Genomic DNA, 57,545 nt, shown 5'->3' on the forward strand with positions numbered 1-57,545 from the left:
ACACCCGCCATGCTGGATGTGGACGACCCCAGTGGTCTGGAGTCCTTCTGGAAATGGAATTTCACACTTGTCTCGGTGTGGCAATCCCATTTGGATCCCGATGATGACGTGATGTGGGATGTCTCACCGGCCAGCATCGGCAACCTGCCGGGCTACCCCGATGTGCATGACTACGATGCCTATCGCGACTTCTATGACTACTTCGGCGGTGGCGTGCCCAGCCCCGGCCACGCTTTGAATCCGGCCACGGGCCTTCCCTATGAGCCACAGATCGTGAAGCGCGGCGACTACGCCAGGATCCTGGCCGAGTACTGGGCGGACGGACCGGCTTCCGTGACCCCGCCCGGGCACTGGTTCAAGATCATGCATGACGCCATGGACCACCCCATGTTCGAGCGCCGCTGGATGGGGCAGGGTGAGATCCTCAACGACCTCGAATACGACGTGAAGGCCCACTTCGTGATGGGTGGATCCCAACATGACGCGGCCACCGCGGCCTGGAGCATCAAAGGCTGGTACGATTACGTTCGCCCCGTCTCCGCCATCCGTTACATGGCCGAGCGCGGCCAATGCAGCGATCCCGATGGTCCCAACTTCCATCCCGCCGGTCTTCCACTCATTCCCGGGCACATGGAACTGGTGGAAGCCGGCGATCCGCTCGCCGGTGAGAACGATGAGCATGTGGGCAAAGTGAAACTGCACACCTGGATGGGCCCACCCTACATCGAGGACGCGGAAGAGGATTACGCCGGGGTTGGATGGATCCTGGCCGAGAACTGGTGGCCCTACCAGCGTCCCTGGTTCGTGACCCCGCCATTCGCCGGTTACATCAGCGGCCACTCCACCTACTCGAGCACCGCCGCGCAGGTGATGGAAATGATCACAGGCGACCTCTTCTTCCCCGGTGGCATGCGTGTGGTGCAATGCCAGCAGAACAACTTCCTGGAATTCGAGATCGGCCCCAGTGAGGATGTCTACCTGCAGTGGGCCACCTACCGTGATGCCTCCGACCAGTGCAGCCTCTCGCGCATCTGGGGCGGCATACACCCGCCCATGGACGACATCGCCGGCCGCCACATCGGCAAGATCGTCGGCGCGGACGCTGTGGAGCTTGGAAACAGCCTGTTCAACTCACAACGCCCCTTGGTGGTGGATGTAAGCTCCTCGGACGAAGTGGTCAACATCGCTGACATCGGCAGCACTTTCGCGGTGACCATCACCTACGACCGGCCCATGGACCAGACCGTGGCCCCCGAGGTGGATTTCCTGGTGGAGGACCCCTTGCTCGAAGCCGCTTCGGTGGTGACCGAGGCCTGGACGGATGAATACAACTATGTGATGGTGCTCCAGGTGCTTCCATCCGAACTGCGCCTGCCCAACATCTACATGCGGGTGGACCAGGCCCGTGGCACCAACGGCATGGACCAGGACGTGTTCCTGGTGGCCCAACCCTTCGTGATCGACACCGACCGGCCCAATGTCACACTCGTGGCCAGCCCTGTGGGTCTGATGAACGATGCCGTGGCCAATGGTGGACAACTGGAAGTGCTGATCTCCTTCAATGAACCCTGCGACACCAATACGCCACCTACCATCACGTTGGGCGGCTCCGGCGACCCATCCTCGTCCATGGCGTTGAACGCCGCTGGCAGCCAGTGGCTGAGCGCCCAACAGTATCGTGCGCGTTTCGACCTGAGCGACGCCGGTGTGGAGATCGAAGTGGTGGAGTTGGAGGTGTCCGATGTGCTTGACGAGGCGGGCAATGACCAGAGCGTGCATGATGCGGTGTTCATCCTGGCCATCGACACGCGCAACCCGGTGTTGAGCAGCGCCACGGTCAACAACGCCACACTGGCGCTGGCCCATGTGGGCAATGCGGCCCTGCAGCTCACCGTGGAGTTCGATGAAGCGATGGATACCGGCCTATCGCCGGACTTCAGCTTCCCCGGCGAGAACCCCTTGGGCACCTCTCTGGTGGCGGAGCCACTCAACAGCATGTGGCTGAGCGCCACCAGCTACCGCAAGTCCTACACGCTGCTCAACGGCAACGAGGAGTTCTTCAACATCACGCCGCAGCTCCTCAACTTCACGGATGCCGCTGGCAATGCGCCGACCGCCAACCTGCTGGGCTCCTTGTTCACCATCGACACCAAACGGCCGGAGGTCCAGACCACCATGCCCGCTGTGCCCGTGGTGGCCGATGCGCAAGTGGGCACCGGTGGTTTCCACGTGGACATCACCTTCCCGGAAGCCATGAACACCGCCCAACCCGCATTGATACAGCTCAATGGTACCGGCATGGGGTCCACCTTCACCAACAATCTGGCACAGAGCACCTGGCAGAATGCTACCACCTTCCGTGCGGTCTTCAACGTGACCGACCAGAATGTGGAGGTGGCAAGCATCGGGTTGACGGTGAACTTCGCCCAGGACCTCTCGGGCAACAACCAGGTGGCCTACACGGGCACGAACGTGTTCAGTCTGGATACGCGCAATCCACAGCTGGTCATGCTCACCGCCAACACCTATACGGTGGACAACGCGAACACTGGCCCGGCTGGATTCATGGTGCTCTCCATGTTCGATGAGGTCATGGAAGCGGGCAGCGCGCCCACCTTGACCTTCTCGGAAACGTTGGATGGCATCCTCACCCCCAACGCCGGTGCATCGGCCTGGATCAATGCCTTCACCTACCGGAGCGCTTATGACGTGGCCGCCATGGAGGCCAACATCGGCCCCATCGATGTGACGGTTTCCCTGGCACGCGACCTGGCGCTGAACCCCATGCAGCAGCTGGTGAACATCGGCTTCTTCACCATCGACCTGCAATTGGTGGGCATGGATGAAGTGGCCGGCGACGCTGGTTTCGTCCTGTTCCCCAACCCCATCCTGGCCGGGGAGCCCCTGCGGATCATGGCACGATCGGATATGCCTGACGTGGCCATGGACATCCTGGACATGCACGGTGCATTGGTGCACCGCAGCTACCCCGGCATGCTGGCCAAGGGCATCAATACGCTCGACCTGCCGGCCATGGCGAGCGGCATGTACCAGGTGCGCCTGGACCAAGGCGGTCGAATGCACAGCATGAAACTCGCCATCCAAGGCCACTGAGTCCTTGACCCGATGACCATGGGAGCGCGGCGCATCCCTGTGCCGCGCTCCCCTCATCGACACCCGTTGCCCCATGCTCACAGGTCCAACGGTCGCGACGATCAGCGTGACGACCATGCTTTTGGCGATCCTTGCCTTTGGTGGATCGCAGGCGCAGACCTACATCAACATCGCGCCGCAGGAAGGCATCGACATCCTGGTGAACAGCGACGACTTCGGGAACGGCGTTTCGTTCTACGATTTCGATGAGGATGGCTGGGACGATCTCACCTTCGCGGTGAGCGGGGACAGCATCGCCTTTTACAGGAACCTCGGCGGCACCTTCCAGCGCCTGCCATCGTTCATCCCCGGTCCTGGAGAGACCAAACATGTGCTGTGGGTGGACTATGATGAGGACGATGACCTTGACCTCTTCATCACCACCTACAATGGTACCTACAGGCTCTACCGTAATGTGGGTGACTTCAACTTCATCGACGTCTCCGCCACTTCAGGTATCTTCCAGTACGTCTCCACCACCTACGGCGCTTCCTGGGGGGATTACGACCGGGATGGCGACCTGGACCTCTATGTGTGCAAGTACCAGTTGTCCGGTGACCCGGGCACCTACTCCTTCCTGAACAAACTCTATCGCAACAACGGCAATGGCACCTTCACCGATGTGACGGTGCAGGCGGGTGTTGGGGATGGGGTGCGCCTTTCCTTCCAATCCGTTTGGATGGACTACGACCAGGACGGCTGGCCCGACCTGTTCATCATCAACGACCGGCTCTACGCCAACAGTCTTTACCGCAACAATGGCGACGGCACCTTCACCGATGTCTCCGTCCAGGCCGGCATCGGCTTCGCCTTCCAGGACCCGATGACCGCCACGGTGGGCGACTTCGACAACGACGGCGACCTGGACATCTTCTTCTCCAACACGGGCATCGCGGACAAACCTTCCCGGCTGTTGGTGAACAACGGTGACGGCACCTTCACGGAATCCACCGAGCAGTATGGCACCGACATCTACGACTGGGGCTGGGGAGGCCTGTGGGTGGATCACGACAACAACGGTTGGCAGGACCTCTACATGGCGACCGGCAGGCCCATGGGCCCGGTGACCGCGAACCAATTCAAGCGCAACCTGGGTGGCACGCACTTCGAGGACGCCGGGGATATCTTCCTGAGCGACCATGTGGCCCAGAGCTTCGGTGTGGCCCGCGGCGATGTGGACAACGACGGCTCCTACGACATCGCCGTGCAGGGGCAGAACCCCTACCCGCCTTTCGTGTGGAAGAACTCGGGTGGATCCAACAACCATATCAAGCTCACCCTGCGCGGCACCATTTCCAACCGCATGGCCATCAGCAGTTGGATCAGGGTATTCGCCAATGGCATGTGCCAGACCGAATACACCTTCTGCGGCCAGAACTTCGTGGGGCAGAATTCCCAGCATCACATCTTCGGGCTGGGCCAGGCCCTGGGGATCGATTCCGTTGAAGTGGAGTACCTCAGCGGCCATGTGGACACGTACTACGACCTGCCGATCAACGCGCACCATCATCTCACCGAGGGTGAGACGTACACCGCCACGATCGCCCCGTCAGGGCCTCTCGCCTTCTGTCAGGGCGGGTCGGTGACCTTGGACGCCGGCGACCACCACAGCTATCTCTGGAGCAACGGCCATACGGAACGCTACCTCACCGTTTCCGCGAGCGGCATCTTCAGTGTCACCGTGCAGAACCCGTTCGGCATCTCGGCACAAAGTGCGCAGGTGACCGTGGTGGTGCATCCCTTGCCTGTTCCGGCACCCGATGTGACGATGCCTTCCTGCACAGGTTCGTCGGATGGCGTCATCGAGGTGGTGAATCTGGTGGGGATCCCCGCCTTGGAAGTGGTCTGGGGCCATGGCGCACAAGGGGCCTTGCTCACCGATCTGCCAGCGGGCAACTACACCTTCATCTTCACCGACACCAACGGCTGCTCGGCAAATGGACAGGCCATCCTGGAAGACCCCGCGCCCCTGTTCGTGCAATGGTCCGCCACCCCGGAAATGGCAGGCCAGGACGGTACCCTGCAAGTGGTGGTCTTCGGCGGCACCACGCCCTACACGATAACGCTGAATGGATCGCCCATCGGCTTGTTCACCGATGGGTTGACCAGCGGCACCTATGAACTGGTGGTGACCGACGCCAATGGCTGCATGGAAGTGTTCGAGGTCGTCATAGACGATCTTACCGGGATCCTCTCGCAGGCGTTCGCAAGGCTTCGCGTTTTCCCCAACCCCTCGGCCGGGGTGGTCTTCATTGAAGGTCTGCCCGAAGGTGCGATGCTTTCCATCCTGGATGCGAATGGCCGGGTGATCCGTGATGCCGGGATCGTGGGCGAGGGCAGGCTCGATGTCTCGGGCCTGGCCATGGGGCGATACGTCATGCGATTCCAGAACGGACGTGGTGGCACATACGAGCACACCCTGGTGGTCCAGCGCTGAGGGCGCGGATCACGAATCGCCTTTCTCGGTCAGCCCGTATTTGCGGTAGAGGCGCGCCTTGCGCTTCTCCAGACGTGCCTGGGCCCTGTCGGTGCGGGCCGCACGCATGGCCACGGGCAGCTCACCCGCTTCGATCCGCCTGACGATCACTTCGACCATCTTGTCCTCACCATGGGCATCGTAGGTGCTCTTGAGGTCGTGGCCGAACAGGCGTGCCATGCCCTGCCAGACGAAGGCCTGGAATCCACCACGCAACTCCTTTACCAGCGTGTAGGAAGTGCGCCCGGTCTCGCGGTCGATCAGCTTCACCAGCACGCGGCCCTGGCTCATGGTCAGGTCCTTCACCTCGGCTTCGAACTCGGCACGCAGCTCGGCTTCCGCCAGCTTCACGTACAGTTCCTGATCGCCTTCACGCTCGATCCGTGCGAGATCGTGCTCATATTCCTGCAGCAATTCACGCGTGATCCGTGCATAAGGATAGACCTTGATCACATTGCGGGTGAGCTTGTCGTAGCGCGCCGCCTCCCGTTGATCGCGCGGCCGCCAACGCCCATGCACCACGGTCTCCGGGAGGTGGATGATGGGCACCGTGTCTCCGTCCACCACCTGGGCGAAGACCAGATAGCCCTGGCCGGCCTGCTGACCCATGGCTGCGCCCATCGCCAACATGGCGGCCAAGGCGAGGAGGGAACGCTGGGAAGAAGACATCAGAGCGTGGCCGGGTGTGAAGTTACCACCACCACCGGCGTGCCACGGATCCGTTCTACGCTTCAACGTCGCTTCAGTTTCCAGGCGGAAGACGACCTGCCCGCAGCCTCGGCGGGGGCCATGCTCCGGGTATCCTCCCCGCGAATGGCCGCCACCAGGGCCGCCGCCCGCATCCCGGCCGGGTCCGAGCCAAGCAGCCGCTCCGGGGTGAAGTGGTCGCGCACGAAATGGGTGTCGTACTTCCCACTACGGAAGGCCTCATGGCCCATCACGTAGCGGCAGAAGCCCAGTGTGGTCTCGATGCCACTGATCACATAGTCGTCGATGGCCCGCTCCATGCGGGCGATGGCCTCCTGGCGCGTGGCGCCGTGGGTGATGAGCTTGGCGATCATGGGGTCGTAGTGGATGGGTACGTCCATGCCCTCCTCGAAACCGTCGTCCACGCGCACCCCCAGCCCTTGTGGTGGCCGGTAGGCATGAAGCCGGCCGATGTCCGGCAGGAAATTGTTCGCGGGGTCCTCGGCGTAGACGCGCACCTCGATGGCATGTCCCTGGATCTCCAGGTCCTCCTGCTTGAAGGGCAGCTTCTCCCCTTCCGCCACACGGATCTGCAGCTTCACCAGGTCGAGTCCGGTGATCATCTCGGTCACGGGGTGTTCCACCTGCAGGCGGGTATTCATCTCCATGAAATAGAAATCGCTGTTCTCGTCGAGGAGGAACTCCACGGTTCCCGCGCCCACGTAATCCACACTGCGGGCCACGGCCACCGCCGCCTCGCCCATGCGCTTGCGCAACGCCGTGGTGAGCACCGCACTGGGCGCCTCCTCCACCACTTTCTGGTGGCGGCGTTGGATGCTGCATTCGCGCTCGAAGAGGTAACAGATGTTGCCGTGCTTGTCGGCCATGATCTGCACTTCGATGTGACGTGGACCGGCGACGTACTTCTCGATGAACACGCTGCCGTCGCCAAAGGCGTTGGTGGCCTCGCTGATGGCGCGTTCCAGACCTTCCTGCAGGCCGGCCTCCTCCTCCACGATGCGCATGCCCTTGCCACCGCCACCCGCCGCGGCCTTGATCAGGATGGGGAACTTGATGGTCTTGGCCACGGCGATCGCTTCCTTCAGCCCACTGACTGCGCCTTCCGTTCCAGGCACCAGCGGAACATCGAAAGCCTTCACCGCCTCCTTGGCGGCGAGCTTGTCGCCCATCACCTTCATCGCCTTGGGTGAGGGTCCCACGAAGACCACGCCCGCTTTTTCCAACGCCATGGCGAACTCACCGTTCTCACTCAGGAAACCGTAACCGGGGTGTACGGCATCCACCTTCAGGTCCTTGCAGACCTGGATGAGCTTGTCGATCACCAGGTAGCTCTCCTTGCTGGGTGGCGGACCTATGCACACGGCCTCGTCGGCGAAGCGCACGAAAGGGGCATTGCGGTCGGCCTCGGAATACACGGCCACGGTATGGATGCCCATCTCGCGGGCGGAACGCATCACACGCAGGGCGATCTCGCCGCGATTGGCGATGAGGAGCTTCTCGATCTTCTTCTTGGCCATGGGATCACCCCGCGCAATGGTCCGGGGATCGCGAAGATGCGAAGGGCTGGCCTGATCTTTGGCCTTGGCAGGCCATGCGCCTGTCTTTCATCCTGATCCTCGCCCTGGTCGTGGGTCGATCCTGGGCCCAGATCGGCCGCAAGGAGATGAGGACCGACAGCGGCACAGTGGTCCTGCATCACTTCAAGACCGGTGGCATCAGCACCTGCGAGTGGACCGACCAGGACGGTCGCTGGGGCCGCAGTTGGGCCTACAAGCGCAATGGGGAGGTGATCTTCGACGGCCACACCCGCCGCTTCGCCGGTCATTCCTCGGTGCGCTTCAATTACCACCCGAACGGCGCCGTAAGCCGTGTGGAGACCAGCGATGCGCCTGACGGTGGCATCCAATGGTACAAGAGCACCACCACCTTCGATGCGGAGGGGAACAAGACCGGTTTCAACGAGCAAGGTCACGACAACTACGGGCCGATACCGCGGATGGACTGGCCAATGGAGCGTCTCAGGCCTCCAGCTGACGTACCTCTTCCCAAGGAGCAGCCCAGGCAGGAAGTGATCACCTGCCAGCGCATGTTCCAAACGGAACTCTTCGTGGTGAACCCCACCAACGCCGCTGTGCGTGTGGTGGCCACGCCCAAGGCCCCCTCGCCAGCCATGCCAGGTGGCACCTGGACCATGGCGCCTGGCGATACCATCCGGATCGGCGCCATCAGCATGGGGGAGACCTGGCCCGATTGGAAGACCATGGTGGACCTGAGCATTGTGCAGGTGGTGCTGGGCGACCGCAACAAGGCCGTGGCGCGCATCCGTAACGACGAGAAGATTCTGGGTGAGGAACACCGGCAGGTGCACGTGGTCATCGAGGGCTGGACCACCCTGAGGCCCAACGAAGGGCCCGATGTACACCATGCGCCGCCCCCCATGCGAAAGCTCGATGAGGAATCACTGAAGAAAGAACCGGCGGTGAAGGAGGTAAAGCGGCGGTGGTGGCGGTTCTGGCGATCAGGCCGGAAGTGAGCCCCAGAAGGCCTGCAGGTGCGGCAGCAATACTTTGCGATCCACCGCCTCGAAGGAATGCGGCGTGTTGGGCAGCACGAGTGTGCCTGCCTTGGGCATCAGACGCGCGGCCTGCAGGGTGTGCTCGGGCACGGCGGTCTGGTCGCGGTCGCCCACGCACAGCAGCACCGGGCAGGTGATGGTGGCGAACACCACCGGTGTCAGCAACGGCTTCTCGTGCAGCCCGGTGATGAGGCAGGCCGTCTCCTTCACCAGATCTACCCAGCGGTCCGCGCCGTGTTGTTCGGCCAGCATCTCGGCGAAGCGCGGCACCTTCGCATGGATCTTCTCCGGGTCCAACAGGCGCCGTTCGCGTTCCAAGCCCTCGCGGTCCCAGTTGAGCTTGGTGCCCAGTGTCACCACCGAGCGCACACGCTCCGGGTACCGGCTCGCGAAAAGCAGCGCCGCATAGCCGCCCATGCTGAAGCCGAGGAGGTCGGCCTGCTGCCAGCCGGCTTCGTCCAATGCGATGGAGATGTCCTCCACGAAATGTTCGAAGGTGAGACCACCAGGCGGGATGGACCGCTGGCCGTGGCCGCGCAGATCGATGGCGCGTGATGCGAGGCCGGGCAGGTCGGCGGAAAGTGGCGCGAGCTGATCACGGGTACCGAGTGCGCCGTGTAGAAGAAGGAGATCCATATGCACATGCTGCGAAGGCTCTCGCACCACCCTATGCCAGCACCTCCTTCACCCGGTCCGCCGCTTCCTGCAGGGCCACGGCGCTCAGCACCTTCAGCCCGCTGTTGTCGATGAGTTCCTTGGCCTCGATGGCGTTGGTGCCTTGCAGGCGCACGATGATGGGCACCGGAATGTCTCCGATGTTCTTGTAGGCGTCCACGATGCCTTGCGCCACGCGGTCGCAGCGCACGATGCCACCGAAGATGTTCACCAGGATCGCCTTCACGCGCTCGTCTTTCAGGATGATGCGGAAGGCCTTCTCCACGCGCTGGGCATCGGCCGTACCGCCCACATCCAGGAAGTTGGCTGGCTCGCCACCGCTGAGCTTGATGATGTCCATGGTGGCCATGGCCAGGCCGGCACCATTGACCATGCAGCCCACGTTGCCATCCAACCGCACGTAGTTGAGGCCCGCTTCACCAGCCTCCACCTCGATGGGGTCCTCCTCGGTCTTGTCGCGCATCTCCTTGTAGTCGGGATGGCGGAAGAGGCCGTTGCCGTCCAGGCGCACCTTGGCGTCAACCGCGGCGATCTTGTCGTCGCTGGTCTTCAGCACGGGGTTGATCTCGAACATGGCGGCATCGCAGCCCTCGTACGCGGCATAGAGCGCGGCCACGAACTTCACCATCTCCTTCTTCGCGGTGCCGGTGAGGCCCAGGTTCACCGCGATCTTGTTGCACTGGAAGGGACGCAGGCCCACGCGCGGGTCCACCGTCTCCTTGAAGATCTTCTCCGGCGTGTGCTCGGCCACCTCCTCGATGTCCATGCCGCCCTCAGTGCTGTACATGATGATGTTGCGGCCCGAGGCGCGGTCCAGCAGCACGCTCATGTAGAACTCCTTCGGCTCGCTGGGGCCCGGGCCGTACATGTCCTCGGCGATGAGCACCTTGTGCACCTTCTTCCCGGAAGGCGGGGTCTGCGGCGTGATGAGTTGCATGCCGATGATGGCCCCGGCCTTCTCGCGCACCTCGTCGATGCTCTTGGCCAGCTTCACACCACCACCCTTGCCGCGGCCGCCCGCGTGGATCTGGGCTTTCACCACCCAGAACTTGGTGCCGGTCTCCTGGCCAAGCCGCTTGGCTTGTTCAACGGCCTCGTCGGCGTTGTACGCCACGTAGCCACGTTGGATGCGGACGCCATATTGGGCGAGGATGCTTTTGCCTTGGTATTCGTGGAGATTCATGCTGAGAGAGTGGGGAGTGAAGAGTGAAGAGTGAAGAGTGAAGAGTGAAGAGTGAAGAGTGAAGAGTGGGGAGTGGGGAGTGTGGTGAGTCGAGAGGGTAGCGTCGGGAGTGTGGTGTATGGGGGGCCGAACAGGGTCCTTAGCGGAGGAATTGCAAAGTCGTGAACGAGAGCCACATGAACAGCACCGTTCGTCCGCCGGGGAGCTTGCCCCAACGTGGCGTCTTGCGATCGATGTAGGTGCGCAACAATCGGCCGATCTCGTCCGCCAAAGAAAGCATGTGTACGGTCTGGTCCGGTGGGAAGTAGCCCCGGCGTTCTGTGAGGATCAACATGGAGATCACCTCATTGCAGGAACCCTTCGCGATCCAGAGGTACCTCAATTGATGGCGGTCGGAAGGCATCTCGAAGCCCTCTGCCAGGTTGTTGCAGATCGAGAGCGAGGCCCGGAAAAGCTGGTCCCGAAAGCCCCAATTGCGGTTCCCCTCCAGAGCGACATCGACAGCCTCACAGAGTTCCATGGCCTTCTGCCAGGCGAGCGAATCACGGAAACTCTGCATGCCCATGCGAACGGTGATCGGACCACAAGTGTAAGCTGAAAGAAAAGCCCGGGCACTTCTCGCACTCGTCACTCCGCACTCTCCACTCACTACTTCCTCGGACGGTAATGCGAAGCTGACCAGTGAGTCCTTTCTTTGCCTTCCATGATCGAAGCCCTCGGCATCCACAAGCGTTTCGGAGACCTCTCCGTGCTGAAGGGCGTGGACCTGACCGTGGCCCGGGGCGAAGTGGTAAGCATCGTGGGTGCGAGCGGCGCTGGCAAGACCACCCTGCTGCAGATCATCGGCACCCTGGAACGCGCTGACGCGGGCAGCCTGCACATCGCCGGTGAAGAGGTGCATCGGTTGGGCACCAACGCGCTCGCCGCCTTCCGCAACAGGCACATCGGCTTCGTGTTCCAGTTCCACCACTTGCTGCCGGAGTTCACCGCACTGGAGAACGTGATGATGCCCGGGCTCATCGCCGGCAAGGCCATGGCCGATTGCGCCCCACGCGCCGCGGAACTGCTGGACCGGCTGAACGTGCTCCCGCGCAAGGACCACAAGCCCGGCCAGCTCAGTGGTGGCGAACAGCAACGCGTGGCCGTGGCCCGGGCGCTGTTCAATGGACCTGGCGTGGTGCTGGCCGATGAACCGAGCGGCAACCTCGATTCGGCGCATGCCCGCGAATTGCACGAACTCTTCTTCGAACTGCGCCGCGAGATGGGCCAGACCTTCGTGATCGTGACGCACAATGAAGAACTCGCCGGCATGGCGGATCGCAGATTGGTGATGCGCGATGGCGTGATCGTCACTTGATAACTTGCGGTACCAAAGCCACTACCCCATGTCCTCCTTGCGCCTCTCCGCCTTCGCCCTCCTCCTCTCGCCTTTGCTGTTGTCAGCCCAGAAACCCGGCACCATGCCCGCCATGCCACCGGGCGCCATGGGCGGGGTGAACATGGTGGAAGACAAGGACCCTTACGAGCCGAACAGGTTCATCGGCAGCTTCCGCATGGTGATGCACAGCCTGAAGGACGGCAAGGAGGAAAAGGGCAGCCCCTATACCATGGAACTGCACAGCAAGGCCGACATGGTGCTGATGAAGCCCGAGGTGAAGGAAAAAGGCATGCGCGAAATGGGCATCCTCACCGACCTGAAGGGCAAGTGGCAGTACACCATGATGACCGACGACAAGGGCAAGCGCACCGCGATGAAGATGCGCAAGATGAAACTCACGATGCCCGACGATGCCGAAAGCCAGGAGGATGGCAAAGCCCCCAAGGTGGAACGCACCAACGAGACGCGTACCATCGAAGGACACAACTGCCGCAAGTATGTGGTGACCAGCGAGGACGGCCGTTGGGTCGGCTGGGTGGCCGAAGCTCTGGAGGCGCCCTTCATGGACATGATGCGCTCCTTCGGCGGTGGCGGCCTGCCGCAGGCCCGCTCGGCACCCGGCGGGGTGAATGGTTTCGCCATGGAAAGCGAATTCACCAGCGCCGATGGACGTGAGACGATGCGCATCCTCACCCGCGACCTCGTCGTGGGCAAGGTGGACGACAAGGTCTTCAGCCTCCAGGGCTACGACGTGATGGAGATGCCGGTGTTCAACTTCGGCGGGCGGTAGACGCCCTCAACGCGCTACCTGGAAGCGGCGCCAGTCCACCTCACCCGCGCGTTCCAAGCGCAGCAGCCAGGTCCCAGCGGGCAATGCGCCCACCGGTATCGGCGTGCGATCCCCCACCAGCACCGCTGGCAGGCCTACAAGACGGCCCATCACATCGTGGATGGAGGCGCGATAGCCCATGGTCGCATCCGCCGAAACGAACAGCATGTCGTTCGCGGGCGAAGGCCACAGTTCGATCCCGGGTTCCGCTACCGCTTCCACAGCCGTGGGAACCACACCAAGACAGCAGTTGCCGCCCTGCGACAGGGTGATCATCCCTTCCCAACATGCGTACTGGGTGAAGTGCGAACGCAGCGAACCGCCGCTGAGCGCGACGAAATGGTCCACCACCTGGTCCGGTGTGTTGCAGCCGCCCTGGTCGCTGCCGGTATCGCAGCTGTAGCAGCAGATCATGGCGCCATAGCCATAAGGGTTGTAGAGTCCCGCCGGTGGAGCGAAAAAGAACTCCACCTGCGCGTTGGGCGCCCCCAGCACCGTGTTCCCGATCGGCAGGCCCAGGTCGCAATGGTCGTTGTTGGCGTTGAAACCGCTGAAGTACACGTGCGTCACGTTGCCCGCATAGGGGCCGGACACATCCACCACGGCATACTCGTAGCTGAGCAGGCCGATGCGCAGGTCGGGAATATCGAGGTCCACATGGATGGTCACGCGGCCGCCATCGTAATTGGAAAAAACGACCAGGTTGCCCGAGGGGTCACAGATGAGACCCTGACCTGGCAGGACGAAGGGCAGCAGCAGCGTGGCGGCGGTGATGGATCGCATGGTGGTGCGTTGTTCCACACAAGGTAAACTGTCCCGGTCATCCGGACGACCTTTGGAACAGACATGAAGGACCGGCGGTTCACGAAGGAGATCCTGGAGGAGGCCTATGAACGCTTCGCCCGGCCGGCGTTCGTGGCGGACGATCCCATCCAGGTGCCGCGCGCGTTCAACCAGCGTGGGGACGCGGAGACCATCGGCTTCCTCACGGCCACCATCGCCTGGGGCCAGCGCAAGACCATCATCGCCAATGCGCAACGTCTGTCGCGCATGATGGATGAAGCCCCGCACGACTTTGTGATGCACGCCACGCCCACCGAGCTGCGCACGCTGGAGCGCTTCACCCACCGCACCTTCCAGCCGGTGGACCTGCGCCATTTCATCCGCGCGCTACGGCATCTGTACCAGCACCATGGCGGGCTGGAGGGCGCTTTCTTGCTGGATGGCCAGGTGGGCGAAATGGCCGCCGCGATCGCCCGCTTCAAGGCACGCTTCTTCGCGATCCAACACCAGCCGCGCACACGCAAGCACGTGGCCGATCCCGCCAAAGGCAGCAACGCCAAGCGCATCAACATGTTCCTGCGCTGGATGGTGCGCCCCGCCGACCGCGGCGTGGACCTGGGCCTGTGGAAGCGCATCGCACCCGCCGACCTGATGATGCCCCTGGATGTGCACACCGGTCGCATGGGCCGCGCACTGGGGCTGCTCACCCGAAAACAGGACGACTGGAAGGCCGTGGAGGAACTCACCGCCGCGCTGCGCGAATTCGATGCGCTGGACCCCGTGAAGTATGATATCGCGCTGTTCGGGTTGGGTGTGGAGGGGAAGGAAACCCGATCTTCTTGACCTGAGCACATATGCTTGAAAAAGACCGCGACCCGCCGTAAGGCGGGCCGCGGTGTTGGCCTGTTAGCCCAGTTCTCACAACGGAATGATCCTTATTGTGAAAGACTTCAGGTCGCCACGAATGTAAGCGCAGAAAGCTATTTTCAAGCCCGCCCGCATAGACAAATCAACTGTGAGAGGTCGGACTCACCCATCAATCATACCAATATGGACAAGCAAGAGAAGATCATTGGACTGGATATCGGAAGCAACAGCGTAGGCTGGGCTGTGGTGACCATGCGGGGCAATGACCTCGTGGAACTCCATGGCATGGGGTCACGGATCATCCCCAGCAACGACGACACCAAGAACTTCGAGCAAGGCAAGGCGCAAACACGCAATGCCGACCGCAGGCGCTACCGCAGCATGCGACGCAACAACCACCGGTACAAGCTGAGGCGAGCCAACTTGGTGAAGGTGCTGAAGCTCATCGGTGCTTGGCCGGAGAAGCTCGGTGAACCCTTGACCAAGGATTCGCCCATGCTCACGGCGCTGGAGTTGTACGGTCTCCGTGCGCAAGCGGTGAAAGATGCTATCGGGCTGCCTGAACTCGGCCGTGTTCTCTACCACATGAATCAGCGACGCGGTTACAAGGATATCGGCGACCTGATGGACGAGCTTCAGGGCAAGGAGAAGGATGCCGAGGAGAAGGACAGCAACACGAACATCGAGGTGAAGCAAGTCACTATCGCCTCGTGTGAAGTGGAAGATGCCAAGGGCAAGAAGGAGATCCTGCGCATCCGGCTCGCGGATGGAACGGAGGGCACCACCATGCAGTCCAGCTTCAAAGAGATCGTTGGGCAGGAACTGTACATCCAGATCAAGACCAAGCGAACGGGCAAAGGCGACACCATCACCTTCTCCCGCGTGAGCGTGAGTGATTGGCTGAAGAACAAGGACGCCCTGGACGAGAAGCTGGCGGAGAGCGGCAAGCACCCCGGACAATACTTCTATCAGGAATTGCTCGACAACCCGGGCCAACCTCCGCGCTTCCGTGAGCGTGTGGTGCTGCGCGAACGCTACAAGGATGAGTTCGATGCCATTTGGGCCAGGCAAGCCAAGGAACACGCCGTGCTTCGGTATCCTGCCGTGCGCGAAACGGTCCTGGCGGCGCTCATCCCGAACAACCACGGGCTACGGCAGCAATGGGCCGACAAGGACCTGGGCACCATCGTGCGCGACTACGTCATCTACTACCAGCGCCCGCTGAAGTCGCAGGCAAAGAGCAAAGGCCAATGCCGCTTCGAGCGCAAACCTGTTGCGGCGGTGAGCTCTCCGGGCTACCAGCTCTTCCGCATCTGGCAGCAAGTGAACAACATCGTGCTGCGCGACAAGTACATGCGTGAACGGCCGCTCACTAGCGACGAGCGCCTGGCCGTGGTGTGCCTTACGCTGGAGCAGGAAAAGGTGAGCGAAGCGGGTATCCTCAAAGCCATCAAAGTCAAGAAGAGCGAGTGGGAGACCAGTTTGCGTGCTGACCTTCCCGGCCATGTCACCCTCACCAAGCTCCGTAAGATCCTTGGTGAACATGCCTGCTGGCCACAGATCGAAGCCGAGGCACAGCAACTCAGCGGCATGGAGGGCACCCTGCTCTTCAAACTCTGGCATGCGCTGTACGCCGAGCCCAAACAAGAGCACCGGAAGACAACCGTGCGGAAACTGCTCGTGCTGACCGATGAACAAGCTGATGCACTTTCCAAGGTCCGCTTCGAGCGCAAGCACGGCGCGGTCTCGGCGCGGGCTGCGGCACGCATCACCCAGCTCATGGCATGCGGTGCGGCTTGGAGCCATGAGCAATGGCCACCGAGCTTGCAGCGCAGCGTGCAGCGCGTGATCGACAACCGGGGCGACGACAGTATGAAGGAGGAGATGCGCCGCGCTGTTGCGCACCTCACTTCCATCGAGCAATTCACCGGCCTGCAATACTGGGTGGCGGCCACCTTGGCCTACGGCGACCACCGCGCCATCTCAGGCAAACCCATCGAGAGGCCCGAGTGGATCAAGAGCATGCCCCGCGGATTCCTGCGCAACCCCACCGTGGAGCAAGTGGTGAATGAGGCGCTCATGGTGGTGCGCGACATCTGGAAGGAATACGGCAAGCCCGACAGCTTCCGGGTGGAGCTTGCGCGCTCACTGCGGCAGAGCATCGATGAACGCCAACGTACCGACAAGCGCAATCGTGACCGCGAACGCGACCGCAAGAAGGTGGTGGACCGCCTCATGAAGGAGCACAACAAAGCGCGGCCCACAGGAAAGGACATCGAGCGCTTCGAACTCTGGGAACAGCAGAAACACCAGTGCGTCTACAGCGGCCGCACCATCGAGGCCAGCCAGCTTTTCAGCCGCGAGGCCGATGTGGACCACATCATCCCGCGCAGCCTTTTCTACGACGATAGCCTGCAGAACAAGGTGCTCTGCCTGCGCACCGAGAACGCCGGCGATGGAGCGAAGAACAATCAGCTCGCCGCCCCCTACATGAAAGGCAAGGGCGGTTCGGCCTATGAGGATTATGTGAAACGCATGAACGACTGGAACCTCCCTTTAGGGAAGCGGAAGTTCCTGCTGGCCGAAGAAGTGCCGGACAGTTTCATCAACCGGCAGATGAACGAGACCCGCTACATCGGCACCGAGCTGCGCAAGCTCCTGGAGCGCATAGCGCCGGTGAACACCACCGTGGGCCAGGTGACCGATGCCCTCAAGAACGAATGGGGCCTCACCACCGTGTACAAGGAAGTGCTGCTGCCTCGCTTCCGCAGGCTCGAAGGCATCGTGAAGCGCGACCTGATCCAGGAGATCCACCGCACCAATGGCGCGAAGCACGTGGACTACAAGATCGAGGGCTACGACAAGCGCATCGACCACCGGCACCACGCGCTGGACGCCCTGGTGGTGGCGCTCACCCGACAGAAGTACATCCAGAAGATCGCGCAGTTGAAGCAGCGAGGCGAAGCCCTCACCCAAGAAGAAGCCGCTGGTAAGCTCACCTGGTGGCCCCTGCCCCACCGCGATCTGCGGACCATCGTCAAGCAGCAGTTGGAGCGCACCATCCCCAGCATCAAGAACCGTCAACGCCTGCTCACCAAAGCCAGCAATCGAACCGCTTACTACGACGCGGCCAATGGCAGGGTGATGGCCGGTAAGGACGGGCGCCCCCAGAAGATGAATGAGGGCCAACGCCTGCTCGCCGTTCGAGGCAAGCTGCATGAAGAGCAGCCCATGGGCGAGGTGCGCAGGCAGGAGCGCATGCCCATCGAGAAAGTGATGAAGCGCTTGGTGGAGATCAGCGGGAAGGAAGGTCCCCTCCATGAATTGCGCCCCATCGCCAAAGAAGACCCCGCTTACCGGAATCGTTTCCTTTCACATGAGCGCGAACGTGCCTGGCTGGAAGAGCGCCTGGCCAAGTTCAACGGCGATACCAAGGCGGCGCTGAAAGACTGGAAGAAAGCACCACCGATGAACGGCAAGGCCGAGCCGGTGATGGCGCTCACCGTACTCGTGCCGTACTACGTGAGTACGCAACCCGTCGGTGGCCTTTCACCCAAGATGATGACCAAGGTGCTGGATACGCGCTTCGGCCGTGAGTTGGAGGACCATGTGAAGGCCTTTGATAACGACTATGAGAAGGCACTGACGGACGACGGGCTGAATGCGCTGAACGACGGCCGAAACGTGCCAGTGAGGAGGATCCGTATCAAGAAGCACGATACCCCCATCTGGGATACTGACGGGCACCGCAACATGCTGCGGCCCGATTCGCCGAATGAACGCATGCACATCAAGATGGGCGACAATTACGCCCTTGCGGTGCATGTACACGAGGAGAACGGCGAGCGCTCGTTCGAGATCATCTCCTTCTACGATGCCGTACAGCGGCAAAGGCAAGGCATGGAACTGGTTGATACAAAGCCGGGCCACCGCACCTTCCTACTGCGGAAGAAGGACCCGGTGTATGTGCCAAGGCCGGGAGAGCAGATCAGGGATATTCCCTGGGATGACCAGCAAGCGATTTGGGACAGGCTGTACATCACTATCCAGTTTTCCGGCAATCGCCACTACTTCAACCAATGTTCGTTGAGTTCGATTGCTCCTGGTTTCGAATCCGTCGAGCTTGGCTCGCAGAATTCAACGGAGTTCGTTGATCGCGACGAACCACGAACGAAAATTTCACCTGTTGCGATTCCTATCCGTGTCGATCGACTAGGCAGGGTAAGTCCCCTTTGGCCATGATCAAGCGCACCATCCACATCGGCTCGCCCTGCACGCTACGCAGGCGCGAGCAGCAATTGGTGGTGCAATACCCCAAGGAATTGGGCATGGCCGATAAGACCGTGCCCATTGAAGACCTGGGTGTGGTGATCCTGGACCACGAGCGCGTGGTGGTGACCCAGATGCTGCTGGCCGCGCTGCTGGCCAACAACGTGGCCGTGATCACCTGCAACGAGCAGCACATGCCCACGGGCATGCTCCTGAACCTCGATGGCCACACCACGCAGACGGAGATCTTCCGCGCGCAGCTGGAGGCCAGCGAACCCCTGCGCAAGAACCTGTGGATGCAATGCGTGCAGGCCAAGCTCCGCAACCAAGGCGCCGTGCTCGACCGCATCGGCATCGGCGGCGATGCGCTGCGCGAATTCGCCCGCAACGTGCGCAGCGGCGATCCCGACAATTTGGAGGCGCGCGGAGCGGCGGTCTATTGGAAGAGCGTGTTCCCCGCCGCCATGAACTTCGTGCGGCACCGCCATGGCGAGCCGCCCAACAACCTGCTCAACTACGGCTACGCCATCCTGCGCGCCGTGGTGGCCCGTAGCCTGGTGGGCAGCGGACTCTTGCCCACCTATGGCATCCACCACCGCAGCAAGTACAACGCCTATTGCCTGGCCGACGACATCATGGAGCCTTACCGCCCCTGGGTGGATGAGGCCGTGCTGGAACTGCTGGTGAAGGAGCGCATCGACCCCAAGGAGGTGACCACTGAGATCAAGGGCCACTTGCTGAAACTGCCCACCAAGGATGTGCTCCTCGACGGCCAGCGCAGCCCGCTGCTGGTGGCCGTGCAGCGCACCACGGCTGCTTTGGCACGGTGCTTCCAAGAGGGGGAACGCAAAGGGCTTTGGCCCGAATTCACCTGAACGCGCCCCATGGGCCGCCTCGATGAGTACCGCATCATGTGGGTCTTCGTCTTCTTCGACCTGCCCACCGAGAGCCGCCAGAACCGGCGCGATCATGCACGCTTCCGAAAGAACTTGAAAGAAGATGGCTTCACCATGATGCAGTACAGCATCTACACCCGGCACTGCAACAGCAGCGAGAACGCGGAGGTCCACATGAAGCGCGTAAAACGCCTGTTGCCGCCCGAGGGCGAGGTGATCGTGTTCACCCTCACCGACAAGCAGTTCGGCATGATGGAGTTCTTCAGGGGCCAGAAACCCAGTGAACGGCCGGATACCCCACAGCAACTCGAGCTCTTCTGAACGAAAAGGCCCGTCACCTTTCGGCAACGGGCCTTTCGCGCTGTGTTTTTCGAATCGTCCGCTTGCGCCTTACCACCTCAGCCTCAGCTTGTTCTTGACACCTGTGATGTCACAGCTCGTCAAAGATCTTGACCTGAAAGCCTTTCACAACGCTGAACATGGGCGGCAGCGGCGGGTACTGGATGTCACAGCTCGTCAAAGATCTTGACCTGAAAGCCTTTCACAACGGCATCGACCACCGTGAAGGTGGCCATGGTGATGTCACAGCTCGTCAAAGATCTTGACCTGAAAGCCTTTCACAACGGGTGGCACCGGTGGCGACCTGGCCACCCTGATGTCACAGCTCGTCAAAGATCTTGACCTGAAAGCCTTTCACAACAGTGGGCGCATTGGGGTCCACCCAGCACGGGATGTCACAGCTCGTCAAAGATCTTGACCTGAAAGCCTTTCACAACCTGCGGCAACGGTTCGCCGTTGGTGGCATCGATGTCACAGCTCGTCAAAGATCTTGACCTGAAAGCCTTTCACAACGCCGGGCTGCAATGCGGTGAAGACGGCTGTGATGTCACAGCTCGTCAAAGATCTTGACCTGAAAGCCTTTCACAACCAAGGCGCTGGCCATGGAGAAGTAGGTGGTGATGTCACAGCTCGTCAAAGATCTTGACCTGAAAGCCTTTCACAACACGGACCTGAACTACTCGAATGTGGTGACCGATGTCACAGCTCGTCAAAGATCTTGACCTGAAAGCCTTTCACAACGTGGCTGTTGCTGCTGGTGTCATTGGCCTTGATGTCACAGCTCGTCAAAGATCTTGACCTGAAAGCCTTTCACAACATACGAAAGGCATGTTTCAGGTGCTCTTCGATGTCACAGCTCGTCAAAGATCTTGACCTGAAAGCCTTTCACAACCGGGCGGCTGGACGGCCATACGCCAAGGCTGATGTCACAGCTCGTCAAAGATCTTGACCTGAAAGCCTTTCACAACAATGCCATGATCACCGCCGTAGCGATCGGAGATGTCACAGCTCGTCAAAGATCTTGACCTGAAAGCCTTTCACAACGGAGGCGAGCGTTGTGAAATTCGCCCCAAGGATGTCACAGCTCGTCAAAGATCTTGACCTGAAAGCCTTTCACAACCGCCACGCTGAAGGCTTGGCAGGGAGTTCGATGTCACAGCTCGTCAAAGATCTTGACCTGAAAGCCTTTCACAACCACATGCCCCACCTCTTTGCATTCGCTCGCGATGTCACAGCTCGTCAAAGATCTTGACCTGAAAGCCTTTCACAACGGGCCAAGACCACGCATATGTCCAGTTCCAGATGTCACAGCTCGTCAAAGATCTTGACCTGAAAGCCTTTCACAACGGCCATGCAGAGCCACGGCCACAACCTGCGATGTCACAGCTCGTCAAAGATCTTGACCTGAAAGCCTTTCACAACATAAAATAGGCATGTGTCTCTGAAAATAGAGATGTCACAGCTCGTCAAAGATCTTGACCTGAAAGCCTTTCACAACGACTCGGGCGAGCTGGTGATCCGCAACGGAGATGTCACAGCTCGTCAAAGATCTTGACCTGAAAGCCTTTCACAACGGGAAGCACGGTGCTCGCCTTCCCTGCGTGATGTCACAGCTCGTCAAAGATCTTGACCTGAAAGCCTTTCACAACTGGCGATCAGCGTGGCGGGCGCGCGGCGTGGATGTCACAGCTCGTCAAAGATCTTGACCTGAAAGCCTTTCACAACCTCTTCCTCTGTCTTGGTGCGGTCCCTGACGATGTCACAGCTCGTCAAAGATCTTGACCTGAAAGCCTTTCACAACCGAAGGCGTCCGTGGGATGTGTCACCACGTGATGTCACAGCTCGTCAAAGATCTTGACCTGAAAGTTGGCTTGCCCGCCAAAGTACCCTTTCGCCTTCCCGGAACTGCCGCCCGCGGGTACTTTGGCGGGCAAGCCAGCCTCCGGCGGTGGGCCATAAGGTGTGTGCCACCGCGCTGCGCGCGGATCGTTACAGGGCTCCGATCTCGGCGATCGCCACCAGGATGTCGTCAGACCAGTACTTGGTGCTTCGATCCGTCATAGATCAGCTCCTTGGTGCGTTCCACCTCGGCGCGCAGGTAGGGATTGCGCAGGGAACTCTCGGTCAGAAGGTCCACCGGGCGCTGGAACAGGTCCTCCAAGCCGTTCCAGATGTTGATGAGCATGCGGCCTGCCTCCTCATCGGGCGCATCCACCTCCACCAGCACGTCCACATCGCTTTCCGGGCCGAAGGGTCCGCGCACGCTGCTGCCGAAGGCATAGAGGCGGCTTACCTGGTTGGCGGCCAACAAGGCGCCTAAGGCGGCACGGTCGCGGGCAACAAGGTCCTTGAGCATGATCCAAACTTACGGTGAAGGTCAGACGGCGGCATGTAGCCCAATAGTTGACTACACCGCAAGAACAGCACCGCGCTTCGCGCGGATAGGCACCGGTCTCCGCGCCGCGTCATGTAGTTTCGCACCCGATGTCCTTTCTGCACCCGGCCTTCCTGTGGGCGCTCGCTGCCCTGGCCATCCCGGTGCTCATCCACCTTTTCCAGCTTCGTCGCTTCAAGCGGATCGACTTCACGCACACGCGCTTCCTGGCCGAGGTGACGAAGCAGACCCGCGCGCGCCGCAAGGTGCAGCACTGGCTCACCCTGTTGGCCCGCATGCTGGCGCTGGCCTTCCTGGTGTTCGCTTTCGCACAGCCCTACATCCCCGGCGAGGACAGCAGCGCCACGGCGGGCGATCGCGCCATCTCGCTTTACATCGACGACAGCTGGAGCATGGACGGCCAGAACGCGCAGGGCCGCCTGCTGGACCAGGCCCGCCGTGGGGCGCAGGAGGCCATCATGGCACATGCCGCCACCGATCGCTTCCAGGTGATCACCGGCCGCTTCGAGGGCCGCGAGCAGATGCTGCTGGGACTGGACGATGCCATGGAGGCGGCTTCCCGCGTGGATGTGGGGCCTTTCGCGCGGCCCCTCTCCCAGGTGATGACCAGGCAGCGTGAAGCGCTGGCCACCAGCGAGGCCGAGACGCGACGCGCCTTCCTCTTCACCGATCTGCAGCGCGGCATCACCGACGTGGAGCACTGGACCGACGACCCGGCCATCCCCACGGTGATCGTGCCCCTGCCACCCACCCGGCCGGACAACCTCAGCATCGACTCGGTGTGGTTCGAGACCCCCGTACGCCGCGCCTGGCAAGGCGAGGCCTTGCGTGTCCGCATTCGCAACCACGGCGCGCAGGACCTGGTGAACGTGCCCCTGCGCCTGTCGCTGGCCGGGCAACAGCGCGCCATCGCCACCTTCAGCGTGGAAGCTTCGGCCACCGTGGATACCGTGCTGCGCTTTTCGGGCGACGGCCCGGGCCTGGTGCACGGCGAAGTGTCCATCAGCGACCAGCCCGTGACCTTCGACGACCGCATGCACATCAGCTACCGGGTGACGGACCGCCTGCGCGTGGCCGTGGTGAGCGGTGGCGATCAGGCGGGCGATCGCGCACTGGCGGCGGTCTTCGAAGGCGACAGCACGCATGTGTTCACCACCGTGGCGCACCGCATGGTGGACCTCGCCGCCTTGCAGAACCAGGACCTGGTGGTGCTGCAGGCCGTGCCGGATGTGCCCGGCGGTCTCCTCGAAGCGCTCGCCGCCTTCGTGGAGCAAGGGGGCAGCCTGGCGGTGTTCCCGCCGTCGCAAGGCGATCCCGCCGGCCATGCGGGGCTCTTCGGCCGCTTCGGTGCGGCACCGCCCACCAGGCTCGATACCGGCACCGTTCGCGTGGACCGGATCGACCTGGAGCAGCCCTTCTACCGCGATGTGTTCCAGACCATGCCCCGCAACGTGGATCTGCCCGTGGCCCGCGAACGATGGTCGTTGACACCCAAGCCGGGCAGCGACATCCTGTTGCGCGCGCAGGATGGCCGGCCCTACCTGTCGCGCACCCCGATAGGCTTGGGAGCGGTCTACCTCAGTGCCGTGCCGCTCGCCGAACGCGCGGGCAATCTGGTGCGCCATGCCCTCTTCGCCACCTCGCTGCTGCGCATGGCCGAACTGGCCAGACCCATGGGCGCCCTGTACCACAGCATAGGTGAGGAGGTACTGGTCCCTATGGAAGGCCTGGACCTGCCCGGCGAACGGCCGCCCACGGTGTCCGGTCCCGAGGGCACGGCCTTCACCCCTGAAGTGCGCCGCACGCCCGGCGGCACCGCGCTGGCCTTCCATGACCAGGACATGCGGCCGGGGCCTTACACGGTCATGGACGGTGGGGACACGCTCGCCGTCTTCGCGCTGAACCTCTCGCGCCGAGAAAGCGACCTGGCCACGCTGGATCCCGCCGACCTGCGCGCCCTGCTTACCGAAAAGGGACTGACCACCTTCAGTGTGCTGGAGACCGGCACGGGCGATCTTTCGCTACGTTTGACCGAACTCGGCCAGGCACCGAAACTGTGGAAGTGGTGCATCCTGCTCGCCCTGTTGTTCCTGGCCGCTGAAGTCTTCCTCTTGCGCGCATCGCGATGAACGACCTGATCATCCGACAAGCCCGGGTGGTGGATCCCGGAGGACCGCATCATGATGCGGAGACCGATATTCTGGTGAAGGACGGCCGCGTGGCGCGCATCGGGAACCGGATCCCGGCGGGTGATGCGCAGGAGGTGAAACAGCCGGGCCTGCATGTGAGTCCCGGCTGGGTGGACCTGCGTGCCCATTTCCGCGACCCCGGTGAGGAGTGGAAGCAAGGTGTGGCCAATGGCCTGGACGCCGCCGCCGCCGGTGGCTTCACCGCCGTGGCCGTGCTGCCCAGCACCGAGCCCCCCACGGATGGACGATCGGGTATCGAGTATCTGCTGCGCAAGGGCCAGGGCCATGCGGTACGCCTGCTCCCCATCGGCGCCATCACCAAGGGCCTGAAGGGCAAGGAACTCGCGGAACTGCACGATCAGCGTACCGCAGGCGCCGTAGCCTTCAGCGACGACCAGTACCCGCTGCGCAACAGCCGCCTGATGCTGCTGGCCCTGCAGTACGCCAACGGGCTGCCCGGCCAGACTGGACCGGTGATGGTCTATCCCAGCGATGCGGACCTGTGCGCGCGTGGCCAGATGCACGAAGGCCACATGAACGCCCGCCTGGGGCTGCGCGGCCTGCCGGCCATGGCGGAAGCCATCCAACTGGCGCGCGACCTGGCCCTGCTGGAATACGCCGGTGGCCACCTGCACGCCGCCACCATCTCCACCGCCGAGGCCGTGGAACTGGTGCGGCAGGCGAAGGCGCGCAAGCTGCGGGTCACCGCCAGCGTGGCCGCCTACAATCTGCTGCTGGACGACGGCTGCCTGCGCGGCTTCGAGTCATGCTACAAGGTGATGCCACCACTGCGCGACGCACACCACATCGAGGCGCTGCGCGAAGGTGTGAAGGACGGCACCATCGACGCCATCGTGAGCGACCACCGCCCGGAGGACCGCGAGCACAAGGTGGTGGAGTTCGGCCAGGCGGCCTTCGGCATCATCGGGCTGGACAGCTGCTTCGCCGTGGCGAACTCCGCGCTCAAAGGCCGCATGTCGTTGCGCCGCTTGATCGAGCGCTTCACACACGGGCCACGCGCCGTGCTGGGCCTGCCCCGCGTGCATGTGGAGGAAGGCGCATCGGAGCTGACACTCTTCGATCCCGAGGTCGCCCACGTGCTGCACGAGGAGGACCTCACCAGCCGCTCGCACAACACGCCCTTCATCGGGCAACCTTTCACCGGCCGCCCCGTGGGCATCGTGTCCGGTGGCCAGGTGGTGCTTCGGCAGGCCGCCACCGCGGCCACGCGTTGATCCGGCTCAGCGTTTCGCGCTCTCTTCCGCCGCCCGCTCGGCCTCCTTGGCCTTGAAGCGTTCGATCAGCTCGGCGTCCGTGTAGTCGAGGTTCTCCAGCATCACGCGCGCATCGGCCGCGAAGGCATGGTCGGGAAAGAGGTTGATCACCTCCTCGTAGGCGCGTTTGGCCTCGCCCTTCTGTCCCAGGTCGCTGTCGATGGTGAAGGCCTTCATGTAATACACGTCGGGCAGCCGCTCCCAGTAGGAGTAGTCCTGGATGATGCGGTCGTACAGCACGATGCTCTGGTTGGCGTCATACAGCACTTTGGCCACGCTGGCGGCACGGAAGAGGTATTCGGGCGCCATGCTGTCGGTGGGGAAGGCGGCCACATAGGCCTTGTACACATCGAACAGGCCCTGAGCGCCACGCTGGTCGAAATTCATCTTGGTGAACAACGAATCCTCCATGCCGGCGATGCGTTCGCGCATCACATCGGCCTTCGCGTCGCCGCCCTTCTCCTTGGTGCCGCAACCGGCGATGAGGAGCAGAGCGAACGGGAGGGATGTGTACCAGTGCTTCATGGTCATGGTCATTTGGTCATGGGGAAACGCATGCGGTAGCGCGCGTCGGTCCTGCCCATGGAGATGTCGCGCAATTTCCCTTGCAGCAACCGGCGGCGCAGGGGATTCAAATGATCGGTGAAGAGGATGCCCTCCACGTGGTCGTATTCATGCTGGATCACCCGCGCGGCGAAGCCTTCGAAGGTCTCCTGGTGTTCCTTGAACCGCTCGTCCTGGTAGCGCAGCACGATGCGCGGCTGGCGCTTCACCTCCTCGCGGATGTTGGGGATGCTGAGGCAGCCCTCCTCGAAAGGCCACTCCTCCCCTTCCTCCTCCAGGATCTCCGGGTTGATGAACACGCGCTTGAAATCCTTCAAGGTCGGATCGTCCGCGGGTTCGCCGTCCTCACCGGCCTCCGCGAAAGGCGAAGCGTCCACGATGAACAACCGGATGCTCTGGCCCACCTGCGGTGCGGCGAGGCCCACACCACTGGCGGCGTACATCGTCTCGAACATGTCGGCGATCAATTGCTCCAGGCCTGGATGGCCGGGCTCTATCGCTTTCGCGCGGCGCTTCAGCACAGGATCGCCGTAGGCTCTGATGGGGAGGATCATCGCGGTGGGGCGCAAAAGTAGCCGTCCGACAGGCTTCCCGCCGGGCCGCTCCGATGAACGGTCACCGCCCCTGCCGCTCCAACCAGCTTTGGAGCAGAATGGTGGCGCTGATGCGGTCCACGGTGCCTTTGTCGCGGCGGGCCATGCGGCCGATGCCACTGGCCAGCATCACCTCCTTGGCCATGCTGCTGGTGAAGCGCTCATCCACGGTCTCCACCCAGTGTTCCGGAAAGGCCTTCCGCAGACGCCCAAGGAAGCTGTGCACATGCGGCGTGGCGTCCGTGGGTTTGCCGTCCAGCCCCATGGGCAGGCCCACCACGAAGCCATCCACGGCTTCCTTCTCCAAGTATCGCTTCAGGTGGTCGATCACCTCAGCGGTGGGCACGGTATCCAATGCCGTGGCGATGATCCGCAGGGGATCGGTCACCGCAAGGCCGGTACGCTTGAGGCCGTGGTCGATGGCGATGACGCGGGGCATGGGCGCGAAGGTCGGCAAGGGCACCCATCTTTGCCCCATGCATGAACTGATCGAGAAAGCCTGGAACGACCGTTCGATGTTGCGCGATGAGGAGGTGGTGCTCGCCATCGAGGGCGTGATCGAAAAGCTGGACCGTGGGGAATTGCGTGTGGCGGAGCCCGAGGGTGACACGTGGCGCGTGAACGAATGGGTGAAGAAGGCCGTGCTGATGTACTTCCCCATCAAGGGCATGAAGACGATGGAGGCCGGTCCGCTGGAGTTCCACGACAAGATACCCCTGAAGCACCGCTACGCCGAACTGGGGGTGCGCGTGGTGCCGCATGCGATCGCCCGCCATGGCAGCTACCTGGCGCCGGGTGTGATCCTCATGCCCAGCTACGTGAACATCGGCGCTTACGTGGACAGCGGCACCATGGTGGACACCTGGGCCACGGTGGGCAGCTGCGCACAGATCGGCAAGGACGTGCACCTGAGCGGGGGTGTGGGCATCGGCGGTGTGCTGGAGCCCGTGCAGGCCGCACCGGTGATCATCGAGGATGGCTGCTTCATCGGCTCGCGGGCCATTGTGGTGGAAGGCGTGCATGTAGGCCGGGAGGCGGTGCTCGGCGCCAACGTGGTGCTCACCGCCAGCACCCGCATCATCGATGTGACCGGGGCGGAACCCCGTGAGATGAAGCGCTATGTGCCACCGCGATCGGTGGTGATCCCGGGTACGCTTCCGAAGCGATTCCCCGCCGGCGAATACGGCGTGCCCTGTGCGTTGATCATCGGCCAGCGCAAGGAGAGCACGGACAAGAAGACCAGCTTGAACGAGGCCCTGCGCGAGCACCATGTGGCGGTGTGACCCGGACCGGGCAACGAAGGTCCACGGCGAAGCGTCTACCGGGCGTCCTACCTTGACCCTATCGCCCATGATGCGTTCCCTACCCCTGGCACTCGCCCTGGCGATGGCCACACCCTCCTCCGCCTTCGAGATCGTGGTGAACATCCAACACGCTGTTTGTGGCAACACCACAGGCAGCATGTGGGCCTACGCCGTGGGGGGCGCCATACCGTACACCTACCTGTGGAGCAACGGCTCCTCGAGCTCCACCCAATCGAACGTCCCACCCGGCGTGTACACGCTCACCGTGACGGATGCCCTGGGCACGCAAGCGTCCGTGGAAGTGGAACTGGTGCAGACCGATGCGCTGTTTCCGCCCTTCGCGCCACCGCAGGCCTGGTCCTGTGATGCGGATTGCAACGCGGGCTTCTACTACTACATCCCGCTCCCTGGCAATGGATTCCCATACACGGTAGTGTTCGACCCACCGGGTCCCACGGGCGGCGCCAGCCCCAACGGACTGTACTTCAACGGCCTCTGCCCCGGTGAAACCTACATGGTGACAGTCAGCAACGCCAGCGGATGCACGGGTGTGGTGGGGCCGATCGAAGTACTCGGCGAGATGGCGCCCGAACTGCTTGCTTCCGAAGTCACCGGAAGCTGCCCAGGGGGCGCCACGGGATCGATGACCCTCACCTTCGACCAGGCCGATTCCATCTATGTGTATGGACCGAACGGATCTGTGTGGGCGCCCAGTGTGAACCCCTTTTCCCTTGGCAATCTTTCGCCAGGAGCGTACACCATCGATGTATTCGCCTCTCCAAGCGTGAACAACCCGCCGGGAAGTGCGAGCACCAGCTGCCATAGTGTGTTCCAGGTCACCATACCGGTGAGCAACGACCCCTGCGGCAGCATCAGTGGCACGCTGTACGCCGACCTGGACACGGATTGCGATCAGGGCGGCGCCGATCCCGGCATGCCATGGCGCGTGCTTACCATACAGCCAGGCGATCACCATGTGCTGAGCAACGGCAGCGGTGCATTCTACACGGAACTTTTCTATGGCGACTACGCGCTGAACACCACCCAGGCCGGCTACGCGCTGGTATGCCCTGGTCTGCCGGCCCCCTTCACGCTCGATGCCGGTTCACCCGCGGCCACGGTCGACATCGCCCAGGAGCCCCTCTTCGGGCCGGATGCCCGCGCCTTCCTGGCCATGGGCATCCACCGGCCGGGCTTTGAAGTGGACTACCACGTGAGCGCGACAAATGAAGGTCCCTTCAACTTCCCAGGCGCATCGCTCGACCTCTTCTTCGATCCCCTGCTTTCGATCGTGGACAACGGCGGTGGGTCGCTAGTGGGGGCAGGGCAGCTGCGGTGGGTATTGGGCGATCTGGCGCCATACAGTAGTGCCTCGTTCACCGTCACCCTTGCCGTACCGCCCAATGCCGCGCTCATCGGCACACAAGTGACCGGTACCGCCACATTGGACCTGGCGGCGCCTGACAGCGACCCGGACAACGACAGCTACACGGTCACCGCCACCATCATCGGCGCATACGACCCCAACGACAAGCTCGTGCAGACCAGTTCGGCACTGAGCCCCCTGCAGTACTTCCTGGACCAGGACCTTTGGGTGGACTACACCATCCGCTTCCAGAACACGGGCACCGCGGAGGCGATACACGTTTACCTGCTGGACACCATCGCGCCGGAGTTCGACCTCACCTCGTTGCAGATCCTCGGAACCTCGCATGCGTTCACGGCCTCGCTGCATCCCGGGCGCGTGCTGCGCTTCGACTTTCCGGACATCATGCTGCCCGACAGCACCAGCGACTTCGCCGGCAGCCAGGGCTTCGCCAGCTTCCGCCTGCGACCTGTGGGTGGCCTGCCACTGGGCACGATCCTCTCCAACGCCGCGGACATCTACTTCGACTTCAACGAACCCATCCGCACCAACGACGCCGACCTGGTGATCGACATCTCCACCGGCGTCGCGGAGCGGACCACCGCTTTCATCCAAGTCCATCCCAACCCCACCGATGACCTGCTACAACTGCTGGTGCCCGATGGCCACTGGACTATCGAAGTGCTCGGCGTGGATGGCCGTCTGGCCCGCAGGGTCCGCATGAGTGGCGATCGCATGGCGCTGGATGTATCCGGATTGTCGCCCGGCACCTATCTGCTGCGGTTGACCGAAGCGAAGGGAACAGGCGTGGTGGGACGCTTCGTGAAGCGGTAGACCAGCCACGTCCGTCATCGGCCACCGGGCTAACTTGGCCCGGCCCAGCAGCCGATGCCCAAGCAGTTCCTCGTCATCCAGACCGCCTTCCTTGGCGATGCCGTTTTGGTGACGGCCCTGCTGGAGAAGCTGCACGCCCGGTACCCTGATGCGATGATCGACCTGGTGGTACGCAAGGGGAACGAGGGGCTCTTCGGAGCGAGGGGTGCGAAGGAAGACCAAAGCGGCACGGAAGCACGGAGGGCACATGGGCCTGCCAATGCCGTGGCCCACACCCACCCCTTCCTGCGGCATCTGTTCGTGTGGGACAAGCGCCAGGGAAAGACCCGCGCGTTGTTCCGGCTGATCGGCGAATTGCGGAAGACCGAATACGACCACATCATCAACGCCCAGCGCTTCCTCAGCACCGGGCTGATGACGATGCTGGCGCGCGGCAAGGAGAAGGTCGGCTACGACAAGAACCCGCTGAGCTTTCTGTTCACGCGGAAGGTGCCGCATGTGATCGGCGACCCCTCGGCCGCGCTCGGGGTGGCGCCGCACGAGGTGGACCGCCTCAACGCCTTGATCGAACACCTCACGGATGCCTCACGTCCCCTGCCCCGCCTGTACCCCGGCGAGCAGGCCCGCACGGAGTTCCAGGCGCACATGGGCACATGGGCACATGGGCACATGGCGCTCGGTCACGTATGCATCGCTCCCGCCTCCGTCTGGTACACCAAGCAATGGCCCGAGCACAAGTGGGTGGAGCTGATCAAGGCCCTGCCTGCGGACCAGCAGGTGGTGTTGATCGGTGCGCCGGGTGATGTTCCGTTGTGCGAACGGATCGCGATAGCCGCTGGTCGCGGCCAGACCCTCGCCGGCAAGCTCTCGTTGCTGGCCACCGCCGCCTTGATGGAGCGCGCCACCATGAACTACGTGAACGACAGCGCACCGCTGCATATCGCCAGCGCGATGGACGCCCCGGTAACGGCCGTTTTCTGCAGCACCGTGCCCGCCTTCGGTTTCGGTCCGCTGAGGGAGAACGGCCGCGTGGTGGAAACGGCGGAGAAGCTGGACTGCAGGCCTTGCGGGCTGCATGGGTACAAGGCCTGTCCGAAGGGTCATTTCAAGTGTGCGGAGGAGATCCTGGTCGCCACGGTCGCTTCCTGACCAGCGGCCTACTTTTGCCGCCCTTCACCGATGAGCCGCACATCGGCATATACCGTCGATCCCGCCCGCCTCGAAGGTGTGGTGCAGGAACCGCTCTTCGTGGCAGTGGCGGAGGAGGCCAAAGCGCGCGGCATACCGGCCTTCGCCATCGGCGGGCATGTACGCGATCTGCTGATCGGCCGGGAGAGCAAGGACATCGACTTCGTGGTGGAGGGTGATGGCATCGCCTTCGCACAGGCTGTGGCGGAACGCTTGCAAGCGGGCCATGTGCACGTGTTCAAGAACTTCGGCACGGCCATGTTCCTCTGGAACGATGAACAGGTGGAGTTCGTCGGCGCCCGGAAGGAGAGCTACAGCCGCAACAGCCGCAAGCCGGAGGTGGAACCCGGCACCATCCGGGACGACCAGGAACGGCGGGACTTCACCATCAACGCGCTGGCCATCTCGCTCAACGAAGGCAGCTTGGGCGCACTGGTGGACCCCTTCGGCGGCATCCTCGACCTGGACCGTGGCCTGATCCGCACCCCGCTTGATCCGGACATCACCTTCAGCGACGATCCCCTGCGCATGCTGCGCGCCGTGCGCTTTGCCACACAGCTGGGCTTCGTGATCGATCCGCCCACCTTCGAGGCCATCCAGCGCAACGCCAAACGCCTGGAGATCATCAGCGCCGAGCGCATCCACACCGAACTCAACAAGATCATCGCCACGGCCAAGCCAAGCATCGGCTTCAACCTGCTGTTGCAAAGCGGGCTGCTCTCCGAGTTCTTCCCCGAATTCCTGGAGCTGAAGGGCGCCGAGGAGAAGTACGGCATCGGCCACAAGGACAACTTCCACCACACGCTGCAGGTGCTGGACAACGTCTGTGAGAAGAGCGACGACCTTTGGCTGCGCTGGGGCGCCATCCTGCACGATATCGCCAAGCCCGCCACGAAGCGCTTCATGCCCGGCCAGGGCTGGACCTTCCACGGCCACGAGGACAAGGGAGCACGCATGGTGCCGAAGATCTTCCGCCGGCTGAAACTGCCGCTGGACGACAAGATGAAGTTCGTGCAAAAGCTGGTGGCACTGCACCTGCGTCCCATCTCACTCACCAAGGAAGAAGTGACGGACAGTGCGGTGCGCAGACTCCTCTTCGACGCGGGCGACGACATCGACGCGTTGATGATCCTGTGCCGTGCGGACATCACCAGCAAGAACGAGAAGAAGAAGGAGCGCTACCTGCGCAACTACGACCTGTTGATGGACAAACTGGCCGAAGTGGAGGCGAAGGACCACGTGCGCAATTTCCAGCCCCCCATCACCGGCGAGGACATCATGGCCGTCTTCAACATCCCGCCCTGCAAGGCCATCGGCGACATCAAATCGGTGATCAAGGAGGCGATCCTGGACGGGGTGATACCCAATGACCGCGCCGCGGCCTGGCCCATGATGATCGCGGAGGGGCGGAAACTGGGGTTGGAGCCCGTGGCAGGCATGGAGGATCCGATCACGTGACGATCACTCGACCACCAATCGGCCACGGCCGATCGCACCTGTGGAAGATGTCAAACTCCACATGTAGATGCCAACAGCAAGGTCTCCACGAGGGATCGGGTGGACCGTACCGGTCACTGGTTCATCGCGCGCCAGGCACCCATCGGCCCTGATCAATCTGAATCTCGTGCCCGGTAGCGCCGGAAGATCAAGTACCAGTTCCCCGCCCGCAACGAATGGCACCGGCCGCACCATGGCTCCTCCGGCAGGCAACGACACATCGGATACGGACACGGGCATCACATTGATGAAGTACAATGGGGATGCGGTCGCTGTGCAACCGTAGCTGTCAGTACCGGTCAATGAATAGGCCGTGTACTCCGTCGGGAAAGCCCATGCCGTGAGCGAAGTGCTATCACTGAGGCTTTCGTTCGGGTGCCACACATAGGTAAAGGGCTCGTAGTCACCGGATACGTTGGAACCGAAAAAGAACTGGAAACTGTCACCGGCCAAAATGGTGGCGGAAATGTATCCGAGGTGGGTTCCCAGGTTCGCCATACGCACGAAGACCGAGTCCTGGCATTGAGCGCCGAGCGCATCCGTCACCGTCAGTTTGTAGTAGATCTCATCGAACGGATCCACCAACGTGGGGTTGGAAAGCGTGGTGTCATTCAAGAAGTCCGAGGCCGTGAAGTAATAGGTGTTGCTTCCCACGGTGTAAGAATGTTCGGCGCTCCATGCATAGCTATATGGGGGCGTTCCACCTGTGGCCGCTGGAATTCCCCCAAGCACTATCTGCGGGGTGTACATCCAGTTGTTGCATACGATCGTGTCCTGCCCAGCATGTGCGGCGCATTGTGCCATTGTCGCGAACGGCAAGGCCATGAACAGGGCGATCCAAAATGCGCGTATCATCGAGCTTTCACACCAAGGTAGACAACCTTGCCGTCCACCACGCCGCTTTGGGTCATCCAAGTACCATTGCCGCGTGGACAACATGGGACCATGCCTTGGGATGGACATGATCCCTAGGCTGTGCCTCGTACTTTCGCGCCACCCAACACGGACTCTCGTCCCTCCGGGTTCAAACACTATGCGCATCTACCGCTTCCGCGTCCTGATCGACCACGAGAGCGAGGCTTTCCGCGACATCGAGATCCGCTCGGACCAGACCTTCCTGGAATTGCATCAGGCCATCAAGGACGCCTTCGCCTTCCTGGGCCAGGAGATGGCCTGCTTCTACGTGAGCGACGAGGAGTGGAACAAGGGCGCGGAGATCCCCTTGGCGGACATGGGCTTCGCCGAGGAGGGCACCATACCGCCGCTGATGGCCGACACGCTGATCAGCGACCACATCCGCGGCACCGATCAGCGCTTCATCTACGCGTACGACTTCCTGCACATGTGGATGTTCATGGTGGAACTCATCGCCGCCACGGACCCCCTGCCCGGCGTGGCATACCCGCGTGTGGTGATGAGCATGGGCAACGCGCCCGATGAGCACAGCAAGGAGATGGACCTCGCGGATGGCATCCTGGAGGAGGAAGACCCTTACGCCACCGGCCCGGAGGAATATGGCTCCGACGATGACGAGGACGACCTGTTCGGCGATGGTGAGGATGACGAGTTCGGCGGGCACGGCAACATCGATGATCTGGGGGAGGAATACAGGTAGTTCAAGGTTGTAGTTCGTGGGCTGCAGGTTGATGGTTGGCTTGACCATGGAGGCGATCGGCTGATGGAACCCACCCTCATCGTCATCAGCGGACCCACGGCAACGGGAAAGACCGCGGCGGCCGTGGCGTTGGCGAAGCACCTCGGCACCGAAGTGATCGGCGCGGATTCCAGGCAGTTCTACCACGCCATGCGCATCGGCACGGCGCGGCCCTCCGCTGAAGATCAGGGCGGCATCGCCCACCATTTCATCGGTCACCTGGACCTCGAGACCACCTGGAGCGCGGGCACCTTCGCACGCCAGGCCGAACCCGTGTTGCAGAACATCCTCGCCACGAACGGTAGCGCCGTGATGGCCGGTGGCAGCGGACTCTACCTCGATGCCGTGCTGAAAGGCCTTGACCCGCTGCCCCAGACCGACCCCCGGCTGCGCGAAAAACTGCAGCGCCGTTCGGAGAAGGAAGGGCTGGCCAAGCTGGCGGAGGAGCTCCATCGTCTCGATGCCATCACCTGGGCCAGGATCGACAGGAACAATCCGCATCGCGTGATCCGTGCCTTGGAGGTTTGCCTCATCACCGGCAGGCCCTTGAGTGCGCAACGCTCCACGCCGGTGGACCGCACGGACCTCCGCATCGTGCGGATAGCGCTTGACGTGCCCCGCGAGGAACTCTATACCCGCATCGATGCCCGCGTGGACGCCATGGTGGCCGCCGGACTGGTCCAGGAAGCGCGTTCACTCCTGCCTTGGCGCCACCTGAACGCGCTGCGCACAGTGGGCTACCGCGAACTCTTCATGCATTTCGATGGCCACTTGGGTCTGGAGGAAGCCATCGCGCTGATCAAGCAGCATACACGCAATTACGCCAAGCGGCAGCTGACCTGGCTGCGGCGCGATGCGGGCTGGCGTTGGAAGGCACCATCGGACATCAAGGGTATGTTGGACCTGGTGCGGAACGCGCTATGATCGGATCTCCAGCCCGATCAACAGCACATCATCCACCTGCTCCAATTCCCCCTTCCACATCCGGAAGCGGTCGCTGATGGCCTGATGCTGCTCCGCCATGGGCAGATGCGCGGTGGACAGCAGCCATTCCTTCAGGCCGGCACTGCGCAGCTTTTTACCATGCAGCCCGCCGAATTGGTCCTGTAGACCGTCGCTGAAGAGGTAGGCACGATCACCCGGCAACAAGTCCACCTCGGTCCGCTGGAAGGGCTTGATCCCGCCCTCATGCTGGCCGATGGGCATGCGGTCGCCCTTGTGCTCGATCAATTCGCCATCGCGGATGATGTAGAGTGGCGCATAGGCTCCCGCATAGGCCAAACGGCGGGTCTGGCGGTCGATGGCCACCAACGACACGTTCATCCCATCACGGAAGTCCGAACCGTCGCTGCGACCCAAGGCGTCGATCATGCCGGCACGGGCTTCATCCAGCACCCGGGCGGGATCGGTGATGCCACCATCCCTGACGATCTCCTGGAAGAGCGATACACCGATCAGGCTGAGCAGCGCGCCCGGCACACCATGGCCCGTGCAATCCGCAGCGGCCACGAGCACCCGTCCATCGCGCTCATGGAACCAATACAGATCGCCGCTGACGATGTCGCGCGGCCGGAACAGGATGAACGAATCCGGGAAGTACGCTTCCAATTCTTCCGGATCGGGCAGGACCGCGCGTTGGATGCGTTGGGCATAGCGGATCCCCGCGAGCAGCTCCCGGTTCTTCTCACGCACCAGCGAACGCTCCTCCTCCACCGCCTGCTGCAAGGCGAGCCGCTCGCGGATGTCGCGCGCGAATAGGATCACCACGGGACGGCCCCGGTAGCTGGAGACCTTGATGCTCGATTCCACGGGAATGACGGTTCCATCCGATGCCAGAAGCGGTATGGTGTCATCGATCAAGCCTTGCTGCTCCCAGGCATCCGCGATGCGGCGCGCACTGTCCTGGATCCTTTCCGGTGGATGGATGTCGCGCACGCTCATGGTCGCGAGCCGTTCGCGGTCATGGCCCAACAGGTCGGCCGCATGATGGTTGGCGTGCAGGATGCGGCCATCCACGTAGTCGATCACGAAGAGCGCATCGTTGCTGCCTTCCATCACGGAGAGGTAGCTGTCCCGGTCGCGTTCGGCCCGCACGTACGAGGTCCGCAGGCGGTTGTAGGCGAAGGAGAGACCCGCCGTGGCCGCCAGGAGCACCACCGGCAGCCCGCCATACAACAACACGGTCATCAGGTCCATGCCGGCTGGGCCACGGGCAGCCTTTCCAGGGCGCCGAAGATGAGCTCCGGGCGCAGGTACTCGCCCACCCGATCGGGCCGCGACACGTAGCGCACCACACCATCCACATCCACCAGGAAGGAGGCCGGGAGCGGAATGCCCTTCGTATAGTCCACGCCGATCTCCAGCGCGGGGTTGTTGTACACCACGCCATAACGGGCGGATACGCTTTGGTCCACATCGCTGAGCATGCCGAAACGCACCCCGATGCGCTCCACCATGTCCTTGTTCACGCTGATGTCGTCCGGGCCGATGCCGAGCACATGCACCCCTTTCTCCAGGAACGCGTGCCTGTTGCGTTCATAGGTGCGCAGCATCATGTGGCAGCCCGGGCACCAGTCGCCACGGACGAAGATGAGCAGCACGGGGTGCTTGCCACGGAAGTCGCTCAGCCGGACGATCTTCCCATCCGCATCGGGCAGTTCGAGGTCCGGTGCTTCACGGCCCACCTGCACCTTGTAGCCGCCCTGTACGCTGCGCCGGATGTGCATGCCGTCCTGCACATAGCTGGCCGTGAGGCCGATGGCACCCAGGATGGGCAGCAGGGGCGGCAGCCAGAGGTCCCATACGAAGGGATCGCCCACGATGGCGAACAGGAAGATCCCTGCGGACAACAACGCCGTGCCCGAGTCCAGCCAGAGCAGGTTGATGTAGGTGAAGCGCTGCATGTACTTCTGGCGGGCGATGGTGGCCATGGCGGCGAGCAGCAGGGAGGTGGTCACCAATGGCCACGCTTGGTGGCGCAGGTCGATGGCGATGCCCAGGGCACAGGCGCTGAGCAGCAGCATGGCGAACTGGTAGTCGCTCGTGTACTTCTTGAATTCCATGGCCGTGGAGCCATAGGCCAGCAAGAGCAGCACGATGCCCATTTGTGGGTGGTCCAGCATGAAAAAGGGCGGTGCGGCGAGCAGCAGCAACAGGCCCAGGCTGGTGAAGGGGTGGATGTACTTCAGCATGCGCACGCGGATACGCGCGAAAAGCCCCTCCGGTTACCGCCATGCAGCCCTTGGCACCCCTGCGAATACCACGATCGCGCGATACCCGGGGCCCTATCGGTCCGATACCTTCGCGGCCACCGGTGCGGCATGCCGTACTCCACCTTGGAACACATCGCCGCCGCCCCCCCATCCCGACATGCGCCCGATCCATACCACCGCCACGCTGCTGCTCTTCACACTCCTGGCCTGTGAAGCACCCGCCCCTTCCGCGGAAGCCACGGAAGTGAACGTCTATACGCATCGCCATTATGCATCGGACAAGCAATTGTTCGAGCGCTTCGCCGAACTCACCGGGATCCGTGTGAACGTGGTGCAGGCCGGCGATGATGAACTGATGGCGCGCCTGGAGGCCGAGGGGCGGAACAGCCCATGCGACGTGTTCATCACCGCTGATGCGGGCCGGTTGGGCCTGGCGAAGAACCGCGGCCTCTTGAGACCCGCCCGCAGCCAGGTCTTGGAGGCGAACATCCCCGCCGCGCTGCGTGATCCCGAAGGCCATTGGTACGGGCTCACCCGCCGCGCCCGTATGGTGGCCTACCACAAGGACAAGGTGGATGGCGCCTCCATCGCCACCTGGGACGATCTGACGAAAGCCGAGTGGAAAGGCCGGGTGCTGGCCCGCAGCGCGGAGAACATCTACAACCAGAGCCTCGTGGCGGCCATGATCGCGCATCAAGGCCCGGATGCCACGCTGGCCTGGGCCAGGGGCATCGTGGGCAATCTGGCGCGCGACCCGGTGGGTGGTGACACCGACCAATTGCTGGCCGTGGCCGAAGGGATCGGCGATGTGGCGATCGCCAACTCCTACTATATCGCCAAACTCATGGCCAGCGACGACCCTGCGCACCAGAAGGCGAAGGCGGTGTTGCGCGTGGCGTTCCCCACCATCGGTGAGCATGGTGTGCATGTGAACGTGAGTGGTGGTGGCGTGGCCAAGCACGCCCCACATCCCGAAGCTGCTGTCCGATTGCTGGAGTTCCTCAGTGGACCAGAAGCGCAGGCGCTCTTCGCCCAGGGCAACAAGGAATATCCCGTGCTGCCTGATACGCCTTGGCCCGCGGAGTTGGAGGCCTTCGGTCCCTTCGAAGCCGATGGCCTGGGTTTGGATGCGCTGAACAAGTTCAACAGCGAGGCATCCAAAGTGCTTCAGGCCGCGGGATGGCGTTGAGTCGACCAGCATCACGCGTTCCACGCAGCAGGAAGCAATGGGGCATCTCCCTGCTGGCCATGCTGATGGCCGCGCCGCTGCTGGTGGTGGTCACCTCTCCCCTGCACGCTCCCGCACCGGAATGGGCACATGTGGCGCGCGAACTGCTTCCTGCGCACCTGCGGGAAACGCTCCTGCTGCTTGGCGGAACGCTCGCCCTGGCCCTTCTGGTGGCGGTACCCACCGCCTGGCTGCTGGCCCGTTTCGACCTGCCCATGCGTGGGATCTTCCGGTGGGCCCTGGTGATGCCGCTCGCGCTTCCCACCTACATCAGTGCCTACACCTACGCCGCGATGCTGGGTCCCACCGGTTCCATCAGCGTGTGGACCGCGGCACATTGGGGCTTCAGGCCGGACATCATGGGACTGCCCGGCCTGTGTCTGGTGCTGGCCCTCGCGCTGTTCCCCTATGTCATGCTGCCGGTGCGCGCGGCCTTCTCCGTGGGCATGACCCCCCAACTGGATGCCGCGCGGCTGCTCGGTGCGCGGCCCCTGCGGCGTTTCGGCAAAGTGGCGCTCCCACTGGCCCGGCCCGCCATCGCGGGTGGTGCGTTGCTGCTGGCCATGGAAACACTCAATGACTATGGCGCCGTGAAATACTACGGCATCCGCACGCTCACTACGGGCATCTTCCGCAGCTGGGGCGGCCTCTACGATCCCGGTAGCGCGCTGCGGCTCGGGCTGGCGCTGATGGGCCTGGTGGCCCTGCTGATCTGGATCGAACGCCGCACGCGCCGGATGGCCCGGCAGGATACCGCGCAGGTGCGGGCGCGACGCGAAAAGCTGCGGGGCTGGCAAGCCTGGATGGCGACCGCGTGGTGCCTGCTTGTCTGGTGTGCCGCCGCTGGCCTGCCCTTGGGGAAACTGTTGTACGATGTGCTCCAGAGCACGGGTGATGCGATGCCGGATGGCGTGCTTTCCGCCATGGGCAACACGCTGTTGGTGGCCTCCCTGGCGGCGTTGGTCACCTTGGTGGTGGCCGTGCTCTTCGCCTATCGGGAACGCCACGGCGACGCGGGCGACCCGGCCATCCGGTTGGCGCGACTCGGCTACGCCATACCCGGTGCCGTCATCGCCGTGGGTGTCATGGCCCTGGCCGGTGCCATCGACCGGCAAGGCGTGCTGTTCTTCACCCTCATCGGCAGCCTGGGCCTGCTCACGTACGCCTTCGCCGTGCGCTTCGTGGCCGTGGGCACCCAGCCACTGCTGGACGGTCTTCGCCAGCAGGGCGCTGAACTGGACGAAGCGGCGCGCCTGATGGGCGCGTCCAGGCCACGCACCTTCCTCCGGGTGAACCTTCCCCTGCTTCGTCCGGCCATGGCAGCGGCCGCCACGCTGGTGGCCATCGATGTGATCAAGGAACTCCCGCTGACGCTCATCCTGCGGCCATTCAATTTCCACACGCTCAGCACGCTCACCTACGAGATGGCCAGCATCGAGCAGCTTCGCGAAGCCTCATGGCCGGCCCTGCTCATCGTACTTTGCGGGCTGCTGCCAGTGCTGCTGTTGGAGCGGTCCCTGGCCCGAAGCCTGCGATGAACGAGCCTCTGTTGCGGATACGTGGACTTTGCTTCGCCCACGGCGGCCACGCCGTGCTCAAGGACCTCGACCTCGATCTGGAGGAAGGCGGCATCCTGCTGGTGGTGGGACCGAGTGGCAGTGGCAAGAGCACCCTGCTGCGCACCATCGCCGGCCTGGCGCGACCCGGAGCCGGCAGCATCCACTTGGGCGGCCGCTGCCTGAGCAACGAACGGACCTTCATCCTGCCCGAAGCGCGATCGGTGGGCATGGTGTTCCAGGGTCTCGCGCTCTTCCCCCATCTCACCGTGGCCGGCAACGTGGGCTTCGGCTTGCACGACCTGGATCGCGATGAACGCGGACGGCGCGTGCAGGAGGAATTGCGCAGTGTGGGTCTTGAAGGATTCGAGCGGCGCTACCCCCATGAGCTCAGCGGTGGGCAGCAGCAGCGCGTGGCCATCGCGCGCTCCCTGGTGATGCGTCCCGGCCTGCTGCTGATGGACGAACCCTTCAGCGACCTGGACAGCGAGACCCGTGTGCTGGTCAGACACGAGGTCCGGCGCATCCTGCTCGCCCACGGCGTCACCGCCATCATCGTGAGCCACGACCCCGAGGATGCGGTCCACCTGGGTGCGCGTGTGGCACGTATGGAGAACGGTCGCTTGCGCATGCTGGCCGTGACCGATGACGCCACACGCGGCCAGACCGCCACGCCATGAGCGAAGAACGGCTGGAGCAACTGCACGCGATGCTCGCCGAGGAACCGGGCGACGCCTTCCTGCGCTACGCCATCGCCCTGGAGCACAGGCGCCGCGGTGAGATGGAACAAGCCATCGCGGGCTTGGAGTCCCTGCTGGCGGACGACCCCGCGCACATCGCCAGCTACTACCAACTGGCGCTGTTGCTGGCCGATGCGGACCGCATCACCGAAGCGATCGCCGCGTGCGAGGCCGGCGCTCTTCGCTGCATCATCGCAGGAGAAAGAAAGGCCCGCGCCGAACTGCTCGCACTCAAAGCCTCGCTGGAGGACGCCTTATGACGCGCCGGTGGCGAAGACCGCTCCTCGCCTTCACCAGCCTCACGGCCCTGCTCATCCTTTTCGCGCATCCCTGGTTCGCGATCACACGGCCCGTGGGTGGCGGCGTGCTGGTGGCCGAAGGTTGGATGCATCGCGACGGCCTGCTGCAAGCCAGGCGGATCTTCCTCGCCGGCGGCTACGATCGCTTGTATCTCACCGGCACACTGCGCCCCTTCACCTACCAGTTGCACGGCGGTGAAAGCTTCACCATAAGCACCAGCCGGGACCTGCGTGAGGAGATCCGCTTCAAGACCACCGGACTGCCCGGCGCCCAATGGGCGATCCTGGGTGATGGTGACACACTGCATGCCGGCGCGGTGACGACACGGCTCGTGCGGCATCGCGTCACCTTGCCACGCGCCGTGCGCGAGATCCGCTTCGTGGAGACCAGTGGTGGCGGACCACCCGGAACGGCCGTGGTCTTCGTAGGGTCGATGACCGGCGATGGCGATGACATGCACGCACTGGTGGACACCATGGTACTGCACCACGCCGATGGCGGCACAGAACCGGGGTGGCCCACACATGCCGAACATGCACGTGCGATCCTCCTGCGCGCGGGCATGCCCGACAGTCTGCTGCGTGCCGTACCCGTCCGTGCCGACCGTGCGCGTACACGGGCCTCGGCCAGGGCTTTCGCGTCACTCGCCAGGGTGGAGGGGATCGCACGTGTGGATGTGGCCACGCTTTCGGTCCATGCCCGCAGAACCCACCACGCCTTCGTCAAGGCCCTGGGACCGGCAAGCGAAACGGGCATCATCGCACTGGAGGACCACCGCTGCCCTCGCTGGACCTGGTGGACGCGGCCATACGGCTGGCTCCAGGTGATGAAGGAAGTGGTGGCCGCGCCCTTCATGCTCATCCCCGATGAAGAAGGCTGAAGGACCGTGTCTATCTTGTCCGCATGGAACGGCAGGGCAAACCGGCGATCGAAGAAGTACCCCGTTTCTACCAGGGCTATATGCGCCTGGCTGAAGGCGATGACGTGCTGGACGCTTTGCGCCGTGCGTCCGATCGCGCCTGGCGCACCGTGGAGCGGATGCCACCGGGCCACGATGGCTTCCGATACGCTCCTGGGAAGTGGAGCATCAAGCAGATCTTCCAGCATCTGATCGACAGCGAGCGCATCTTCGCCTACCGCGCGTTGCGCTTCGCCCGGAACGATGCCACCGAATTGCCTGGCTTCGAGGAGGACGCCTATGCCCTGCATGCCGATGTGGACCACCGCGGTTTCCACGAACTGATGGAGGAGCACGACCGGGTGCGCGCCGCCACCATCGCCCTCTTCGGCAGTTTCACGCCCGCGATGCTCGCGCGCGGCGGCCGGGCCAACGGGCAGGATATCGGCACGCACGCCCTGGGCTGGATCATCGCCGGGCATGCCATGCACCACATGAAGATCATCCACGAACGCTACCTGCACCATGGCGAAGCGTAGCATGCAAGAATGGTTCGACGCCTATGGCGTGAGCCACCAGAACCCGACCAACAAATTGGTGCACTGGGTCTGTGTGCCCACCATCTACTTCTGCGTGACAGGCCTGTTGTGGAGCATTCCCGTGCCAGGTGCCTCGGATGGCATCGTGGCCAAGGTGGTCGTGGCATTGGTGGGCATCTTCTACGCCCGGCTGTCCCTCTCCATCATGCTCGGCATGATGGCCTTCAGCATCGGCTGCCTCTTCCTCGCCGCCTGGATCGACCGCACCGCGCCGTGGCCGCTCTGGGCCGTGTGCCTCACGCTGTTCGTGCTGGCGTGGATCGGTCAATTCATCGGCCACAAGATCGAAGGGAAGAAACCCAGCTTCTTCGAGGACCTGCAGTTCCTGATGATCGGCCCGGCCTGGCTGATGGGCTTCATCTACCGGCGGCTGGGCATCGGCTACTGAGCCAGCGCGTGGAAATACTTCGGGCGGTGGCCTTGCAGGCGCTCCGGATGGAGGATGCGGCACAGGTCCAGCAGCACGGTATCCGGTTCCAGCAGCGCCTGGCCGAAGAGATCGCTCATCATGCTGTTGGCATGGAACCCGCTGCGCCGGGATGCGATGGCCTTCGCGATGCGCGTATCCCCACCTGCGACGATGGAAGCGTCCACCACCCCCGCATGGGCCACCACCTGCCCGAACCGATCCACCTTCAGCGCATGGTGCAGCACCACCTCCCGGTCCAGCGCTATGTTCTCCGACCCTGTTTCGGCCAGGACATACGCGCCGCCCGCATGGTGGATCAGCGTGGCCATGTAGCTGTCCCCGCTCGGCGCATGCCATCGGTCCTGCCAGGAACTGCCGAAGAACACCGTGGGTCGCTGGAGGTCATCCCGCACGATCAGGTCGGTATAGCGGCCGGCGATGGTGCGGAACAGGCTGTCGGCCCTGGCCTCCACACCCAGCAACACACCGAAGAAGCGCAACCACTCGGCGCGGCCCAGCGGATGCTCCTCCAGGTACTCGGTGATCTGGACCACCGGGACGCCCGCGGTCTCCAGACCGGGATCCTTTCGGCCAAAGGGATGGTCCAACAAGGCCTGCGGTCCCAACCGGAGGAGCAGCTCACGATCGATCCCGGCCGCCGTGCCGATCTCCTCCACTGGTGGATCGCGATGCCGCCATCGATCGGCATGGTGCATCCGCCCCAGATGCGCCGCCCCTGCCACGGCGTCGCTCGCACCCAAGGCCGCGATGTAGGCCAGATGCGTGGTGCTGGCCACGGCGATGCGCTTCAAGGGGAAGGCGAGTCCTTGTGGCGATTTACCATAAACGCCGATCGTATCGTGGGCGCCGCCCGGCCCGAGCACCACCAGCAGCTTTTCCACTCCTCGCTCCCCGATGCGAAAGCGGGTGGCGTAGGCATTGTCCCGGTAGGTGATCGGCCCGCTGGCGGAGTCGCTCACCTCCGGGGTGGTGCAACCGCACGCCAGCAGCAAGGCCAGGATCGGAAAGCGGGCTTTCATCGCAATTCGCCCACGAGCTGCAGGACGGCTTCGCGGACGGTGTCGCGCCCCTTCACCAGCCCCACGGGCAGCGGCGTCAATTCATAGTGGGGCGATTCGCCGCGATCGGCCGGCCCCGTGGCGTTGCCTTCCGGCACATAGCGTATCAGCGGAATGCTGAAGCGCAGGCCCGCATGGGGCGTGGTCACGGTCAATTCCCTGCCACCGGTGAAGCTGTGCGCGTTGGTGCCCGTTTCCTCGCCGATGATACGCCCCCGCCGTTCCCGCTTGACCATCATCACGAAGGTGGCACCCGCATCCCGTGTCATCCCATCGGCCACCACATACACCGCTCCTTCGAAGGCCTGGTTGGCGGGCGGTATGGGCAGCAGGCGCACGTCATCGGACCGCAGATGCGCGAACCCGGAGGGTGCTTCCACGAACTGGTCGCGCACGGTGGCATAGAACTCCGGCTGCGGCGTGGCCAGGTCGTAGCGCGCCGGAGGAGACAGGCTGCGCACGGTCATGTCGCGTACCACACGGAAGGGCTTCTGCGCGATGGCGGCGAATACCAATTCGGCCATCGCCAGCTCCCGGCCTCCCGCACCCCGCACATCCACGATCAGCGTCCGCGTCCTGGATCGCCGCAACTCCTTCATCAGGCCGGCGAGATATTTCTCCGGTCTTTGGCCCGACCTGGTGAGACTGTCCCTATCGAAGGTTCGGATGGTGAGCCAGAAGGCCGCCGATCCCTGGACCGGCACACCGCTCCATGGCGCCAACTTCTTGCCGGTGGGCTTGCGCACCCGGGACATTTCCTCCGCCGTGATGCCCATGATCATGCGTTCCTCAACGGTTCCATCCGGTGCGGCATAGCGGACCAGATGTTCATGGCCACTGGATACATGCCGCGCCAGGAGCAGCGGGAACTCCTGCTCGATGAGGCGGTGCTTGAAGGTGATGTTGGCCCCTTCGGCCACGACCGCGCCGCACAGTCGCTCAATGATCTCCGTGGCCGGAAGCCCATTGATGGAGATGATGCGAGCGCCCAATGGCAGGCTGCGGAAGCCCTTCAATTCCTCCTCCACGTACAGACCGTCCTCCAGAAGACGCACCCGCAGCGGGATCAACGGGGTGCCATTGTCCCATCCACCACTGGCCGCGGAAACGGTCGGCTTCAGCCGGGGATCGCCCACGGCATGGAACACGGGCATGATGGCCTTCAGGAAACCGACCGGGGTCATGGGCACATCCACCGAACGCCGGACGGAATCGACCACAGCATCGATGCGCTCCTTCGGCGTGAATCGATAGGGATCGGGATGCGCTTCATGGATGAAGGAGCGCAGGACCTCCAGGTCGTCATGCAGGCGTTCCGGGTAGATGGCCGGGTTGCCCCCGGCTTTCTGGGCGTGTACCACCAACATGGGCATGCCCATCAACACCAGACCGGATACCGCGCGCCACATGCCTGTTCGGAGGGTGTCAAAGGTAGGCCCCATGGATGCCCCGGAAGGCCCGGAATGACACGGCCCCCGCCACGGATGGTCCGCTGCGGGGGCCGGTCGCTGCGATCCGCGATCAGGCTTGGGCCGCCACCTTGGGCGCGGCCTCCAGGATCTCAGGGCCAGCGCCATCGGCGTATCGCTTGAAATTGTCCACAAAGGCCTTGGCGAGGCGCTCGGCCTGTTCCATGTACGCGCTCTCGCTCTTCCATGACTTGCGCGCATGCAGGATCTTGTCCGGCACGTTCGGGCAGGTGAGCGGGAATTTGAGCCCGAAGATGCGGTGCTCATCGTAGGCCACGTTGTCCAACTCGCCACGCAGCGCGGCGGTGATCATGGCGCGGGTGTATTTGAGCTTGATACGTTCGCCGATGCCGTAGGCACCACCGCTCCACCCGGTGTTCACCAACCAGATGCGCACATCGTGCTTCTTCATCAACCCGCCCAGCATGTCGGCGTACTTCGTGGGATGCAGTGGAAGGAAGGGCGCACCGAAGCAGGCGCTGAAAACGGTCTTGGGCTCGGTGATGCCCGCTTCCGTGCCGGCCACCTTCGCGGTGTAGCCGCTGATGAACCAGTACATGGCCTGGCCCGGCGTGAGGCGGCTGATCGGTGGCAGCACGCCATAGGCGTCGCAGGTGAGGAAGAAGATGTTCTTCGGATGCCCTCCCATGCTGGGATGAGCGATGTTGTCGATGTGGTGGATCGGGTAGCTCACACGCGTGTTCTCCGTGCGGGAGGCATCGGTGAAATCCACCTCCGTGCTTTCCCCCTTGAAGCCGATGTTCTCCAGGATGGCGCCGAACTTGATCGCGTCCCAGATCTGGGGCTCCTTTTCACGGCTCAGGTCGATGCACTTGGCATAGCAACCGCCTTCGAAGTTGAAGATGCCCTTGTCACTCCAACCGTGCTCGTCGTCCCCGATGAGGCGGCGATCGGGATCGGCGCTGAGGGTGGTCTTGCCCGTGCCACTGAGGCCGAAGAACACCGCCGTGTCGCCATCCTGGCCGATGTTGGCGCTACAGTGCATGCTGAGCACGCCACGTTCCTGGGGCAGTACGTAGTTGAGCACCGTGAAGATGCCCTTCTTGATCTCGCCGGTGTAGCCCGTGCCCCCGATGATGATCATCTTCCTCGTGAAGCTGATGATGGCGAAGTTGTGCTGGCGCGTGCCGTCCTTCTCAGGGTCGGCGTGGAAGCCGGGCGCACAGACCACATGCCACTCGGGCTCGAAGTCGTCCAATTCATCGCGCGTGGGGCGCAGGAACATGTTGCCTGCGAACATGGCGCTCCAGGGGTACTCGGCCACCACACGCAGGTCCATCCGGTAGTCCGGGTCGGCGCAAGCCTGGGCATCCTTGATGTACACCTCACGGCCGGTGAGGTAGGCGCACATCTTTTCATACAGCGCATCGAACTTGGCCGGGTCGAAAGGGGTGTTCACGTCGCCCCACCACACGGTGTCGCGGGTCTTGTCGTCCTGCACGCAAAACTTGTCCTTCGGGCTCCGGCCGGTGAATTCACCGGTCTCTATGGCGAGCGCGCCAGTGGAGGTGAGTACGCCCTGGCCGTGCAGGATCGCGTGCTCGACGAGTTCTGCGGGTTCCAGGTTCCAATAGGCGTCGCCCACGCGGCCCAGGCCGAGTTTTGAGAGGTCGGCGCGTTTCGGTTTCAGACCGAATTCGTTCATGTCCTTGGGTTTGGTATGAGGGGGGCAAAATTAGCCCCGGCTGTTAACGCAGGGCTAACGCGCATCAGCCTTGCGCAGGGCCGTTATCAACAGCCAGGCCCAGCCCAGCATGAAGAGCAGGCCACCCAAGGGGGTGATCGGCCCCAGGATGGCGGCCGCGTGGTCCCAACCCACCAAGGTTCTGGTGCTCAACAGGTAAAGCGACCCACTGAAGCAGATGACACCGCCGATGAAGGCGAACCGCACAACGCGATGGGTACGGTCGGGCAGCCGTTCCCCCAGGCTGGACAGCCCCAGCAACCCAAGAGCATGGATGAAATGGTAGAGCACGGCGGTGTGCCATTGGTCCAGGGCGGCGGGTCCCAGCAGCGGCTTCAGGCCGTGCGCCCCGAAGGCGCCCAATGCCACACCGAGCAGCAGCAGGGCCGATGCCCAAGCGAGTGATGCGCGATCCATGGCGCGAAGTTCCGCCAAGCCGGAACAAGAAAGCCCCCCGGGTGGTACCGGGGGGCTCTTGCGATGCGTTGTAGGCGATCAGCGGCGAAGCTTGTCCATCTCCTTGTCGAAGGTCTCCTTGAACTTCTCGTAGTCGTAGTCGATGCGCAGACGCTCATCACTGGAAAGGCGCTCATTGTAAGCGCTGAGCAGGTCCTGGGCGCTGAGCTCGATGGCCACGTAGCTCTTGTAGTTGTTGGTGGCCGTCTTCATCATCTTCTCGCAGATGGTCTTCACACCGGAGAGGCGCTGGTCGACCACCTCGCGCATCAAGCTCTCATAGCGCTCGCCGACCTCTTCGCGGTTGTTCATCTCGCGGCTGTTCACGTAGTTGTCGATCACGCCCTTCACCTGCGTGTTGATGGCCTGGGCCAGGTCGGCGCGGGCGTTGCTCATGGCCTTCTTCTTGGCGGTGGCCTGGTCCATGCTTTCACCCAGGTTGTTCGCGCGGAACACCTTGTCGTTGGTGAAGTACTCCGGGCCCGAGCAGGGGATGATCACTTCCACCTCACCGGCGGGCAAGGGATCGGGCTTCTCGGTGACTTTCTTCTTGCTCTTGCAGGCGGTCATGGCGCCGGACAGCATCAGCGCCGTCATCAGGACCGTCAGCGATCGGTTGGTGGTCAAGGTCTTCATGGTGGTTGGGACGTTGATGTTGTCTCTGGTGTGGGTTTGTCCAATCGCGTGCCAAACTACATCATCGCGCGGAGATCCTACATCAGCGCGGCGATCAGCGCGGGGATAAGGTCGCGGCGCATCTCCTGGGCGCCCCGCTTGTAGGCCTCTATGCCAGCACGCAGATCGTCCAGTTGCGTGCCTTTCACGCCCTGGCGGCCGCCCTCATGGATCACATGGCCCGTATCACGGTCGCGCATGGTATAGGTCATGTCCAGAAAGGCCGTATGGAAGCCGCTGGCCTCACCTCCCATGCGGGTGCTGCTGCGCAGATCAAGCAGCAGATCGGCATCGGTCTCCCGGTCCACGAAGCGGAAGCCGCGGCGGGTGAGCTCCTCGCGCATCACGGTGGCAAGTCCCACGTCGTTGGCCGGTCGCGACATGTTGGTCTCATCGGACCGCATGAACACGCGCGGCATCACCAGGTCTATGGGGGCGCGCTTCTCGGGTATGGTCAGGCTGGCCACGAGGGGCTTCACCAAGGCGGGTTCATGCTCTTTGCTCACCAGCGCCTGGATATCCAATCGGACGATGAGCTCGCGGCTCTGGGCCTCCACATCCACACGTTGCACGGTGGTTCGCAGCTGGCCGGAGGCATCCGTGCTCCGCATCTCGGTGACCATGCCCGCCTGTCCGGGGTAGGTGATCACGAGCGGGAGTTGCACCAGATCGCGCCCGCCACCCGCTCCGTTGTGCTGGGCGCTGATGAGCATTTCCCGGCGGAAGGAGCGCGCATGCTCCAGCACGCATCGCTCCGGCAGGATGCCGAGCCGGATACCACTGGTGAGGGCCTGCAGATCGCCGTAGATCTCATTCACGAGCGAAATGTCGCGGCCGTCGAGTTCCACTTTGTCGTTCTCGCCCCAGTGATCGCGCATGGCCAGAAGGGCACGCAGGTCCTGATCGAAGGCCATCCGCAGGTCGCCCGCAGCGAGACTCTGCCGTGCGCGCAGCAACAGGTCCTTCGCCGATCCGATGGCGCGGGCCTTGCGCTCGGCCTTCAAGCGCGCATGTTCGCTCTTCGAAAGGCGGTAGTAGGTCCAATACTCGGTCTCATTCTCCCAAGTGCCCACCAGGTCGAAGCCTTCCAGTTGCTCACTGGTGCGTGTCTTGATCGTGCTGGTGAAGGACTCGTCGAAACGCACACGCTGGTCAAGCGTGTAGAGCAGGCTGTTGCCCTCCACCACCACGCTGATCTCGCTGGCCAGGTCGTTGAGCGCGTTCTTCTTGGCCGTTTCCTGGTGGTCGGGCCGGCTCTTGGAAGCCAGACCGATGCCGATGTAGTAGGCGGAACTCACCGGTCGCGAGCGCACCCAATCGGGCCGCGTGGACATGGTGTCCTCAGCGGGTGGCGGCACCACCTGCCTGCTCCGGCATCCTGCCACCAGGAGCAATGCGGCCATGAACGCGATCCTGATCATGGGATGCGTTGGGCAAGTTCCTGTTGCACGGCGCCGGCCAGGCCGGAGGTGGCCTCCTCCAGCAACTGGTTGCCCAGTGCCGCGCTGGATTTCAGATCGCGTGGAGCGCCGAGCAGGCCGCGCAGATCGTTGCGCGCCCGGCTGCCAAGCTCCACGGTGTTGTTGCCCGACGCCGGGAAGAGCCGGTCGCGGTTGCCCTCATAGTGGGCGTAGTACATGTGGTCCTTGGCCTCGCGGTCCACCACCTTGCTCACAAGCACCTCGCCGGTCTCCAGGCTCACCAGGCGGTAGGAGAAGGACATGCGGGCCACGTTCTCTTGGAAGAACTCCGAGTACTTCACGGGCTTGTAGCGCGTCTCGAAATATTTTTCGCCGGTCTCCTGGTTGGTCATCTGCACGCTGTAGCTCTCGAAACCGTTCTTGGTACTGCGCCGCAACTGGCCGGGGGATTCATTGTAGGACAGGAGTGTTCCGATGAGCACCGCCTGGGCGCCCATGAGGTTGCCCACGCGTACCGCGGTCTGTTCATCCACGATACCGCTCAGGCCAAGGCGCTGCTCCTCCAGGATGCGGTCCATGTTCTCGCGGTCCACCACGCGCAGAAAAGGATCCGTGGTGCGTGTGAGCGAGGTCATGGCATAGGCCTGGATCTTGGCCGCGACGTCATCGCGCTTGTTGGCGCTGGTGAACGGCAGCACGGCGATGGAGTAGCGGCCCTTGTTGAGGGCCTCCTGCCTCAGCGCAGAGGCGTCCTTGTAGCCGGCATCACGCTTCACGATCCGGTCGAACTCGTCGTAGGCCTTGCGGTAGCGGCCCGCCTCCAGATCGATCCTGCCGGCGCGGTAGAGCGGCTCCAGGTAGGCCAGCGTCTGCAGACTGCTCGCATCACGGTAGTTCGGCTCCAGCTTGGCGATCCGCGCGAACACCTTCTCCGCACCCATGAAGTCCTGCTCGGCCAGCCGGGCTTGTCCTTCCTCGTAGAGATCCAGCAGGTGTTCATCCTTCACCCGTGCGAAATCGGTCTGATAGTGTTCCGGTATGGTGAGCATCACACCCATGCGCTGCACCCGGTCCCTGAACATCTCGGCTTCCTGGTAGGCCGCGACAGAAGCCGCCTTGTTCCCGCCGGTGGCCATCGAACGGAAGAAGGTCCCGAGCTTCTCGTCCAGCACGATCTGCCCGGTCTTCTTCAGGCCGATCTTGGCGTCCACGTTGCGGTTGTTCCGCATCAGCGATTGCAGGTACATCTCGGCGGCCTCGCTGTACATGCCGGCCGCATCCAGCTTGCCGGCCCGTTTGGCCATGGGTTTGGAACCCGTGCAGGCCAGCAGCAGGGCGGAGATCAGCAGCAGCGCTATGTGCGTCGTGTGGCGCATCGTGCAATGCTCGGTGGAGGATCGTCCCGGATCAGCGCGTCTGGATGTACTTGTTCAGTTCATCCACCGAACTGGAGAAGGTGAAGGCCTCGTTCACCTTGTAGTAGTTGCCGATGTCGTGCGTGCGGTCGTAGGCGTACTTGGCGAACTCGAGCTTGGTGTCCTCGAAGCTGAACACGCCCATGATGCCCTTGACCTGATCGGTGGTGAAGCAGCGGTCACGGCCGATCTGCCGCGCCAGGGTCATGCGGGTCTCCTCGAAGCTCTGGCCTTCGATGCTCTTGCGGGCATCGGCGAACTCGGTGCCGCTCATCGGCATGCCGCAACCCACCGGGCCGCTGTAGCCCGGCATGCGATAGACCTCGGGCTCGCGCACCGGTGCAGGGGCGGGTGTCACCGGCGCTGTGGTCACCGTTCCACCGGTGGTGGTGGTGGTGGTGGTGCGCGTGGTGGTGGTGGTCGTGGTGGAGGAACCGCCCATGCCCATGCCGTCGTCCACGCGTACGCCCATGTTGATGCCCATGCCGTTGATGCCCATGTTGATCTGGATGTTCTCGCCACCGGTGGTGCCGCTCTGCTCGACCACTGTCACGGACGTGGATTGCTCCACGCCACCGACGCCAACGCTCTGCTCCACGGTGGTGGCGGGCGCTGGGCTGGCCGCCGGTCTGTCGTCGGCGAAGCCTTCAGGACGGGGCTTCACGGGCGCTTCGGGTTTCGCCGTGCCCAATTCCGCTTCACCGGTGGGGCGCAGCACGCGCTCGCCTTTCTTGTTGGTGGTGATCATCACCGTGTACTCCTTGCCCAGCGGGAAATAGCCCGGCTTGCGCATCTGGGGGATGCCCGCATCGGCGAAACGCACGATCACCACGGGCGATTCGTTGCGGATGCCGGTGGCCACCACGCGGGTGGCGGGTTCCTCGTTCTTCACGTCACCGTCCACCACCAGGGTGAACTTGGTGCCGTCGTCGGTGAAGAAGACCAGATCGCTGGTCTGTTGCGCCGCAAGAAACGTGGTGGTGAAGAACAGCGCGGCGGAGAGGGTAAGAAGGTGTTTCATGGTGGTGCTGGTGGATGGTTGGCGAATTTAGGTCGTGGCGGCTGGGGGACAAGGGCCATGCCAAAGGACGGCGGCACCAAGCCGGACGCGGGCTTCCACCGCAACAAACCTGACCTTCGCATCTTCGCGGCCACAAAGGGCTTGTAGCCCATCATCCATGCGCAAGATCCTTGTCCTCGGTGCCGGGCGATCGTCGTCGTCCCTGATCCGCTATCTCATCGGCAACGCATCGGCCCAGGATTGGCGGATCGCGGTGGCCGACCTGGATGTGGCCCAGGCCGCCAGTGCGATCGGCGATGGTTCAGCGGTGGCCGAAGCGGTGGCACTGGACGCGGGTGACCCGCGCAGCCGCCGCGCTTTGATCGGCGCGCACGACCTGGTGATCAGCATGCTGCCCGCCACCATGCACCCGGATGTGGTGCGCGACTGTCTTTCCGAACGGCGGCACGCCATCACACCAAGCTATGTGAGCGACGCCCTGCGTGCGATGGACCCCGCCATCCGCGAAGCAGGCTTGATCATGCTGAACGAACTCGGTCTGGACCCGGGTATCGACCACATGAGCGCCATGCGCATCCTCGATCGTGTCCGCGGCGATGGTGGCGAAATGATCGCTTTCGAGAGCCACACCGGCGGTCTTGTGGCCCCGGAAAGTGACACCAACGCCTGGGGCTACAAGTTCAGCTGGAACCCGCGCAACGTGGTGCTGGCCGGGCAGGGCGGTGCCGCGAAGTACATCCGCGACGGACGTGTGAAGTACGTCCCCTACCACCGCCTCTTCAGCAGTGCGGGGCGCGTGGAAGTGCCGGGCTACGGTGCGTTCGACGCCTACGCCAATCGTGATTCCCTGAAGTACCGTGAGGTCTACGGCCTGGAGGGCATCCCCACGCTGCTGCGCGGCACATTGCGGCGCCGGGGCTTCTGCGCCGCTTGGGACGTGTTCGTGCGTCTCGGCTGCACCGACGATGGATACCCGATGGAACTGCCGGCCACGGCCACCTGGCCTGAGTACCTGGCCGCCTTCCTGTCGGAGCATGGTCCAGGTTCGGTCCGCGAAGGTCTTGTCCAGCAATTGGGCATCGAGCCTGATGGACCGATCATGATGAAGCTGGAGGAACTGGGCCTGTTCGGGAAGGACGCGATCGGTGTGGCGGGGCTGAGCCCTGCCGCCACCTTGCAGCATCTGCTGGAACAACGCTGGAAGCTGATGCCTGGGGACCGCGACATGGTGGTGATGTGGCACCACTTCCGTTACCGAATGAACGGCCGGGAACACGGACTGCAAGCTTCGTTGGTGGTGGAGGGGCAAGATGCCGTGGATACCGCGATGGCCCGAACGGTGGGCTTGCCGGTGGCGATGGCCGCCAAGCTGGTGCTCAACGGGGCGATCTCCGACCGCGGCGTGTTGCTGCCCCTGTCCCCTGCCATCCGCGATCCCATCCTCGATGAACTTGAAGGCTACGGCATCGTGTTCCAGGAGATCGGGGAAACACGCTGAGGCAGGCTCAACGGTCCAGCAGGTCGGCCACCAACGCCTGCACCGCAGGGCTGCGGTCCCGGGCCGCATCCCCTTCCACCACCAGTTCCTCCCGCTCCACTACCAGTGGCCCATGGGAACATTCGAGCATGATCCGCTTCGCCGGACGGTGCGCGACGTAGCGCAAGGCGCATCGGCGTGCAGGCAGCAGACCCCGCCTTTCAGCGATCCCCAGGAACTCCACCTCCCTGTCGGCTGGGATGATCACGGCGAAGCGGCCTGCCGGGGCGAGCAGACGCGCCACGTGTTCCAACAACTGCTCGAAGCTGAGTTCAGCACCATGTTTCGCCACCCGCGTGCGTTCGTCGGCCGGGACCGACTGGCCGGGATAGTAGGGCGGGTTGCACACGACCAGGTCGAAGGGCCCATCACTTCGCATGCGCCGCACGTCCATGCGATGCGCACGCACCCGATCGCTCCAAGGGCTGGCGGCGAAGTTCTCCGCGGCCTGTGCTGCCGCATCATCATCGATCTCCACCGCGTGGACCTCCGCTTCCGGTGCGCGCTGTGCCGCTATCAGGGCCAACAGACCGGTGCCGGTGCCGATGTCCAGAATGCGCATGGCGCCCGCGTGGCGCACCCAGGCCCCGAAGATGATCGCGTCGGTGCCCACCTTCATGGCGCAGCGGTCCTGCCGGATGCTGAACCGCTTGAAATGGAAAACGGACGCTGACATGGCTGGGATCAACCCCGATACAGCTCGATCAGGCCAGGCGGGGTGCGCACGGTCAGCAGTCCGGCATCGGCGTCGATGTCCACGATCATGTCCTCCACCAAGGGCACCATCACCTCGTGGCCGCCGTGCAGAATGGACAACACCGGATTGTCCGCGGTGCCTTCGATGCCGGTGACCTCGCCCAGTTCACCGTGCTCCACATCGCGCACCAGCATGCCGATGAAACTCTCAGGGTCCCAGCTTTCATCACTGCCATCGGCCAGCAGTCCGGGTGGCGCGTACACATCGCGACCCACCAGTATGCCAGCCGCCTCCGGATCATGGAAGTCCTCGAATTTCACCAGTACGCCGGCCCGGCCCTGGTCGCGCAAGCTGGTGTAGCGGAAGGGGACCCGCTGGCCTTCGATGTCCACGAAGAGCCAGCCCTCATGCACCAGGTCGTCCAGGTCGTCAACCTCCAAACGAAGGCTCAATTCGCCCCGGTGGCCCCATGGTTTGCCCAAGCGGCCGATGAAATGCAGGCTTTCCGGGTCCATGGGGGGTGGAAGTTAGGGGCTTCAGGGGTTGAGGACGGGGCACCTGCAGGCCTGGTGGTTAGCGGCCCCATGAAGCAGGAAGCCCGCGTCCGTGGTGGACGCGGGCTTCGCGAATGGGTGCGGGTCGCTTACTCAGCGGCCGGAGCTTCCGGCGCAGCGGCTTCCTCGGCGGGCGGAGCGTCAGCTTCGGGGGCGGCCTCCTCGGCGGCCGGGGGTGGCGTGCTCGCCGCGGCGAGCTTGGCGCTCAGGGCGGCGGCCATCTCATCGGCCTTCTTGGTCTCGGCGGCGATGCGGGCCTTCAGGGCGTCGTCAGCGCTGGCGGCCAGGCGGGTCTTCTTGCCCTCGATCTTGGCGTTCTTCTCGTTCAGCCAAATGTCCAAACGGCGCTGGGCCTCGGCCTCGTCGAAGGCGCCCTTCTTCACCCCGTTGGCCAGGTGGTTGCGGTAGAGGATCCCCGTGTAGCTCAGGATGGCCCGGCAGGTATCGCTCGGCTGGGCGCCTTTCTGAAGCCAGTCGAACGCCTTGTCGCGGTCCAGTTCGATGAACGCGGGGTTCTGGTTGGGATCGTAGGCTCCGATCCTTTCGATGTACTTCCCGTCGCGCGGTGCGCGGGAGTCGGCCACCACCAAGTGGTAGTAAGGCCTGCCTTTCTTGCCCTTACGCTGAAGGCGGATGCGAGTCGGCATGTCGCGTTGTTTTGGTTGTTCCCCGGAATTGGGGCCGCAAAGATGGGGTTTTGGCCCGACCTGACCAACGGTGGATCATGATCCTTCGCCATGGACAAGGCATTGGGCATCTTTGGGGCGATGCGCGCCGCCACTCCGCTCTTCCTGCTGCTGGCCACCCCTGCCCTGGCCCAACCCCCGACACAGGTGGACCTCATCCCACTGCCGGTCAGCCTCCAATACGAAGAGGGCGTTTGCACCCTCATCTGCCCCTGGCAACTGGAAGTGGACGAGGCCGCCTCGAAAGAGCTCTTCGACCTGCTGCACGCGGAGCTGATCCCCCTGCAACCGGCGCAACAAGTGCAATGCATCCTGCCCATCCGGATCGGATTCCGCCTGATGGACGTCGACACGCTGATGCCTTCGGAAGGGTACCGGCTCACCATCCGGCCCAACGAGATCGAGGTCATGGCCCCTTCGTCGGTAGGACTTTTTCGCGGCAGCCGCACGCTGGTCCAATTGCTTGAACAGGGCCGCTCGCCCGGTGCCCTCCCCTGCCTCACCATCATCGACCACCCCCGCTTCCCCTGGCGCGGCATGCACCTGGATGTGTGCCGCCACTTCTTCCAGGCGGGCTTCGTGAAGAAGTACATCGACCTGCAGGCCCGCTACAAGATGAACACCTTCCACTGGCACCTTACCGAGGACCAGGGCTGGCGGATCGAGATCAAGAAGCACCCGAAGCTCACCGAGGTGGGTGCGTGGCGCAGCGGCAGCCAGATAGGGCCCTACGCCGCGCAGACCTTCGACAACGAACGCTACGGTGGCTTCTACACGCAGGACGAGATCCGCGAGGTGGTGGCGCATGCGGCCCGACGGCATGTCACCATCGTGCCGGAGATCGAGATGCCCGGCCACGCCATGGCGGCACTGGCCAGCTACCCACACCTGGGCTGCAC

50 protein-coding genes and 1 CRISPR repeat array (2 of these 51 only partly in view) are annotated in these 57,545 nt (G+C 63.3%); of the genes, 26 read left to right on the forward strand and 24 right to left on the reverse strand.

Annotation, left to right across the window (positions count from 1 at the left end; all coding sequences use genetic code 11):
* Both KIT10_03620 and KIT10_03625 read left to right on the forward strand, forming a co-directional pair.
* On the forward strand, positions 1-3,114 hold the 3' portion of the coding sequence (locus tag KIT10_03620; protein MCW5898337.1) for a hypothetical protein. It extends 807 nt beyond the left edge of the window; 3,114 of the gene's 3,921 nt are visible here — the last part of the coding sequence; the start codon falls outside the window, past its left edge; it ends in the stop codon at positions 3,112-3,114.
* 115 nt (positions 3,115-3,229) lie between these two features.
* Entirely contained in the window at positions 3,230-5,590 is a 2,361-nt protein-coding gene (locus KIT10_03625) for a VCBS repeat-containing protein (protein ID MCW5898338.1), read from the forward strand.
* Positions 5,591-5,599: 9 nt separating this feature from the next.
* Here the strand turns inward: KIT10_03625 and KIT10_03630 are convergent, their stop codons facing one another.
* Complete coding sequence (locus KIT10_03630) at positions 5,600-6,250, reverse strand: DUF4294 domain-containing protein (protein MCW5898339.1); 651 nt, start codon at positions 6,248-6,250, stop codon at positions 5,600-5,602.
* A gap of 110 nt (positions 6,251-6,360) precedes the next feature.
* Complete coding sequence (gene accC, locus KIT10_03635; GenBank protein ID MCW5898340.1) at positions 6,361-7,839, reverse strand: acetyl-CoA carboxylase biotin carboxylase subunit; 1,479 nt, start codon at positions 7,837-7,839, stop codon at positions 6,361-6,363.
* Positions 7,840-7,928: 89 nt separating this feature from the next.
* Here accC and KIT10_03640 point away from each other — a divergent pair, with 89 nt between their 5' ends.
* Positions 7,929-8,870: a hypothetical protein gene (locus tag KIT10_03640; protein MCW5898341.1), complete on the forward strand. Its 942-nt coding sequence runs from the start codon at positions 7,929-7,931 to the stop codon at positions 8,868-8,870.
* Here the strand turns inward: KIT10_03640 and KIT10_03645 are convergent.
* The 3 genes from KIT10_03645 to KIT10_03655 all read right to left on the reverse strand — a co-directional run bounded on the left by KIT10_03645 (position 8,856) and on the right by KIT10_03655 (position 11,329).
* The gene (locus KIT10_03645) at positions 8,856-9,548 is read right to left on the reverse strand and encodes an alpha/beta hydrolase (GenBank protein ID MCW5898342.1); all 693 of its coding nucleotides are present in this window, start codon (positions 9,546-9,548) and stop codon (positions 8,856-8,858) included. The genes KIT10_03640 and KIT10_03645 overlap by 15 nt on opposite strands.
* 31 nt (positions 9,549-9,579) lie before the next feature.
* Positions 9,580-10,770 (reverse strand): ADP-forming succinate--CoA ligase subunit beta, encoded by a 1,191-nt coding sequence (sucC, locus tag KIT10_03650; GenBank protein MCW5898343.1) that lies wholly within the window; start codon positions 10,768-10,770, stop codon positions 9,580-9,582.
* A 139-nt stretch (positions 10,771-10,909) separates the two neighbouring features.
* Positions 10,910-11,329, reverse strand: a complete 420-nt coding sequence (locus tag KIT10_03655; protein ID MCW5898344.1) for a four helix bundle protein — start codon at positions 11,327-11,329, stop codon at positions 10,910-10,912.
* Between the two features lie 144 nt (positions 11,330-11,473).
* Here KIT10_03655 and KIT10_03660 point away from each other — a divergent pair, with 144 nt between their 5' ends.
* Both KIT10_03660 and KIT10_03665 read left to right on the forward strand, forming a co-directional pair.
* Positions 11,474-12,127: an ABC transporter ATP-binding protein gene (locus KIT10_03660; protein ID MCW5898345.1), complete on the forward strand. Its 654-nt coding sequence runs from the start codon at positions 11,474-11,476 to the stop codon at positions 12,125-12,127.
* 28 nt (positions 12,128-12,155) lie between these two features.
* Positions 12,156-12,938 carry a DUF4412 domain-containing protein gene (locus KIT10_03665; GenBank protein MCW5898346.1) on the forward strand — a complete coding sequence of 261 codons (783 nt, stop codon included), beginning with the start codon at positions 12,156-12,158 and terminating at the stop codon, positions 12,936-12,938.
* A 6-nt stretch (positions 12,939-12,944) separates the two neighbouring features.
* On the opposite strand, the gene KIT10_03670 is transcribed toward KIT10_03665, so the two are convergent.
* A complete protein-coding gene (locus tag KIT10_03670; GenBank protein ID MCW5898347.1) occupies positions 12,945-13,760 on the reverse strand; it encodes a hypothetical protein in 816 nt (271 codons plus the stop codon).
* Positions 13,761-13,823: 63 nt separating this feature from the next.
* On the opposite strand from KIT10_03670, the gene KIT10_03675 reads away from it, so the two are divergent.
* The 4 genes from KIT10_03675 (at position 13,824) to cas2 (ending at position 20,113) form a co-directional block, all read left to right on the forward strand.
* Entirely contained in the window at positions 13,824-14,603 is a 780-nt protein-coding gene (locus KIT10_03675) for a TIGR02757 family protein (GenBank protein MCW5898348.1), read from the forward strand.
* 207 nt (positions 14,604-14,810) lie between these two features.
* Complete coding sequence (locus KIT10_03680; GenBank protein MCW5898349.1) at positions 14,811-18,869, forward strand: hypothetical protein; 4,059 nt, start codon at positions 14,811-14,813, stop codon at positions 18,867-18,869.
* On the forward strand, positions 18,866-19,771 hold the full coding sequence (gene cas1, locus KIT10_03685; protein MCW5898350.1) for a type II CRISPR-associated endonuclease Cas1: 906 nt from the start codon (positions 18,866-18,868) through the stop codon (positions 19,769-19,771). Before KIT10_03680 ends, cas1 begins: the two co-directional genes overlap by 4 nt.
* A 9-nt stretch (positions 19,772-19,780) precedes the next feature.
* Positions 19,781-20,113, forward strand: coding sequence for a CRISPR-associated endonuclease Cas2 (cas2, locus tag KIT10_03690; protein MCW5898351.1), 333 nt, complete (start codon positions 19,781-19,783; stop codon positions 20,111-20,113).
* Between the two features lie 105 nt (positions 20,114-20,218).
* Positions 20,219-21,997: direct repeats of the CRISPR family, unit length 35 nt; unit sequence GATGTCACAGCTCGTCAAAGATCTTGACCTGAAAG.
* 163 nt (positions 21,998-22,160) lie between these two features.
* Here the strand turns inward: cas2 and KIT10_03695 are convergent.
* A complete protein-coding gene (locus tag KIT10_03695; protein ID MCW5898352.1) occupies positions 22,161-22,487 on the reverse strand; it encodes a nucleotidyltransferase domain-containing protein in 327 nt (108 codons plus the stop codon).
* Positions 22,488-22,615: 128 nt separating this feature from the next.
* Here KIT10_03695 and KIT10_03700 point away from each other — a divergent pair, with 128 nt between their 5' ends.
* Complete coding sequence (locus KIT10_03700) at positions 22,616-24,655, forward strand: BatA domain-containing protein (GenBank protein MCW5898353.1); 2,040 nt, start codon at positions 22,616-22,618, stop codon at positions 24,653-24,655.
* A complete protein-coding gene (locus KIT10_03705) occupies positions 24,652-25,950 on the forward strand; it encodes a dihydroorotase (protein MCW5898354.1) in 1,299 nt (432 codons plus the stop codon). The genes KIT10_03700 and KIT10_03705 overlap by 4 nt, the downstream gene beginning before the upstream one ends.
* A 6-nt stretch (positions 25,951-25,956) precedes the next feature.
* On the opposite strand, the gene KIT10_03710 is transcribed toward KIT10_03705, so the two are convergent.
* From KIT10_03710 to ruvX, 3 genes are all read right to left on the reverse strand, one after another.
* Entirely contained in the window at positions 25,957-26,520 is a 564-nt protein-coding gene (locus tag KIT10_03710) for a hypothetical protein (GenBank protein MCW5898355.1), read from the reverse strand.
* Positions 26,521-26,522: 2 nt separating this feature from the next.
* Entirely contained in the window at positions 26,523-27,107 is a 585-nt protein-coding gene (gene def / locus KIT10_03715; GenBank protein ID MCW5898356.1) for a peptide deformylase, read from the reverse strand.
* 61 nt (positions 27,108-27,168) lie between these two features.
* Positions 27,169-27,585, reverse strand: coding sequence for a Holliday junction resolvase RuvX (gene ruvX, locus KIT10_03720; GenBank protein MCW5898357.1), 417 nt, complete (start codon positions 27,583-27,585; stop codon positions 27,169-27,171).
* 37 nt (positions 27,586-27,622) lie between these two features.
* Here ruvX and KIT10_03725 point away from each other — a divergent pair, with 37 nt between their 5' ends.
* The 4 genes from KIT10_03725 (at position 27,623) to KIT10_03740 (ending at position 33,296) form a co-directional block, all read left to right on the forward strand.
* Positions 27,623-28,429, forward strand: coding sequence for a 2,3,4,5-tetrahydropyridine-2,6-dicarboxylate N-succinyltransferase (locus KIT10_03725; GenBank protein ID MCW5898358.1), 807 nt, complete (start codon positions 27,623-27,625; stop codon positions 28,427-28,429).
* A gap of 67 nt (positions 28,430-28,496) precedes the next feature.
* Positions 28,497-30,650, forward strand: a complete 2,154-nt coding sequence (locus tag KIT10_03730; GenBank protein ID MCW5898359.1) for a T9SS type A sorting domain-containing protein — start codon at positions 28,497-28,499, stop codon at positions 30,648-30,650.
* Positions 30,651-30,704: 54 nt separating this feature from the next.
* Positions 30,705-31,799 carry a glycosyltransferase family 9 protein gene (locus KIT10_03735; protein ID MCW5898360.1) on the forward strand — a complete coding sequence of 365 codons (1,095 nt, stop codon included), beginning with the start codon at positions 30,705-30,707 and terminating at the stop codon, positions 31,797-31,799.
* Positions 31,800-31,829: 30 nt separating this feature from the next.
* On the forward strand, positions 31,830-33,296 hold the full coding sequence (locus tag KIT10_03740; GenBank protein ID MCW5898361.1) for an HD domain-containing protein: 1,467 nt from the start codon (positions 31,830-31,832) through the stop codon (positions 33,294-33,296).
* Between the two features lie 3 nt (positions 33,297-33,299).
* Here KIT10_03740 and KIT10_03745 read toward each other — a convergent pair whose 3' ends face one another.
* Positions 33,300-34,190, reverse strand: a complete 891-nt coding sequence (locus tag KIT10_03745; GenBank protein MCW5898362.1) for a hypothetical protein — start codon at positions 34,188-34,190, stop codon at positions 33,300-33,302.
* 178 nt (positions 34,191-34,368) lie between these two features.
* Here KIT10_03745 and KIT10_03750 point away from each other — a divergent pair, with 178 nt between their 5' ends.
* Together KIT10_03750 and miaA are read left to right on the forward strand one after the other, a co-directional pair.
* The gene (locus KIT10_03750) at positions 34,369-34,950 is read left to right on the forward strand and encodes a hypothetical protein (protein MCW5898363.1); all 582 of its coding nucleotides are present in this window, start codon (positions 34,369-34,371) and stop codon (positions 34,948-34,950) included.
* Positions 34,951-35,013: 63 nt separating this feature from the next.
* A complete protein-coding gene (miaA, locus tag KIT10_03755; GenBank protein MCW5898364.1) occupies positions 35,014-35,913 on the forward strand; it encodes a tRNA (adenosine(37)-N6)-dimethylallyltransferase MiaA in 900 nt (299 codons plus the stop codon).
* Here miaA and KIT10_03760 read toward each other — a convergent pair.
* Entirely contained in the window at positions 35,908-37,185 is a 1,278-nt protein-coding gene (locus tag KIT10_03760; protein ID MCW5898365.1) for a SpoIIE family protein phosphatase, read from the reverse strand. The genes miaA and KIT10_03760 overlap by 6 nt on opposite strands.
* On the reverse strand, positions 37,176-38,180 hold the full coding sequence (locus KIT10_03765; protein ID MCW5898366.1) for a peroxiredoxin family protein: 1,005 nt from the start codon (positions 38,178-38,180) through the stop codon (positions 37,176-37,178). Before KIT10_03765 ends, KIT10_03760 begins: the two co-directional genes overlap by 10 nt.
* Before the next feature lie 178 nt (positions 38,181-38,358).
* On the opposite strand from KIT10_03765, the gene KIT10_03770 reads away from it, so the two are divergent.
* The 7 genes from KIT10_03770 to KIT10_03800 are packed head-to-tail and all read left to right on the forward strand — an operon-like array spanning position 38,359 to position 43,910.
* Positions 38,359-39,390, forward strand: a complete 1,032-nt coding sequence (locus KIT10_03770; protein MCW5898367.1) for a Fe(3+) ABC transporter substrate-binding protein — start codon at positions 38,359-38,361, stop codon at positions 39,388-39,390.
* Positions 39,381-40,967 carry an iron ABC transporter permease gene (locus KIT10_03775; protein MCW5898368.1) on the forward strand — a complete coding sequence of 529 codons (1,587 nt, stop codon included), beginning with the start codon at positions 39,381-39,383 and terminating at the stop codon, positions 40,965-40,967. Before KIT10_03770 ends, KIT10_03775 begins: the two co-directional genes overlap by 10 nt.
* Entirely contained in the window at positions 40,964-41,665 is a 702-nt protein-coding gene (locus KIT10_03780) for an ABC transporter ATP-binding protein (GenBank protein MCW5898369.1), read from the forward strand. Before KIT10_03775 ends, KIT10_03780 begins: the two co-directional genes overlap by 4 nt.
* Positions 41,662-41,985 (forward strand): hypothetical protein, encoded by a 324-nt coding sequence (locus KIT10_03785; protein MCW5898370.1) that lies wholly within the window; start codon positions 41,662-41,664, stop codon positions 41,983-41,985. Before KIT10_03780 ends, KIT10_03785 begins: the two co-directional genes overlap by 4 nt.
* Positions 41,982-42,905: a hypothetical protein gene (locus tag KIT10_03790; GenBank protein MCW5898371.1), complete on the forward strand. Its 924-nt coding sequence runs from the start codon at positions 41,982-41,984 to the stop codon at positions 42,903-42,905. Before KIT10_03785 ends, KIT10_03790 begins: the two co-directional genes overlap by 4 nt.
* A 23-nt stretch (positions 42,906-42,928) precedes the next feature.
* A complete protein-coding gene (locus KIT10_03795; GenBank protein MCW5898372.1) occupies positions 42,929-43,462 on the forward strand; it encodes a DinB family protein in 534 nt (177 codons plus the stop codon).
* Positions 43,449-43,910, forward strand: a complete 462-nt coding sequence (locus KIT10_03800; GenBank protein ID MCW5898373.1) for a DUF962 domain-containing protein — start codon at positions 43,449-43,451, stop codon at positions 43,908-43,910. The genes KIT10_03795 and KIT10_03800 overlap by 14 nt, the downstream gene beginning before the upstream one ends.
* On the opposite strand, the gene KIT10_03805 is transcribed toward KIT10_03800, so the two are convergent.
* From KIT10_03805 to KIT10_03840, 8 genes are all read right to left on the reverse strand, one after another.
* A complete protein-coding gene (locus KIT10_03805; protein MCW5898374.1) occupies positions 43,904-44,971 on the reverse strand; it encodes an ABC transporter substrate-binding protein in 1,068 nt (355 codons plus the stop codon). The two genes, KIT10_03800 and KIT10_03805, sit on opposite strands and share 7 nt — an antisense overlap.
* The gene (locus KIT10_03810; GenBank protein ID MCW5898375.1) at positions 44,968-46,419 is read right to left on the reverse strand and encodes a hypothetical protein; all 1,452 of its coding nucleotides are present in this window, start codon (positions 46,417-46,419) and stop codon (positions 44,968-44,970) included. Before KIT10_03810 ends, KIT10_03805 begins: the two co-directional genes overlap by 4 nt.
* 112 nt (positions 46,420-46,531) lie before the next feature.
* Complete coding sequence (pckA, locus tag KIT10_03815; GenBank protein MCW5898376.1) at positions 46,532-48,145, reverse strand: phosphoenolpyruvate carboxykinase (ATP); 1,614 nt, start codon at positions 48,143-48,145, stop codon at positions 46,532-46,534.
* A gap of 54 nt (positions 48,146-48,199) precedes the next feature.
* The gene (locus KIT10_03820) at positions 48,200-48,601 is read right to left on the reverse strand and encodes a DUF423 domain-containing protein (protein MCW5898377.1); all 402 of its coding nucleotides are present in this window, start codon (positions 48,599-48,601) and stop codon (positions 48,200-48,202) included.
* A gap of 78 nt (positions 48,602-48,679) precedes the next feature.
* Positions 48,680-49,276, reverse strand: coding sequence for an LPP20 family lipoprotein (locus KIT10_03825; GenBank protein ID MCW5898378.1), 597 nt, complete (start codon positions 49,274-49,276; stop codon positions 48,680-48,682).
* 77 nt (positions 49,277-49,353) lie between these two features.
* Positions 49,354-50,736, reverse strand: a complete 1,383-nt coding sequence (locus tag KIT10_03830; GenBank protein MCW5898379.1) for an LPP20 family lipoprotein — start codon at positions 50,734-50,736, stop codon at positions 49,354-49,356.
* The gene (locus tag KIT10_03835) at positions 50,733-52,112 is read right to left on the reverse strand and encodes a hypothetical protein (GenBank protein ID MCW5898380.1); all 1,380 of its coding nucleotides are present in this window, start codon (positions 52,110-52,112) and stop codon (positions 50,733-50,735) included. The genes KIT10_03830 and KIT10_03835 overlap by 4 nt, the downstream gene beginning before the upstream one ends.
* A gap of 31 nt (positions 52,113-52,143) precedes the next feature.
* The gene (locus tag KIT10_03840) at positions 52,144-53,172 is read right to left on the reverse strand and encodes a DUF4476 domain-containing protein (protein MCW5898381.1); all 1,029 of its coding nucleotides are present in this window, start codon (positions 53,170-53,172) and stop codon (positions 52,144-52,146) included.
* Between the two features lie 157 nt (positions 53,173-53,329).
* Between KIT10_03840 and KIT10_03845 the strand changes: the two genes are divergently transcribed.
* Complete coding sequence (locus KIT10_03845; GenBank protein MCW5898382.1) at positions 53,330-54,670, forward strand: saccharopine dehydrogenase NADP-binding domain-containing protein; 1,341 nt, start codon at positions 53,330-53,332, stop codon at positions 54,668-54,670.
* A 7-nt stretch (positions 54,671-54,677) separates the two neighbouring features.
* Here KIT10_03845 and KIT10_03850 read toward each other — a convergent pair whose 3' ends face one another.
* The 3 genes from KIT10_03850 to KIT10_03860 form a co-directional block, all read right to left on the reverse strand.
* On the reverse strand, positions 54,678-55,385 hold the full coding sequence (locus tag KIT10_03850; GenBank protein MCW5898383.1) for a methyltransferase: 708 nt from the start codon (positions 55,383-55,385) through the stop codon (positions 54,678-54,680).
* Positions 55,386-55,393: 8 nt separating this feature from the next.
* Positions 55,394-55,921: a 16S rRNA processing protein RimM gene (gene rimM, locus KIT10_03855; protein ID MCW5898384.1), complete on the reverse strand. Its 528-nt coding sequence runs from the start codon at positions 55,919-55,921 to the stop codon at positions 55,394-55,396.
* A 128-nt stretch (positions 55,922-56,049) separates the two neighbouring features.
* Positions 56,050-56,607, reverse strand: coding sequence for a 30S ribosomal protein S16 (locus KIT10_03860; protein MCW5898385.1), 558 nt, complete (start codon positions 56,605-56,607; stop codon positions 56,050-56,052).
* Between the two features lie 120 nt (positions 56,608-56,727).
* On the opposite strand from KIT10_03860, the gene KIT10_03865 reads away from it, so the two are divergent.
* Positions 56,728-57,545, forward strand: partial view of a family 20 glycosylhydrolase gene (locus KIT10_03865; GenBank protein ID MCW5898386.1) — the beginning only. It continues 1,435 nt past the right edge of the window; the window shows 818 of its 2,253 coding nt (coding positions 1-818); it begins with the start codon at positions 56,728-56,730; its stop codon lies beyond the right edge, outside the window.

The organism is Flavobacteriales bacterium (genome assembly GCA_026129465.1).
Lineage (GTDB): Bacteria > Bacteroidota > Bacteroidia > Flavobacteriales_F > PHOS-HE28 > PHOS-HE28.

What these genes read in the sequence shown, in the direction of transcription:
- KIT10_03625 (MCW5898338.1), top strand. Translation starts at nt 3,230, where the DNA reads ATGCTTTTGGCGATCCTTGCCTTTGGTGGATCGCAGGCGCAGACCTAC.
- KIT10_03630 (MCW5898339.1), bottom strand. Translation starts at nt 6,250, where the DNA reads ATGGGCGCAGCCATGGGTCAGCAGGCCGGCCAGGGCTATCTGGTCTTC.
- KIT10_03640 (MCW5898341.1), top strand. Translation starts at nt 7,929, where the DNA reads ATGCGCCTGTCTTTCATCCTGATCCTCGCCCTGGTCGTGGGTCGATCC.
- KIT10_03645 (MCW5898342.1), bottom strand. Translation starts at nt 9,548, where the DNA reads ATGGATCTCCTTCTTCTACACGGCGCACTCGGTACCCGTGATCAGCTC.
- sucC (MCW5898343.1), bottom strand. Translation starts at nt 10,770, where the DNA reads ATGAATCTCCACGAATACCAAGGCAAAAGCATCCTCGCCCAATATGGC.
- KIT10_03655 (MCW5898344.1), bottom strand. Translation starts at nt 11,329, where the DNA reads ATGCAGAGTTTCCGTGATTCGCTCGCCTGGCAGAAGGCCATGGAACTC.
- KIT10_03660 (MCW5898345.1), top strand. Translation starts at nt 11,474, where the DNA reads ATGATCGAAGCCCTCGGCATCCACAAGCGTTTCGGAGACCTCTCCGTG.
- KIT10_03665 (MCW5898346.1), top strand. Translation starts at nt 12,156, where the DNA reads ATGTCCTCCTTGCGCCTCTCCGCCTTCGCCCTCCTCCTCTCGCCTTTG.
- KIT10_03670 (MCW5898347.1), bottom strand. Translation starts at nt 13,760, where the DNA reads ATGCGATCCATCACCGCCGCCACGCTGCTGCTGCCCTTCGTCCTGCCA.
- KIT10_03675 (MCW5898348.1), top strand. Translation starts at nt 13,824, where the DNA reads ATGAAGGACCGGCGGTTCACGAAGGAGATCCTGGAGGAGGCCTATGAA.
- KIT10_03680 (MCW5898349.1), top strand. Translation starts at nt 14,811, where the DNA reads ATGGACAAGCAAGAGAAGATCATTGGACTGGATATCGGAAGCAACAGC.
- cas1 (MCW5898350.1), top strand. Translation starts at nt 18,866, where the DNA reads ATGATCAAGCGCACCATCCACATCGGCTCGCCCTGCACGCTACGCAGG.
- cas2 (MCW5898351.1), top strand. Translation starts at nt 19,781, where the DNA reads ATGGGCCGCCTCGATGAGTACCGCATCATGTGGGTCTTCGTCTTCTTC.
- KIT10_03695 (MCW5898352.1), bottom strand. Translation starts at nt 22,487, where the DNA reads ATGCTCAAGGACCTTGTTGCCCGCGACCGTGCCGCCTTAGGCGCCTTG.
- KIT10_03700 (MCW5898353.1), top strand. Translation starts at nt 22,616, where the DNA reads ATGTCCTTTCTGCACCCGGCCTTCCTGTGGGCGCTCGCTGCCCTGGCC.
- KIT10_03705 (MCW5898354.1), top strand. Translation starts at nt 24,652, where the DNA reads ATGAACGACCTGATCATCCGACAAGCCCGGGTGGTGGATCCCGGAGGA.
- KIT10_03710 (MCW5898355.1), bottom strand. Translation starts at nt 26,520, where the DNA reads ATGACCATGAAGCACTGGTACACATCCCTCCCGTTCGCTCTGCTCCTC.
- def (MCW5898356.1), bottom strand. Translation starts at nt 27,107, where the DNA reads ATGATCCTCCCCATCAGAGCCTACGGCGATCCTGTGCTGAAGCGCCGC.
- ruvX (MCW5898357.1), bottom strand. Translation starts at nt 27,585, where the DNA reads ATGCCCCGCGTCATCGCCATCGACCACGGCCTCAAGCGTACCGGCCTT.
- KIT10_03725 (MCW5898358.1), top strand. Translation starts at nt 27,623, where the DNA reads ATGCATGAACTGATCGAGAAAGCCTGGAACGACCGTTCGATGTTGCGC.
- KIT10_03730 (MCW5898359.1), top strand. Translation starts at nt 28,497, where the DNA reads ATGATGCGTTCCCTACCCCTGGCACTCGCCCTGGCGATGGCCACACCC.
- KIT10_03735 (MCW5898360.1), top strand. Translation starts at nt 30,705, where the DNA reads ATGCCCAAGCAGTTCCTCGTCATCCAGACCGCCTTCCTTGGCGATGCC.
- KIT10_03740 (MCW5898361.1), top strand. Translation starts at nt 31,830, where the DNA reads ATGAGCCGCACATCGGCATATACCGTCGATCCCGCCCGCCTCGAAGGT.
- KIT10_03745 (MCW5898362.1), bottom strand. Translation starts at nt 34,190, where the DNA reads ATGATACGCGCATTTTGGATCGCCCTGTTCATGGCCTTGCCGTTCGCG.
- KIT10_03750 (MCW5898363.1), top strand. Translation starts at nt 34,369, where the DNA reads ATGCGCATCTACCGCTTCCGCGTCCTGATCGACCACGAGAGCGAGGCT.
- miaA (MCW5898364.1), top strand. Translation starts at nt 35,014, where the DNA reads ATGGAACCCACCCTCATCGTCATCAGCGGACCCACGGCAACGGGAAAG.
- KIT10_03760 (MCW5898365.1), bottom strand. Translation starts at nt 37,185, where the DNA reads ATGGACCTGATGACCGTGTTGTTGTATGGCGGGCTGCCGGTGGTGCTC.
- KIT10_03765 (MCW5898366.1), bottom strand. Translation starts at nt 38,180, where the DNA reads ATGCTGAAGTACATCCACCCCTTCACCAGCCTGGGCCTGTTGCTGCTG.
- KIT10_03770 (MCW5898367.1), top strand. Translation starts at nt 38,359, where the DNA reads ATGCGCCCGATCCATACCACCGCCACGCTGCTGCTCTTCACACTCCTG.
- KIT10_03775 (MCW5898368.1), top strand. Translation starts at nt 39,381, where the DNA reads ATGGCGTTGAGTCGACCAGCATCACGCGTTCCACGCAGCAGGAAGCAA.
- KIT10_03780 (MCW5898369.1), top strand. Translation starts at nt 40,964, where the DNA reads ATGAACGAGCCTCTGTTGCGGATACGTGGACTTTGCTTCGCCCACGGC.
- KIT10_03785 (MCW5898370.1), top strand. Translation starts at nt 41,662, where the DNA reads ATGAGCGAAGAACGGCTGGAGCAACTGCACGCGATGCTCGCCGAGGAA.
- KIT10_03790 (MCW5898371.1), top strand. Translation starts at nt 41,982, where the DNA reads ATGACGCGCCGGTGGCGAAGACCGCTCCTCGCCTTCACCAGCCTCACG.
- KIT10_03795 (MCW5898372.1), top strand. Translation starts at nt 42,929, where the DNA reads ATGGAACGGCAGGGCAAACCGGCGATCGAAGAAGTACCCCGTTTCTAC.
- KIT10_03800 (MCW5898373.1), top strand. Translation starts at nt 43,449, where the DNA reads ATGGCGAAGCGTAGCATGCAAGAATGGTTCGACGCCTATGGCGTGAGC.
- KIT10_03805 (MCW5898374.1), bottom strand. Translation starts at nt 44,971, where the DNA reads ATGAAAGCCCGCTTTCCGATCCTGGCCTTGCTGCTGGCGTGCGGTTGC.
- KIT10_03810 (MCW5898375.1), bottom strand. Translation starts at nt 46,419, where the DNA reads ATGTGGCGCGCGGTATCCGGTCTGGTGTTGATGGGCATGCCCATGTTG.
- pckA (MCW5898376.1), bottom strand. Translation starts at nt 48,145, where the DNA reads ATGAACGAATTCGGTCTGAAACCGAAACGCGCCGACCTCTCAAAACTC.
- KIT10_03820 (MCW5898377.1), bottom strand. Translation starts at nt 48,601, where the DNA reads ATGGATCGCGCATCACTCGCTTGGGCATCGGCCCTGCTGCTGCTCGGT.
- KIT10_03825 (MCW5898378.1), bottom strand. Translation starts at nt 49,276, where the DNA reads ATGAAGACCTTGACCACCAACCGATCGCTGACGGTCCTGATGACGGCG.
- KIT10_03830 (MCW5898379.1), bottom strand. Translation starts at nt 50,736, where the DNA reads ATGATCAGGATCGCGTTCATGGCCGCATTGCTCCTGGTGGCAGGATGC.
- KIT10_03835 (MCW5898380.1), bottom strand. Translation starts at nt 52,112, where the DNA reads ATGCGCCACACGACGCACATAGCGCTGCTGCTGATCTCCGCCCTGCTG.
- KIT10_03840 (MCW5898381.1), bottom strand. Translation starts at nt 53,172, where the DNA reads ATGAAACACCTTCTTACCCTCTCCGCCGCGCTGTTCTTCACCACCACG.
- KIT10_03845 (MCW5898382.1), top strand. Translation starts at nt 53,330, where the DNA reads ATGCGCAAGATCCTTGTCCTCGGTGCCGGGCGATCGTCGTCGTCCCTG.
- KIT10_03850 (MCW5898383.1), bottom strand. Translation starts at nt 55,385, where the DNA reads ATGTCAGCGTCCGTTTTCCATTTCAAGCGGTTCAGCATCCGGCAGGAC.
- rimM (MCW5898384.1), bottom strand. Translation starts at nt 55,921, where the DNA reads ATGGACCCGGAAAGCCTGCATTTCATCGGCCGCTTGGGCAAACCATGG.
- KIT10_03860 (MCW5898385.1), bottom strand. Translation starts at nt 56,607, where the DNA reads ATGCCGACTCGCATCCGCCTTCAGCGTAAGGGCAAGAAAGGCAGGCCT.